The sequence below is a fragment of the Paludibacterium sp. genome (genome assembly GCF_019232825.1).
Classification (GTDB): Bacteria; Pseudomonadota; Gammaproteobacteria; order Burkholderiales; family Chromobacteriaceae; genus Paludibacterium.
This window is the reverse complement of the sequence record NZ_JAFAND010000159.1, coordinates 1-47,613: the sequence shown is the minus strand read 5'-3', so window position 1 is coordinate 47,613 and position 47,613 is coordinate 1. Positions and strand designations below refer to the sequence as shown.

Here is a 47,613-nt window from a genome sequence, read left to right as displayed (position 1 = left end):
TTCGTACTTTGGCACGCAAGGACTTCAAAGAAACCCGAAGGTTACTTTCTGTCTCTTGCAGTGCAAGTGTCGGGCTCCCCCGGCACTCACACCTATCGGTTGTTCTGTTCTGTTAAAGAGCGGTGCTGCGTTGTGTTGCTGCAGCGAGGAGGCGAACTATACCCACCCTGCTTAGGGGCGTCAACCCCTATTTGGCGACAAAATCGCTGCAAGAGCGCAAACCGTTGATCGGCAAGAAAATAAAAAAGGACGGGTTCACACCCATCCTTTTTTAGCGCGCAAATACGATCATCTCGGCGCGCGTCGGCCTTTCGATCGGGCCGGCGCTGGCTCATCCGCCTTCGGCTTTTCCCGCACCAACTGAAAGTCGACCTTGGCGCTTTCCAAGTCGGCGCGCACCACCTTGACCGTCAGCGGATCCCCCAGCTGATAACGCATGCCGCTCTTCTCACCGACAATCGCCTGAATATCCTTGCGGAAATGGAAGTAATCCTTGCCAAGCTCGGAGATGTGCACCAACCCCTCGACGTAAACATCGTTAAGCAGAACGAACACGCCGAAGCTGGTGACGGCATTGATCTTGCCGCTGAACACCTCGCCGATCTTGTCGCGCATGTAATACGTCTTGAGCCACGACTCGACGTCGCGGCTGGCGTCGTCGGCGCGGCGTTCGGTCATCGAGCAGTGCTCTCCCAATAGCGCCCACTTACCCGGCTTATAGGTTTCGCCAAGCAAAATCGCCTTGAGTGTGCGATGGACCAACAGGTCCGGATAACGGCGAATCGGCGAAGTAAAGTGCGTATACGCCTCATAGGACAGACCGAAGTGACCGGCATTGTCCGGCGTGTAGACCGCCTGCTGCATCGAGCGCAACAGCATGGTCTGCAACATCAGCGCATCCGGACGGGAACGGATCTTGTCGGCCAAGGCGGCGTAGTCCTTGGCGCCCGGCCGCTCGCCGCCGCCGAGCTGAAGCCCGGCCAGGCGTAGATAGGCGCGCAGATTTTCCAGCCGGTCGTCGGTCGGACCTTCGTGCACGCGATACAGACACTTGTGCTTGTGTTCCTCGATGAAGTTGGCGGCACAGACGTTGGCGGCCAACATGCACTCCTCGATCAGACGATGCGCATCGTTGCGCACCACCGGCACGATGCGGTCGATCTTACCGTCATCGTTGAAGATCATCTGGGTTTCAGTGGTGTCGAAATCGATAGCGCCGCGCTTCTCGCGCGCGGCCAGCAGCACCTTGAATAATTCGTACAACGTCTGCAACTGATCCATCAACGGCGTCTTGCCGCCTTTGCTCAGCCACTCCCACACCTGGGTATAAGTCAAACGCGCGCGCGAACGCATCACGGCGGGGTAGAAACGGTAACTCTTCACCTGCCCCTTGGCATTGATCTGCATATCGCACACCATGCACAGCCGCTCGACGTCCGGATTCAACGAGCAAATACCGTTGGACAGCGCCTCGGGCAGCATCGGAATTACACGCCGCGGGAAATAGACCGAGGTGCCGCGCTCGTAGGCATCCTGATCCAGCGCATCGCCCGGCTGGACATAATGGCTGACGTCGGCAATCGCCACCACCAAACGAAACCCCTTGCCGACGCGTTCGGCATAGACGGCATCGTCGAAGTCGCGCGCGGTTTCACCGTCAATCGTCACCAGCGGCACATCGCGCAGGTCGACGCGATCCTTCAAGTCGATCTTGCGTACCTTGGCGGGCGTCTTTTGGGCCTGCGCCTCGGCGGCTTGGCTGAAGCGGTGCGGCAGCGCATGTTTGCGCAGCGCGATCTCAATCTCCATGCCGGGGTCGGCGTAATCGCCCAGGATCTCCAACACCCGACCGATGGCCTGGCGATGGCTATCCGGCTGCACCAGGATTTCCACCATCACCACCTGGCCATGCCGCGCCTTGCGCTCGCCGCCCTGCTCGATCAGGATGTCCTGGTTGATGCGACGGTCCTCGGCCACGAAGAACCAGACGCCGCGCTCTTGATAGATGCGGCCGACCACCTGGTTGACCGCGCGTTCCAGCACTTCGGCGATGCTGCCTTCCTGTCGGCCGCGCCGGTCGGTGCCGGTGATGCGCACCATGACGCGGTCGCCATGCAGCACCTTGTGCATTTCGCGCTCTGGCAGAAAGATGTCCTCGCCCTCGCCGTCTTCCGGCACGGCGAAACCGTAACCGTCGCGATGACCAAGCACCTTGCATTTGACCAGATCGAGCTTATGGGAAACACAGACCGCGCCCTTGCGGTTGATGATGATTTGCCCAGCGCGTTCCATCGCGCCCAGGCGCCGATCGAAAAACTCCCGCTCCGAGCGTTTAATGGACAGCATTTGGGCCAGCTCGTCGGGGAATAACGGCACGCCTTGCTCGGAGAGAATGGAAAGCAGAAACTCTCGGCTCGGCAAGGGATTGGGATATTTGAGTTTTTCGCGCTCAAGAAAAGGGTCTTGTTGGCGAAGCATCGGTGTTTTGGCTTTTTTTTGTTTGGCGACCATTGACATCCTCTGTAAGGTCAATATAATTCGCACTTCGCAGCGAGCAGTGCCGCTGCGATGATACAGCATAAGCAAGCCCAGGTGGCGGAATTGGTAGACGCACTAGGTTCAGGTCCTAGCGGTGGCAACACTGTGGAAGTTCGAGTCTTCTCCTGGGCACCAGCTGATTATAATGTCGCTGAGTGTCCTGCTGTATAAAATTTGAAGGTATGCCCAGGTGGCGGAATTGGTAGACGCACTAGGTTCAGGTCCTAGCGGTGGCAACACTGTGGAAGTTCGAGTCTTCTCCTGGGCACCAAATGAAAATAACCCGCGCAAGCGGGTTTTTTTATTGTCCGCCGCGGCCTGGCGCATTGCCTTTTCGCCTGTGCTGATCCATTCTCGTCGTTCATCCAACCGCGAGATACGTCATGTCCCCTACCCTGAATGTCGCCTTGTCGGGCTACGGCTATGCCGGCAAGACATTTCACGCACCGCTGATCGATGCGACCCCAGGACTGAAGCTTCACACCCTCGTTAGCCGGCGTGGCGACGAGATCCGCGCCGAGCGCCCAGACTGCCAGATCGTGCCGACGCTTGAGCAAGCCTTGGCCGATCCCGCCATCGATCTGGTGGTGATCGCAAGCCCGAACGAATTACACTTTAGCCAGGCGCGCGATGCGCTATTGGCCGGCAAACATGTCGTGATCGACAAACCGTTTACCACCACGCTGGACGAGGCGCTGCGCCTGCACGCGCTCGCAAATCAAGTCCACCGCGTGCTATCGGCGTTCCACAACCGCCGCTGGGATTCCGATTTCTTGACCTTGCGCGCGCTACTGGCGGACGGCACGCTCGGCCGCATCAGCCGTTTCGAATCGCGCTTTGACCGCTACCGGCCGCAAATCCGCCAGCGCTGGCGCGAGGAAGACCGGCCAGGCGCCGGCTTGTGGTTCGACCTGGGCGCTCATTTGGTGGATCAGGCGCTATTGCTGTTCGGCATGCCGCAAGCGGTGCACGGCATCCTGCAGCGCCAGCGCGACGGCTCGCAGGTGGATGATTTCTTCGACGTGCGCTTGCGTTATCCGAACTTCGTCGCCGATCTGCAGGCCAGCTGCCTGGTCGTGGGCGGCTCGCCGCGGCTGACCGTGCACGGCAGCAAAGCAAGCTTCATCAAGCATGGGCTGGACACGCAGGAAGGCGCGCTCAAGCAAGGCATCTTGCCCACGGCGCCCGATTTCGGCATCGACACACAGCCGGCCGAGCTGTGGCTGGCCGGCGAGGAGCCGCCGCAATCGGCGCGTCCCGTCATCGCCACCGGGAACTACGTCGCCTATTACGCCGCGGTACGCGACGCGATTCACGGCACCGGCGCCAACCCGGTCACCGCGCTGGAAGCCGCCCGCGTGATTCAGGTCATCGAGGCCGTGGTGCAAAGCCAGTGCGAGGGCTGCGAGGTCGCACTGCCCCCCAGCGAGGCATTGAGCTAGCGTCTACAGCCACTAAACCCCAGGAGGCGCCGGGTGGTTAAACACCTGGCGCAGATACGCAAGGAAGGTCTCGTCGCTGCACAGCGTCTTACCGGGCGAATCGGACAATTTGGCCACCGGCTGATCATTGCAGTTCACCAGCTTCATCACGATGTTCAGCGGCGCGGGTCCCAAGTCGTTGGTCAGATGCGTGCCAATGCCGAAGCCGACCTGGATGCGCCCGGCAAAATACTCGTAGAGCGCCAAGGCGCGCTCTACGGTCAAGCCGTCGGAAAACACCAAACGCTTGGTCAACGGATTGATGCGCAGCGAACGGTAGTGAGCGATGGCCTTTTCGCCCCAGACGTACGGATCGCCCGAATCATGGCGCAAACCGTCGAACAGTTTGGCGAAGTACAAATCGAAGTCGTTCAAGAAGGCATCCATGCCGACCACGTCGGTCAATGCGATACCCAAGTCGCCGCGGAATTCATGTACCCAGCTCTCCAGCGACGCGGTTTGAAAATCGCGCAGCCGCGTGCCGAAGGCTTGATGCGCTTGCATGTACTCATGTGCCATGGTGCCGATCGGCAGCAGGTTGTAACGCATCGCCTGGTAAACATTGGACGTGCCGGGGAACGCGTCCGGCAGCGCCCGCTGCAGCGTGCCGATCACCTCATCGTGCCAAACGCCGCTGTAACGCCGGCGCAGGCCGAAATCCGAGAAAGCAAAGCGGCTGATGCCATCGACCGGTTCGGGGGCCGCGCGCATGGCGGCGATTTTGCGCACCAATCGACGACGCCCCTCCTCCAAAATCTCCTCCTCCCGCCCGGCGGACAAACGGCGGAAGTACAGCTCATTGACGATGTAGAGCACGAAGATCTCGAAGCCCATCACGTGCACCAGCGGCCCTTTGGCCGTGATGGTCAGCGTTTCGCCCTCCACCCCGACCTTGATGAAGCGGCGCTGAAATCGAAAGACATTGAGAAAGTCGACGAAATCGCTCTTGATGTAACGCAGGCTACTGAGAAAATCGAGCTCCTCCTGGCTGAACAGCATGTCGCACAGGTGGTCGAGCTCTGCATCGATCTCGTTTTTGAGTTCTGAAAGCGGAAAGGCCGTCTGATTGCGGCAGACGAAGGCATATTCCGCCGTGGCGCCGGGATTCTGATGCAGCAAGGCCTGCCACATCGTGAATTTATACAGATCGTTTTCCAGCAAACTGCGCACTACATATTGCGATGACATCCGACTTCTCCATACCTGTCTGCAGCCGGTCCAATGTATCATGCGACCCGGCTTGACACCATAGTACATTATGGATATAGTCTCCCCTCTCGGCTGCAGGGTATTTCCCGAGCAGTCATAGCCCAGGTGGCGGAATTGGTAGACGCACTAGGTTCAGGTCCTAGCGGTGGCAACACTGTGGAAGTTCGAGTCTTCTCCTGGGCACCAAATTTCAAAAACACCCTTTGAGCACGCTCAAAGGGTGTTTTTGCTTCGAACAAAGAAAAACCCCGGTCAGGCAGTCGCCTGGCCGGGGTTTTGTCATCGCCGCGCGTTACAGGCCAAACGGATGGCGCAGCACGATGGTTTCCTCGCGATCGGGACCGGTCGAAACGATGTCCACCGGCGCGCCGCAGAACGCCTCGATGCGCTTGAGATAAGCGCGGGCGTTGGCCGGCAAGTCATCCCAGCGCTTCAAGCCGACGGTGGATTCGCTCCAGCCGGGCAGGGTTTCGTAAATCGGTTCGCAGGCCGCCACGGCATCGGCGCCGACCGGGAAGATGTCTACCGTCTCGCCGTCGAGTTTATAGCCGACGCACAAGTTGATGGTTTCCAAACCGTCCATGACGTCGAGCTTGGTCACGCACAGGCCGGAGACGCCATTGATCTGGATCGAGCGCTTGAGCAGCGCCGCATCGAACCAGCCGCAGCGACGCGGCCGGCCGGTGACCGAACCGAACTCGTTGCCGCGCTGCGCCAGAAAACTGCCCACCTCGTTTTCCTGCTCGGTCGGGAACGGACCGGAACCCACCCGGGTCGTGTAGCCCTTGACGATGCCCAGCACGTAGTTGAGCATCTGCGGCGCCACGCCGGCGCCCGGCGCCGCCGCGCCGGCCACGCAATTGGACGAGGTCACGTACGGATAGGTGCCGTGGTCGATATCGAGCAGCGTGCCTTGCGCCCCTTCGAACAGCAACGGCTTGCCGGCCTTGTTCATCTCGTACAGCGTGCGCGACACGTCGGCCACCATCGGCTTCAGCCGCTCGGCCAGTTGCATGATGGTCGGATAAACATCGTCAAACTCGACCGCATCGGCCTTGTAAAGCTGAGTCAACTGGAAGTTGTAGAACGCCAGGTTTTCGCGCAGCTTGTCGGCGAAACGGGCCGGATCGAACAAATCGCCGACACGCAGCGCGCGGCGCGCCACCTTATCCTCGTAAGCCGGGCCAATGCCGCGACCGGTCGTGCCGATCTTGCTCGCGCCCTTGGCGGCTTCACGCGCCTGATCGAGCGCGATGTGATACGGCAGAATCAGCGGGCAGGCCTCGGCGATCTTCAGTCGGCCGCTGACGCTCACGCCCGCCGCCTCCAGCTCGTCGATTTCCTTGAACAGGGCTTCGGGCGACAACACCACGCCATTGCCGATGAAGCATTCGACGCCCTCGCGCAAAATGCCGGACGGAATCAGGCGCAACACGGTTTTCTTGCCGTTCACCACCAGCGTATGGCCCGCATTGTGGCCGCCTTGAAAACGCACCACGCCCTGAGCGTGATCGGTCAGCCAGTCAACGATCTTGCCCTTGCCTTCATCACCCCACTGGGTCCCAATCACGACAACGTTCTTGGACATAGGAAAGAATCCTTCTCTCTGTCTTGCTACAAAAATCAGTTAAACGGGACAACCTGCCAGCCAGCCGCACCAGCGACCAATTCACGGTCGCAATTGAGCGCGGTGGCGGACTCGCCCAGGTAATCGACGATCACCACTTCGCCGGACCGGCGCAGCGTGTCCACTTCGGTCGCGGCGGCATCGGCGTCGCGCGCCGCCACACGGATGCCGCGCGCGCTGTCGCGCTCCGGCAAGATGCGCAACAGGTCGCGCAGATCCAGGCTAAAGCCGGTGGCGGGACGCGCGCGGCCAAAGCGGCGCCCGACATTGTCGTAACGGCCGCCACGGGCCAACTCATCCGGCCAACCCGGCGCGTAGACGGCGAACATCAGCCCGGTGTGATACGCGGCGCCGCGCAATTCGGTCAAATCGATGCTGATCTCGACACGATCCTCCAGCGTCTGCGCCAGCGCCTGCAATTGGCCTAGCGCTTGATCCACCTCGGGAATCGACGGCAGCCGGCTGCGCGCGCGGTCGAGCACGGCGCGTGGGCCATACAGTTCGGGCAGCGCGATAAAAGCGCTGCGATACGGCTCGGCGACGCCTTGCACCAGCAGCGACACGCCCGCCGCATCCTTGCTGCGCAACGCCGTGAAGACGTCGCGGGTCAAGGCCGGATCGAGCCCGGCAGCCGCGGCCAAGCCGCGGAAAATGGCAATGTTGCCGATATCGAGGCGCGGATTGGGCACAGCCACCTGATCCAAGGTCGCCAAGGCCAGGCGAATGATCTCCAGATCCGCCTCAATGCCGGCGAAGCCATAGAGCTCGGCGCCGACCTGCAACGGCTCACGCGAACTCATCAAGCCCGCCGGGCGTGTATGCACCACGCTTCCTGCATAGCACAACCGAGTAACACCGGTGCGCTCAGCCAGCAGATGCGCATCGATACGCGCCACTTGCGGCGTAATGTCCGCCCGCAAGCCCATTTGGCGACCCGACAGCTGATCGTCGAGCTTGAAGGTCTTCATCTCGAGCGAATCATCGCCCTCGGCGACCAACGCGTCGATGTATTCGATCATCGGCGGCAACACCAATTCGTAGCCGGCCGTGCGGAACAGCTCCAGCATGGAAGACTTGGCGGTCTCCAACTGGCGCGCGGTCGCCGGCAGAATATCGGCGATATATTCAGGTAACAGCCAATTTCGCATAGTCGTCTGAAACACAATAAAAGGCGGGACAAAGACCCGCCTGTTACCGGGACGCGCGCAAGCCGGGGCCGAACGCGAAGTCACCGGGAATGAGAGTTGGTGTTGCAGCCGAACCGTGAACCGGTTTTTATCGGCCCGAGCCGGCAGTGCCAAGCACCGCGGCTTCTGTGAATGACGTGGGCGCAAAAACGCCCACGCTCTTCAGGCAGTATTCTACGCACATCTTGCAGAATATGCTCAGATAAAAACAAAACATTATTGCCAGGACAGCGCCTCGCCCGCTGACTCATCGGCGCTGTCGGCTGACGACAACCGCTCGATGAGCGCCGCGCGCAGCAGCTCCAAGCCCGCGCCCGTCAACGCCGAAACCCGCACCGCCACAGGCATTCCGTCCGCATCGCGCTCGATGCCGGGCGCCTGCCCCTTCAGGTCGATTTTGTTCCAAACGATCAGTTGCGGCACGCCGTCGGCGCCGATTTCGCCCAACACCTTGTCCACCTCATCCCGTTGCATTTCGCGCATAGGGTTGGCGGCATCGACCACATGCAGCAGCATGTCGGCCTGCACCGTTTCTTCCAGCGTGGCGCGGAAGGCGGCGACCAGGGTATGGGGCAGGTTGCGGATGAAGCCGACGGTATCCGACAGCACGATCGACGCCTCCGGGCCGAGGTACAGCTTGCGGCTGGTGGTATCCAGCGTGGCGAACAACTGATCGGCGGCGTAGCTCTTGGCCTTGGTCAGGCTATTGAACAGCGTGGATTTGCCGGCGTTGGTATAGCCGACGATGGACAACGACGGCACGCCGGAGCGCTGCCGGCCGCGCCGTTGCGTATTGCGCTGGCGCTCGACATGGCGCAAGCGGTCCTTGAGCAGTTTGACGCGGTTGCCGAGCAAGCGGCGGTCGGTCTCAAGCTGGGTCTCGCCCGGGCCGCGCAGACCGATACCCCCCTTCTGCCGCTCAAGGTGCGTCCAGCCGCGCACGAGGCGCGTGGCCAGGTGCGACAACTGCGCCAACTCGACCTGCAGCTTGCCTTCATGGCTGCGCGCCCGCTGCGCGAAGATGTCCAGAATCAGACTCGTGCGGTCGATCACCCGGCACTGCAGCGCCCGCTCCAGGTTGCGCTCCTGCGCCGGCGACAGCTGGTGGTTAAAGATCGCCACGGTGGCGTTCGCCGCACGCACCACGGCGGCGATCTCCTCGACTTTGCCCTTGCCGGCAAATAGCGCCGCGTCGGGACGCTGGCGCTTGGCGGTCACGGTCTCGGCCACATCCACCCCGGCGCTGGTAACCAGCTCTACACACTCGGCGACATCTTCGGCGAAATCCGGCGTACCGAAGTCGAGGCACACCACCACCGCTTTATCACCCACTTCCGGACGATCAAACACTATCAGCCTTCTCTATTAAGCAATGAAAAAGGGCCAACGCCACACTCCATGGGAGTACGGAACGCCGGCCCCGCTGGAGGAAGGAATTACTCTTCCGCTTGATCCAACTTCTGCGTGGTGTAGTGTTCGTGCGGAATATTGACCGGACGAGCGGGCACCACGGTGGAAATGGCATGCTTATACACCATTTGCGTCACGGTGTTTTTCAGCAGCACCACGTATTGGTCGAAAGATTCGACTTGCCCCTGCAACTTAATACCGTTTACCAGATAGATGGAAACCGGGACATGTTCCTTGCGCAGAGTATTCAGGAACGGGTCTTGTAACATTTGCCCTTTTGAGCTCATTCGTTATTCTCCGAAACGTCGATTGTTTTAATGATTAACTGCCAAGCCCGGCTACACGCTTACGTTTTAGCAGAAATCATACCAGTGTACTATTTTTTCACGTCTTTCATACGCTTATCGCGCGCCTGCTTTTCGGCCAGCTTGGTTTTGTACTTCGCCAGCGGCGACAATTTGGGTTTGTGCTTGGCGTCTTCCTTATCGAACGGGTTTTCGCCCGTCTTGTATTGAACACGCAACGGCGTGCCCTCGAGTTTGAACACCTTGCGGAATGTATGTTCCAGATAGCGAGTATAGCTATCCGGCACATGGTCGAGCGCATTGCCATGCACAACGATGATCGGCGGGTTCATCCCGCCTTGGTGGGCATAACGCATTTTCGGCCGTACCGGCCCCACGCGCGGTGGTGCCTGGCGCTCGATCGCCACTTCCAATACCCGGGTGAGCTTCGGCGTCGATAGCTTGGCCATCGCCGCCTGATACGCGCCATCGATCGACTTGAACAGATCGCCCACGCCGCGCCCCTCCAGGGCGGAAATATAATGGAACTTGGCGAAATCGAGGAAAGTCAGCTTGCGCGCGATGTCGCGCTTGATCTGTTCTTTCTTCTCATTGTCGAGATGGTCCCATTTGTTCACCGCCACCACCAGCGCCCGGCCTGCTTCGAGCGCAAAGCCGGCGATGGTGGCGTCATGCTCGGAGATGTCCTGTTGCGCATCCAACACCAGCACGGCGACGTTGGCATCCTCGATCGCCTTCATGGTCTTGACCACGGAGAACTTCTCGACCGCCTCGTCGATCTTGGTGCGACGGCGCACACCGGCGGTGTCGATGATCGTGTAGGGCTGGCCGGCGCGCTCGAAATCAATATAAATACTGTCGCGCGTGGTTCCCGGGTGGTCGAAGGCAATCACCCGCTCTTCGCCCAGGATGGTGTTCACCAGCGTCGACTTGCCCACGTTCGGCCGGCCGATCACCGCGAACTTCGGGTACCGCGACGGCGTTTCCTCCTCCTCTTCCGGGAACGGTTCCAGCACGCGATCCATCAGTTCGCGCACACCGTCGCCATGGGCGGAAGAAATCGCCCACGGTTCGCCCAACGCCAGTTCGTGGAACTCGGCGCCGGCAATCGATTGGCTGACGCCTTCCGCCTTGTTGACCACCAGATGCACCGGCCGATTGAGCTGCCGCAGCCGGTTGGCGATGATTTTATCCTGCGGCGTCAGGCCAGTGCGGCCATCCACCAGGAAAATCACCGCGTCCGCCTCGTCGACGGCCTGCAAGGTCTGCTTAGCCATCTCGAACAGGATGCCCTCGTCCACCACCGGCTCGAAGCCGCCGGTATCGATCACGAGATAAGGCTTATCGCCAACGCGGCCGTGCCCGTAGTGGCGATCGCGGGTCAAGCCCGGCTGATCGGCCACTAGTGCGTCGCGGCTGCGCGTCAGCCGGTTAAACAGGGTCGACTTGCCCACGTTGGGGCGGCCGACCAAAGCAACAGTTGGTTTCATCTAAAACTGCATTATCCAAGTGACAGCATCACCAGGCGGCCGTTCGGTCCCTTGACCAACGCCGACGTGCCCAGCGATACGGGTTGTGCGGTCTGGCCATCGGTACCGACACCAACACGGCCGACGATGCTGCCGCTTTCGTTGGACAAGAGGTGCGCGTAACCCTGCGCATCCACCACCAGCACGAAGCGGCCAAGCATTGCCGGGCCCGACAAACCACGATATTTGAGCGCATCCTGTTTCCAGACGTTGCGTCCCGTTTGGCGATCGAACGCCAACACCGAATCATCCTCATCGGTGACATACACGTTTTGCTCGTCCAGCGCGATGCCATGACTGGACGACACTTCGCGTGCCCAGATCAGATTGCCGGAGCGCGCGTCAAAGCAGGCGACGCGGCCCTGATAGGCCACGGCGCACACTTGCTGATTGGCATACTGCGGCCGGCTGACCACGTCGCTGACGCGTTCAAGTTCGGTCGCGCCCTTGGGCGTGGCCACCACGCCCTCCCACAGCACGTTGCCGTTCTGCGGCGACAGGACCTGCAGTTTGCCGCCAGCGAGCCCGGCCAGCACCGCATCGGCACCGACCATATTGAGCGAACCGACGTTACGCACGGTCAACTCGGGTTGGAAATGCGTCTGCGACCAGAGCAATTTGCCGTCGGCGAGCTGAAATCCGCTCACGCGGTCGTCGTTGGTGCGTACCACGACCACATCGCCGCCGACCGCGGGCGCTTCCAGCGTGACGCTGGTCAGACGCTGTTGCCACAGCGTCTTGCCGCTGGCGCGATCCACGGCGAGCAAATTGCCGTCGGCCGTACCGACCAGTAGTGTATTGCCGGCCACGCCGACACCGGCGGACAAGGCGCGCTTGAGGTCGAGCCGCGCGGTTTGATGGCCGCTGTCGGCGTTGAAGGTGCGAATGCCGCCATCGGCGTCCGCCACCAGCACGTCACCGCGGTCATACACCGGCAGGAAGCTCCCGGGCACGTCGGACGACAGCGATTCCGACCACTGCACCTTCAGCGGCTGAATCGCGTGAATAGCGGTCAGTTCTGTCGGCGCGGGGCGGGACGAAGACTGAAACCAGCTGGCGCAACCACCCAGCATCGAAGTGGACAACAACACCAACAGCAGACGTTGACGCAGCATCAATCAGCCTCCCAGGGCATCGAGTTTTGTCTGGATATATTCACGGCTTGGCGCATCGCTGGCCAATTTGGCCAGGGCGGCCTGGTAGGCATCGCGCGCGGCGCTCTTGTCGCCCTTGATGGCGAATACGTCGCCCTTGGCGTCGAAATACAGCGCATCGAACGCGGGCTCATGCGCCAAATTCAGTTGAGCCACGGCGGCGTCATATTGCTTTTGATCCAGCAATACGTTAGCCAGGCGCAACTGCGCCAACGAAACCAGCGCCGGCTCCTTGGCGTGGGTCGCAACCCAGTTCAGTTGGTCGCGGGCATACGCCAGGTCGTTTTTGTCGAAACCTGCCTTGGCCGCCAGGAAAGCGGCGCGCGGCGCAAACGGCGACGTCGCGTAATCGGCTTCGATGCTGGCCGCGCCTGCTTTGACCTTGGCCAGATCCTGCGCGCCGGCGGCCTGTTCCAGCGAAACGTAGACCGCGGCCGACGCCTCGACCTGACGCGCCTGATACAGGTTGTACGCCTTGTAGCCGAGATAGCCGATCGCCAAGCAGCCGACCCCGGCAACCACCCATTTACCCCACTGATTCCAAAATACCTTCAGCGAGTCAATCTGTTCTTGTTCCTGCAAATCGAACGCCATCGCGCCCTCCCTCTCACACTTTCAAAGCGGCGACGGCCGCGGCCACATCCGCACACGCCACGGTACGCTGCTCGGCGTCGACACGCAGAGGCTTCACGATGGCGGTACCAGTGGCCATTTCGTTTTCGCCGACGATCACCGCATAGGCGGCACCCGACGCGTCGGCCTTTTTCATTTGCGATTTGAAACTGCCCTCGCCCAGGTGCTGCATCACCGACACCCCGGCGGCGCGCAACTGTTTCGCCAGCTGCATCGCATAGAGCGGCGCGCCCTCGCCCTGCTGAACCAGATAGACGTCCACGCCGGACACCGCGGGGATCAAGCCCTTGTCTTGCAACAAGAGCAGGATGCGCTCCATGCCCATGCCGAAGCCGATGCCCGGCGTCGGCTTGCCGCCCAGCTCTTCCACCAGGCCATCGTAACGGCCGCCGGCGCATACCGTGCCTTGCGCGCCCAGTTCGCTCGTCACCCACTCGAAGACCGATAGATTGTAATAGTCGAGCCCGCGCACCAAACGAGGATTCTCCACGTAACGGAGCCCCAGGGCGTCGAGCATGACCTTCCAACCCTCATAGTGCGCGCGGGACGCGGCGCCGAGATAGTCGATCAGACGCGGCGCAGCATCGCAGATCGCCTGCAAATCGGGGTTCTTGGTATCGAGCACGCGCAGCGGATTGGTATACAAGCGGCGTTTGCCGTCTTCGTCCAGGCGCTCGACGTGCTGCTCCAGATATGCGATCAGCGCGGTGCGATGGGCGCCGCGCTCCTCGCGGTTGCCGAGCGTGTTGATCTGCAACTCGACGTAATCGGCGATGCCCAGCCGGTGCCACAGATCGGCCGTCATCAGCAGAATCTCGGCATCGATATCCGGTCCCGGAAAACCCAGCACCTCGACACCGGTCTGGTGGAATTGCCGGTAGCGTCCCTTCTGCGGCCGCTCGTGGCGGAACATCGGGCCGGTGTACCACAACCGCTGCGTGGCGTTATACAGCAGATTATGCTCGACAATGGCGCGCAGAACGCTCGCGGTCCCTTCCGGGCGCAGCGTCAGGCTTTCGCCGTTGAGCGAGTCGGTGAAGGTGTACATCTCCTTCTCGACGATGTCGGTCACTTCGCCGATCGAGCGCACGAACAACGGCGTGATTTCCAACATCGGCGTGCGAATATGCTGGTAACCATAGTCGTTCAACAAGGTGCGCAAGACGGATTCAAGATACAGCCACTGCGGGGATTCGGACGGCAGCACGTCGTTCATGCCGCGCACCGCCTGGATTTTTTGTGCCATTGTTTTCTATCTTTGTCTTTATTGTCGATTTGCCGGTCACACCTGGCGGATCGGTATGGTTTTGGCGGCGGGCGCCGCGGCGCGGCGGCTGCCGCCTTCACCGAAACGCGACGCCACATACTGGTCCACGATGCGGGTAAAGGCCTCGGCGATGTCATCGCCCTTGAGCGTCACGTCCTTCTGTCCATCGATATACACCGGCGCCACCGGCACTTCGCCGGTGCCGGGCAGCGAGATACCGATATCGGCCAGCTTGGACTCGCCCGGGCCGTTGACCACGCAGCCCATCACCGCCACCTTCATTTCCTCCACGCCCGGATACTGCAAACGCCACACGGGCATTTGCGCGCGCAGATAAGTTTGAATGCGCTCCGCCAGTTCCTGGAACAACGTGCTGGTGGTGCGACCGCAACCGGGGCAAGCCGTCACCAGCGGCGTGAACGAACGCAGCCCCATCGTCTGGAGCAATTCCTGCGCCACCACCACTTCACGCGTACGCGATTCGCCCGGCGCCGGGGTCAGCGAAATACGGATGGTGTCGCCGATACCCTCTTGCAGCAACACGGCAAGCGCCGCGCTCGACGCCACCACGCCCTTGGTGCCCATCCCCGCTTCGGTGAGCCCCAGGTGCAGCGGAAAATCGCAACGGCGCGCCAAATCGCGGTACACGCTGATCAAATCCTGCACGTGGCTGACTTTGCACGACAGCAGAATCCGGTCCGGCGACAAGCCGAGCTCGATCGCCTTTTCGGCGCTCTCCAGCGCCGAAACGATCAAGGCCTCGCGCATCACCTGCTCTGCCGGCAACGGCGCGGCTAGGCGGCTGTTGGCGTCCATCATGCGCGAAGCCAGCGCGGCGTCCAGGCTGCCCCAGTTGACGCCGATACGCACCGGTTTGTCGTGTTCGACCGCCGTGCGGATCATGAAAGCAAATTTGTCGTCCCCTTTGGCGCCCTTGCCGACGTTGCCGGGGTTAATGCGGTATTTGGCCAGCGCGCGGGCGCAAGCCGGAAATTCGCGCAACAGGCGATCGCCGTTGAAGTGGAAATCGCCGACCAAGGGCACGTCGCAGCCACGGTCGTCCAGACGCTGACGGATCTCGGCCACCGCCGCGGCGGCCTCCGGCGAATTGACGGTAATGCGCACCAGTTCCGAACCGGCGTCCGCCAGGGCGAAAACCTGATCGGCCGTCGCTTGCGCGTCGGCGGTATCGGTGTTGGTCATCGACTGCACCACCACAGGCGCCTGCGAGCCAACAAGAACATGCCCCACTCGTACTTGACGGGTGGGGCGGCGCGCGATGATCACGCTATCCATAAACAAACTGCCCTGTCGCTATTTGAGTTCCACGTTTGCTGTCGTGCCGTGCGTATGCTCGGCCAGATCCACACCTTGACCGTTGTAGGTCAGCGTCACTTTGTCGGCGTTGCCGACGCGTACTTTGAACGGCGGCACGCCGCTCACGTCGCGCGGCGCGCCCGGCACCACCATCGAGTACACCAATTTGTTGCCGTCCGCATCCGTCACGGCAACCCAGGCAGGCTCGGTCACCGAAACCGAAATCCGTCCGGATGCGGCGCTCGAGGACTTGGCGCCCGGCGCCGAAGCGGCCCGGCTAGCCGCCTTGCTGGCATTTTGCTTCGCCGCCGCAGCCTTGGCCGCGGCCAACGCTTTGGCCTTGGCGCGCGCGGCAGCCGCCGACGCATCCGCGGCCGGGCTGGAGGCCGGCTTGGCCGCTGCCGGCGCCGAAGCGGCCTTGGCAGCGGGCGCCGACGCCGCATTGAGCGCCATCGCCGCGGAGGCCGGCGCGGGCACGGATGCCGCCGCGGCCAGATCGGAAGCCGTCTGCGGGCTGACCACCGGGGTCAGATCAGGCTGCGGCTCGCTGCGATGGCCAAAGATCCACAACGCGCTGGCGCCCAACACCACGCCGACGAGCCCCACCACCATCCAGGTACCGGAGCTGATGCCGGTCTTGGTTTGCGGCGGCTCGGCCTGTTCCTCGCGCGCCAAATTCGCCACTTCGGTCGCCGCCGACGGGAAATGCGCATCGAGCGCCTCCATCAGCGGTGCCGGATCGATTTCTAGAAAACGAGCGTAATTGCGTACAAACCCGCGCACGAACGTCGCCCCCGGCAGGGCATCGAAATCATCGCGCTCGATGGCATCCAACTGTCGCAACGACAGTTTGAGCCGTTCGGCCACTTCGTTCAGAGACAACCCGGCGGCTTCGCGCCCCGCGCGCAAAGCTCTACCAACGCTTACCGGATCCGGCTGATTATTCTGTTCGGACTGTTGTTCCATCCATCAGATCCCGCTCAACAACTGCTGTGTTTCCCTGGAGTCCGGAAAGCGAGTGTGCAACTCGCCGCTATAAGCCTCTTCCCGGACACGATCCCCGGACAACCGCGCCAACCGCACCCCCAGCAGGAGATCGTCGGCTTCAAGCGGCCCGGCATGCTCAATCAGACGGCCAAAGTAATATGACGCTCGTTCAACGCTCCCCTGGTTCGTATACATGACCGCCAACTGGCGCAACGCCGACGGATATGCCGGTTTTGCCCGCAGAGCAGCCAACCAATGCTCAACCGCCTGCTGCGTCTCCCCTGCCATGAGACTGCAGCGGCCCAAATTCAAATAAGCCGTTTCGCGCGCCCCGTAACGCGGATCCGACAAAGCCCGTGTCAAATGTCGCGCTCCGTCTTGCCAACGGCCGCTCAGACAAAGAAACAAGCCAAAATTATTGTTCGCCTCGCCATTCTCCGGCGTCAGCGCCAACGCTTGGCGAAAATCCCGCTCGGCATCGTCACGACGGGTCAGCACGGCATTGACGTGTGCGCGGGCCAGCCAAGCCGGCGCGTAGTCCCGGCCGGTTGCCACCGCCTTGCTCGCGGCGTCGAGCGCCAAGCCCGGTTGACCGGCCGTCACATATTCAAACGCCAGACGAGTATGCAACGAAGCTAGCTCATGATCCAGCGAAGTGGCAAACGCGCCGGCCGGGATAGCCATCATCAACCATGCCGCGCTTTGCCACCATTTTTTCACTCTGAGCCGCTCTCCGCAATCCGGATCCACTTTTCTTGACGCCGCGTCTTGTCCATCACCTGCCCCGCCAACTGCCCGCAGGCGGCGTCGATGTCGTCGCCGCGCGTCTTGCGCACCGTCACCACCACCCCTGCGTCTTGCAATATTTCGCGGAACGCGCGGATCGCGTTATTGCTCGACCGGCCATAGCCCGAGTTCGGGAAGGGGTTGAACGGAATCAAGTTGAACTTGCACGGCACGTCGCGCACCAGTTGCAACAGTTGCCGGGCATGTTCGGGCCTGTCGTTGACCCCGTCAAGCATCACGTACTCGAAAGTGATGAAATCGCGCGGCGCGAATTCGAGATAACGCCGGCATGCCGCCATCAATTCGGATAACGGATATTTCTTGTTGATCGGCACGATCTGATCGCGAATCGCATCGTTGGGCGCGTGCAGGCTGACCGCCAACGCCACCGGACACGCCGCCGACAGACGGTCGATCTGCGGCACCAACCCGGAAGTGGAAAGCGTAACACGACGGCGCGACAGACCATAAGCATGATCGTCAAGCATGATCTGCAAGGCCGACACCACGTTGTCGAAATTGGCCAGCGGCTCGCCCATGCCCATCATCACCACGTTCGAAATCACGCGCTCGTTCTTCGGCGTCACGCCCATCGCCTTATTCGCCCACCATAGCTGGCCGATGATCTCGGCGGTGCTGAGATTGCGGTTGAAGCCTTGGCGGCCGGTGGAGCAGAACGTGCATTCGAGCGCACACCCCACCTGGGAAGACACGCACAAGGTGCCGCGGTCGTCTTCGGGAATGAACACGGTTTCCACCCCATTCCCGGTCCCGACGTCGAGCAGCCACTTGCGGGTGCCGTCACTGGCTTCCTGCGCGGCCATCAAGGACGGGACCCGCACCTCCGCCGAAGCCTGCAACTTGGCGCGCAGGGTCTTGGCGATATCGGTCATGGCGTCGAAGTCGTCCTCGCCCATCTGGTGCATCCAGCGCATGATCTGTTTGGCGCGGAAGGTCTTTTCGCCCATCGCGGCAAAGTGATCGGTGAGCTGAGCCAGATTGAAGTCGAGCAGGTTGGTTTTCATGCGTTTCTCTACAGCAAACATGGCGGCCGCCGAAACGGCCGCCATCTTGAATCAACGGGAGCAGATTTCGGAAGCGGCGAAGAAGTACGCCACTTCGATGGCGGCGTTTTCGGCGCTATCGGAACCATGAACGGCATTGGCGTCGATCGAATCGGCGAAATCGGCGCGGATGGTGCCGCCTTCAGCCTTCTTCGGATCGGTGGCGCCCATCAGCTGGCGGTTTTTCTGCACGGCGTCGTCGCCTTCCAGCACCTGGATCATCACCGGGCCGGACACCATGAAATCGACCAGATCCTTGAAGAACGGGCGTTCCTTGTGCACGGCGTAAAAACCTTCCGCTTCGGCGCGGGACAGTTGCTTCATGCGCGCGGCAACCACCTTCAGACCGGCGGACTCGAAACGGTCGTAGATCTTGCCGATCACATTTTTACCCACGGCATCCGGTTTAACGATGGACAGGGTGCGTTCAATTGCCATATAAATCTCCCAATTACCTTGATGACTGGCTAAACTGGCACAGCATTGCGTGCCAGCACGGGTTTTCGCCGAATTTACGGAACCGATTATATTACCAGCCTTTTTGGCTATTTGCCGCATAAAAATTAAGCACAATGAGCGAACCGCGTAGAGACCCACCCCCATACGAAGACGACGACGCCTCCGACTTCGGCGCCAAACTCAAGGTACGGCTGGCCATTGCCGCCGCCCTCGTCGGTCTCGCGCTGGCCGCCATTCCGCTGCTCGACAGCCTGACCGGCAAAAAGGACAGCGCGGCCGACAACGGCGCGGGCAATATCGTCAGCTCCGCCGGGCTCGCCGCGACGCCGCCGACGCCCGCCAGCGCGCCGACCGCCAGCGCACCGGTCGCCAGCAGCCAACCGGCCGGCACGGCGCCGACCGGTCCGGATGTCAGCCAAACCCCCGGCATGACCGCCACGCCGCCTTTGTCGCTGCCTAACGCCGTCAACCCGCCGCCCGCCGTGGCGCCTGCGAGCAACCAGGCGCCGACGCATCACAACATGGTCGCGGTCCCCACCGCGCCGATCTCGGCCGCGCCGGCGCGCGACACCGCCCGCGCCGCCAAGATGCCCGCCGCCCCTTTGCCCGCCGGCACCCCGCCTTACCGCGCGCCGGGCACGGCAACCTTGGTGCAACCGCCACTGCCCGCGCAGGCGCCAGCCGTGCAGCCGATCGAGCCGCAAGCCGCCGCCGCGGCCCGCCCATCCGGCGCCTCGATGGGCTACAACGTGCAACTGGGTCTGTTCAACAGCCTGGAAAACGCGCAGAAGCTGATCAGCGAGCTCAAGAGCAAGGGCATCGACGTGCAAAGCGAAACGCGCGTGCACTTGGCGCCTTTCCGCACACGGGCCGAAGCCGAACAAGCGATGGCCAAACTGCGCGCCATGGGTTACGCGCCCATGCTGAGCGTGCCGGGCGGCGGGCAATAAAAAATCCCGCAGCGGGTCGCTGCGGGATCATCTTGCCTTTCGACGGGTGACTCAGGCAACCAGATAGCTGTCCTGGTCCCACTCGTCACGGATCGAATCCGCAAAGGCCTCTCTCTCCATCGCACTCATCAAATCGAGATTGTCTTTGGATGGCGCCAGCAGAGGCTCGTCGGCATCATGTTCATCCATGTTGCAATCTCCCAATTACATAAAAGGGGAAGTCTGGTTATAGCAAAGCAGTATTAAAATTCAATGTCACAGCGCCCCGCCAAACTGTCAAAAAGGACAGGTAAAAAATGTCGCGCGAGCGCTCACCCCCCTTGCGCCACCGTAACGATTACCGCATCCGCCGTCGGGGCGAATCGATGCCGCAAACCGGGCGGAATTTCCACCATTTCCCCTTCCCGCGCCGCCGCTTGCCGGCCGTGCTCATCCTCCAACACCAGCGTGCCGGTCAGACAAAGCAGATATTCCGCGCGCGGATGGACCTCGAAGGCGTACTCGCCCGGCACCAGATTGATCAGCAACAGTTGCGAGGCGTTTATCTGCGCCAGCACATGATCGGTATCCGGCACCTGCCGGCGCCCCTGCGCCGGCAGGGCATGCAAAATAAATTCCAACATGGATTTTCCCCAACAATTTCCCGGCATCAGTGCAGCTTGACCAGCGGCCGGGTCCGCTTGACCAAAAACCGCGCCAGCGCGAGCAGCGCCGTGCGCGGCGCGCCCAGCACCGCACGGTGGTGCAGCAAATGCAGGCTCACATACATGCAGCGCGCGAGCAGCCCCTCGACGAACCACGTGGCGCCGAAGAGATTGCCCATCAAGCTCCCCACCGACGTTTGCGTCCCCATCGACACCAACGAACCGTAATCGCGGTAGACATAACTGTCGGCGGGTTCCGCCCGCCCTTGCTGCCGCGCCAGCAGGACGCGGGCCAAATAATCCGCCTGCTGGTGAGCGCTTTGCGCCCGCGGCGGTACCCACTTGCCGTCCGCATACTCGCACGCGGCACAATCGCCAAGCGCCATGATGTCCTGGCAGCCCTCCACGCGCAGACGCCGATCCACCCGCAACTGGCCGTTCTTTCCCTGCGGCAGGCCGAGCGTCGTCAGCCAAGCAGGCGCCTTGATGCCCGCCGCCCAGACGATCAGATCGGCCGGATAGACCTGCCCGTCGGCATCGGTCACCCGGTCGGCCTCGATGCGGGTCACCTGGCACTGTGTCCGCACCGTCACGCGGCGCTCGGCCAACAATTGCGTCGCCTTGTGCGAAACGCGCTCCGGCAGCGGCGCCAAAATGCGCGGCGCGCCTTCCAGCAGCGTGATGCGCACGTCTTGACGCGGATCGAGCCGCGGATAGCCGTAACGGCCGTGCACTTCGCTCGCCTCGCGCAATTCGGCGGCAAGCTCGACGCCGGTGGCGCCACCGCCGATGATCACCACCTGAACCCCGGCCTGCGGGTCCTGCGCTTTGTCCGTATTGGCCAGCGTCAACAACTTGAGCATGCGCAGGCGGAACCATTCGGCGTCGGCCGGTCCATTGAGCGACAAGGTATGCTCGGCGGCACCCGCCACGCCGAAATAGTTGGACTCGCTGCCGACCGCCAGCACCAGCAGGTCATAGTCGATCGACCGCTGCGGCAGAATGACCATGCCGTCGGCCGCGCGCGTCTCGCTCACCACGACTTGACGCGCGCCGCGATCCAGCGCGGTCATGGCGCCGAACACGAAGGTAAAGCCGTTGTCGTGCGCCAGCATCGAGTAGGACAGCCCCTCCTGATGGATATCGAGCGTGCCGGCCGCCACCTCATGCAACGAGGGCTTCCAGACATGAAAGGGATTGGCGTCGATCAACGTCACTTGCTGCGGGCCCAGCTTGCGGCCCAATCGGCAAGCCAGCTCCAAGCCGCCGGCGCCGCCGCCGACGATAACGATACGGTTCAACATACGCGGACACTTTCCGCCCCAAGGGCGCAGGATTCAAAGATTCTCTGCATAGCCAACCCTTGCCGCGCCGGCACGCGGCTGTGCAGAACCGCCTTGAATCCAGAGGGGCCGTCACCACCCCCGCATAGCGTGGCAGAATCCCGCTGGCATGACAATCGGCGCCCGGTGCGCAGGACGACTTGCGCAAATGCCGGCAACGCCGGACACTTCGGCACAAACCAGACAAAAATGCCGATCTCATGCCCCATATTCATTTATCAGTACAAGACGCACGCCATCTGCACCTTGCCGCCCAAGGTTTGCTGCGCGCATCGCGCCGCAAAGCGGTCAAAGCCGATGTGCTCGCCGCCATCCGGCGCATGGCGCTCTTGCAGATCGACACCATCAGCGTGGTGGCGAGAAGCCCCTACCTGGTGCTCTACAGCCGCCTGGGCGCCTACGACCCGGCCTGGCTCGACGCTTGGCTCGCCCAAGGCGCGTTGTTCGAATATTGGGCGCACGAAGCCTGTTTCGTGCCGATCGCCGACTACCGTCTGCTGCGCCATCGCATGCTCGACCCATCCTCCATGGGCTGGAAGTACCCGGAGCACTGGCTCGGCCAACACCGGCAAGACATTGAACAGCTGCTCGCGCACATTCGCGCCAACGGACCGGTGCGCTCGGCCGACTTCGCCCGCCAAGAGGGCAAGGGCAATGGCTGGTGGGATTGGAAGCCGGAAAAGCGCCACCTGGAGGTGCTCTTCACGCTGGGACGCTTGATGGTGAAAGAACGCCGGAATTTCCAACGCGTCTACGACGTGACCGAGCGCATCCACCCGGACTGGGACGATGGGCGCGATCTGCCGGACCCCGAACAGGCGCGGCTGGACATGGTGAAGAACAGCTGCCGCGCGCTGGGGGTGGTCAAGGCGGGGTGGGTCGCCGATTACTACCGGCTCAAGCGCGGCCGCTACGACGAAGCGCTGCATCGCCTGGCTGACGAGGGGGAATTGATTCCGGTGCGTATCGAGGGCTGGAAACACGATGCCTTCGTCCACGCAGAACTCCACGACGCGCTGACCGAGGCGCAAGACGGCACGCTCAAGGCCACCGCCACGACACTGCTCTCGCCGTTCGATCCCGTCGTATGGGACCGCAAGCGGGCACAGGAACTGTTCGGCTTCGATTATCGCATCGAATGCTACACCCCCGCCCCCAAGCGCCAGTACGGCTACTTCGTGCTGCCGATCCTACAACGCGGCAAGCTCGTCGGCCGGCTCGATGCCAAGGCGCACCGGCAGCAAGGCATTTTCGAGATCAAGGCGCTCTACCTCGAACCCGGCGTGCGCGCCAGCGCGCGCCTGGCGGAAGACTTGACGCGCGCGCTCGCCAATCTCGCCGCCTGGCATGGCACCCCGGCATTGCAATGGGGCCAGGTGCCGGCGGCGCTTGGCGATTTGATCGCTACGCGCTGACGGGGCGTTCGAGCCAGCGCCCGGCGTGCGCGCGCAGCCCGGTGCCCCAAGCAGCGAGAAGACCGAGCAACGTGCCGGCGAGCACATCGATCGCCACGTGCTGCTTGACCGCCATGGTGGAGTAGGCGATGGCGACGCACCAGACGACATTCAGCGCCAGCAGCCACCGCCCGGCGCGCAAGAAGCGCAAGCGCCAGTGGAGCCAGACGCAGGAAAACACCGCCGTGGCGACGTGCAAGGAAGGGCAGGCGTTGCCCGCCATGTCGACGCTTTTCAGAAACGCCACACCCGGATAACGCGCCCAGTCGATATCCGCGGGCGGCACCGCATTAGGCCAGAAATAGAACACGGCCAAACCGATCAGACACGGCACAGCCACCCGCGCCCCATAGCCGATGATGGCGGCGCGCGTCAGCATCAGCACCGGCGGCAGCGAGACATAAAACCACAACGACAGATAAATCGGCAGGGCCGCCGGGTTAAAACCGATCGCCGCGTCGGGCCAGGTCGTGGGGATGAGCGAGACCGGCGAGGCGGGATGGCGCAGCAAAAACAGATAGGCGGCAAAAAAGCACAGGGTGAATCCCATGGTGCCGAACATCTTGAACCAGAAATGGGTGAGGACGGTGCCCACCACGCCCAGTGGCCGGTTACGGCGGTACAATACCCCTTCGTTCAATTCGACTCCTTGTTCATCCGATATCGCGCTGTACCTTCGGACACCCCTCTTGCTATAATTTTGCCCTTTTCTGTCAAGAATAATGAACTTGGCAGTGTCCGGACAAATCCGGCGCCAGCGCCGGTCAGGGAACGTGATCATACCGAAAAGTGGATGACGTTGGCGATTGCCGGACATTTTTATTAACACCTGTTTTATCCAAAATCATCGGCGCGAAATGCAAATCATGGAACTTCACTCCACCGCACAAACCACCCCGGATCTGGCGCTCGAAAAAGAGATGGCCGCCTTGATCGTGACGGCACTGAACCTGGATATCGCGCCGGAGGCCATCGTCCCGGAAGAGCCGCTTTACGGCGACAAGCTGGGCATCGACTCCATCGACATCCTGGAGATCGCGCTGGTGGTTTCGAAGCAATACGGCGTACAAATGAAGGCCGACAGCGAAGACAACGCGCATATCTTCGGCTCCCTGCGCGCCTTGACGGCTTACGTCGGCGAGCGCCGCGTCAAATGACGCCGTTGCGGCGCGCGCTCGCCTTCGCCCTGCTGGCGGGTGTTTTGGGCCTCTACGTGCTGTTGAGCTACGTGGCCTCGTCCTCCACCCACCCGCCGGTCGTGGCCGTCGTCGTCGGCTCGCTGCCGCTGGCGGCGGGCATCGTCGCCGCCTGCTGGCGCTCGCCGTTTCGCTGGGCGGCCACCGCCGCCTGCCTCGCGGCGCTCGCCGCCATCGCCCTGAATATCGACCGCTTGCTCGGCCATGCGGCTTGGCTCTACTTCGTTCAGCACCTCGGCGCCATGGTATCGCTCGGCGTGCTGTTCGGCAGCACACTCAAGAGCCACGAGGGCGCGCTGTGCTCTCGCGTCGCCCGGATCGCCATCGCCGAGCCGCTCGACGCGCGCTACCGGCACTATACCTGGCGCGTCACGCTCGCCTGGACAAGCTATTTCGCCATCAGCGCGCTGGTTTCCATCACCTTGTTCTGCTGGGCGCCGCTGCCCGTCTGGGCCTTTTTCGCCACGGTGCTGACACCGGTATCGCTCGGCGTCATGTTCGGCGGCGAGTTCTTGATCCGCTTGCGCGTAATGCCCGACCGGCCGCACTTCAACATTGCCCAGACCATCCGCTCGTACCGGCAGTACATGCAACAGCGCAAGACAACCGGCACGTGGGGCGCGCCCACCGAGCCCACCGAATGACGCCGTGATGAATTCGCTGCCCCTGTTTTCCGAGATCGACCCCGACGCGAACTTTGCCCACCGCCATGGCGCATGGATCTCGCGCGGCCAATTTCACGCCGCGGTGCTGACCCTGGCGGCCGCGCTGCCCGAACGGGCGCGCGTGCTCAATATGTGCCATGACCGCTACTGGTTCGCCGTTTCGCTGTTCGCCGCCATCGCGCGCGGCAGTCTCACGGTGCTGCCCAATTCGGCCGCGCCCGAGCATTTGGCCGCCGTCGCCGCAGAACAAACCGACCTGTTGGTCCTAGGCGACCAGGACGCGCCGCCGGTCGCGCACCTGCCTTACTTCCGCGTCGACACCGTCGCGGCGCCGCCGGCGCCGGCAGGCACGCCGATACCGATGATCCCGTTCGACCAGCGCGTGGCGTGCGTCTACACGTCGGGCACCACCGGCACGCCGACCCCGCACTACAAAACCTTCGGCCGGCTGCGGCTTGCCGTTCTGGCCGGCGCCGAGCGGCTGTGGCACGCGGCCGGCGCGCCCTGTTCGGTGGTCGGCACCTCGCCCATCCGCCACATGTATGGCCTGGAGGCGAGCGTGCTGCTGCCGCTGTTCGCCGGCGGCCGCCTCTCGGCGCAGATTCCCTTCTTCCCGCTCGATATCGCCGCCAGCCTCGCCGAGGTCCCCGCGCCGCGCCTATTGGCCATCACGCCGTTTCATCTGCGCAAGCTATTGGAGGCCGATATCGCCTTGCCGCCGGTGGCCGCCATCCTGTCGGCCACGGCGCCGCTGTCGCGCGAACTCGCGCGCGAGGCCGAGCACCGGCTGGGCTGTCCGGTGATCGAAATCTACGGCTCGACCGAAACCGGCCAGCTTGCCATGCGCGCCCCCTGCCGCGACGACGTCTGGCAGTGCCTCGGCGCCACCACGCTCGAGACCCACGAAGGGGAAACCTGGGCACATGGACCGGCCTACCCGACGCCGCAGATGCTCAACGACATGATTGCGCTTCTCTCGCCCACGACATTCCGATTGCTCGACCGCAAGGCCAACATGGTCAATGTCGCCGGCAAGCGCAGCTCGCTGAGCTTCCTCAACGCCACGCTGGCCGCCCTCCCGGGCGTCGAGGACGCGGTGTTCTGCGTGCCGCCGGGCGGCACCGACACGGACGTCGGCCGCCTAGCCGCCTTCGTCGTGGCGCCGACGCTCGATCGCAAGACGATCCTGACCGGGCTGCGCGCCCATCTCGATCCGGTCTTCCTGCCCCGCCCCATCGTGTTCGTACCGGCCTTGCCGCGCGACGGCAACGGCAAGATCCTGGCGCGCACGCTCTCGGCGCTGATCGACCAGCACCTTGGCGGGCGGAAGCGGCCATGATCACCGTCACGCTCGCCATCCCGGCCGATCATCCGGCCTTCGCCGGTCATTTCCCCGGCCGCCCGATCGTGCCGGGCGTCGTGCTGCTCGACCTGGCCTACCAGGCCATCGTCGAAGCCACCCGCATCGCCCCTATCGGCTTGTCGGTCGCAAAATTCCATTGCCCGGCAGGCCCCGGCGCGGCATTGCAGCTCGACATCGAGCCGTCGGGCGACGTTGTCCGCTTCGTCATTCGCGAGGGTGCGCGCAAAGTCGCCGACGGCAAGTTCCTGCTGCCGGAGAGCGCCGTATGAGCCGGCAACGCGCTGGCGGGCGCGACGACGCGCCCAGCTGGCTGCAGCAGCGAGAGCGCGGCAGCGCGGCCTGGCTCGGCATCATGTGCGCGCTGTCGCTCGCGCTCGGCCGGCGCTTGTCGCGCGTGGTGCTGTTCGGCATCGCGCTGTATTTCGTCCTTTTCGGCGGCAAAGCCCGCCGCGCGTCGCAAGCCTATCTGACGCGCTGCCTGGCGCGACCCGTCACCTGGCGCGACCGCTACCGCCATGTCCTGGCGTTCGCCAGCACCATCCACGACCGGATCTACCTGCTGCGAGACCGCTTCGACGACTTCGATATCACGCTTGACGGCGCGGATACCCTGCATCGCGAACACGGCGCCGGCCACGGCGCGCTGCTGTTCGGCGCGCATCTGGGCAGTTTCGAGGTGTTGCGCGCCATGGCGCGCCACCGCCCCGAGCTGTCGGTCTCTATGGCGATGTATCCGGAAAACGCGCAGCGTATTCACCGCGCCCTGTCGGTGATCAATCCGGCAGCCATGCAGAACATCATCACCCTGGGCTCGCTCGATGCCATGCTCGCCGTGCGCGACCGGCTGGAGGGGGGCGCGTTGGTCGGCATTCTGGCCGACCGCGCCGTCGGCCCGGACCAGTACATCAGCCTGCCGTTTCTGGGCGCCGCCGCGCGCTTTCCCACCGGACCGTTCCGCATGGCGGTCATGCTGGGCTGTCCGGTCTATTTCATGACTGGTCTCTACCAAGGCGGCAATCGCTACCATGTGCACTTCGACGCGTTGACGGCAGGCGGCGCGGCGGCGGCCGACATGCGCGACGCAGCCATCCGCGACCTGCTCGAGCGCTATGTGGCGGCGCTGGAGCGCCAGTGCCGCGCGGCCCCCTACAACTGGTTCAATTTTTACGATTTCTGGGAAGAAGGCTAACAACGCCATGTATGCACACCGAGTCGCCAAACCGCTCGCCGGCCTGCTGTTCCTGCTGGCCGTGACCGCCGCCCATGCCGCAAGCTTCGGCATGCCGGACCTGATGCAGATGCTGAGCCAGCAACCGTCCGGCAAAGCCACCTTCGTCGAGAAAAAGACGCTGGCCGTACTCAAGGAGCCGCTGGAATCTTCCGGCGAACTGTCGTTCACCGCGCCGGACCGATTGGAAAAACGCACGCTGAAGCCCAAGCCGGAAGCGATTGTGCTCGTTGGCGACCGGCTGACGCTGGAGCGCAGCGATGGTCGAAAAATGACCGTTTCCTTGTCTGACCGCCCGGAAGCGGCCGCCTTCGTCGAAAGCATCCGCGCCACCCTGTCGGGAGACCGCGGCGCGCTGGAGCGCTACTACGCCATCGCGCTGGACGGCACGGCCGGCAACTGGCAATTGACGTTGACGCCGCTGCAGGCGCGCATGCAAAAGATCATCAGCCAAATCCGCATCAGCGGCGCACGCGCGCAGGTCAAAACCATCTCCTTCCTGCAAGCGGACGGCGACCGTTCCGACATGACCATCACCAGCACCGCCGCGCGATGAAGCCGTTGCCGCAAAAGATCATTCTCGCCCTGTGGGCGGCCGCCATGCTGGCCGCGATCGCGGTGATCGCCCAGACCCGCTTTATTGCCGACCTGTCGGCTTTTATGCCTAAAACGCCCAGCGTGCGTCAGCAGATGCTGGTCGATCAACTGCGAGACGGCGCCATCGCCCGCCTGGTGCTCGTCGGCATCGAGGGCGGCAGCGCCGAAGAGCGCGCCAGGCTGTCGCGCCAATTGACGGGCAAACTCGCGCGCGACCCGCAATTCGCCTCGGTGCAAGACGGCGACGCCGCCACCAGCGAGCGCGACCAACGCTACTACTTCGATAACCGCTACCTGCTGAGTCCGGCGGTTACGCCGGCGCGCTTCGGCGCCGCGGGCATGCATCAAGCCATCCAGGACATGATCGACGAACTCTCCGGCGACGCCGGCCTCGCCATCAAACCGCTGCTGCCGCGCGATCCGACGGGCGAAACCCTGCGCATCATCGATCAATTCGGCGGCGACACGCCGCCGCGCACCGACAACGGCGTCTGGGTCTCGCGCGACGGCCAACGCGCGGTGCTGATGGCGCAGTTGGCCGAGTCGGGTCTCAACACCGACGCGCAAGCGCGCGCGCTCGACAGCATCCGCGCCGCCTTTTCCGCACTGCCGAACCGCTCGGCCGGCACGCGGCTGGTGATGAGCGGCACCAGCGTGCTGTCGGTGGCTTCCCGCGACACCATCCAGGGCGAGGTCGCCCGCCTGGCCACGGTAGGCACCGTGCTGGTCGTCTGCTTGCTGCTCTTGATCTACCGCTCGCCCATGCTGTTGCTGCTCGGCCTGGTGCCGGTCGTCTCCGGGGCGCTCGCCGGCATCGCCGCGGTGAGCCTGGCGTTCGGCCATGTTCATGGCTTGACGCTGGGGTTCGGCACCACGCTGATCGGCGAAGCGGTCGACTACTCGATCTACCTGTTCATGCAACGTAGCGACGGCGCGCATCCCTCCGGTTTCTGGCGCACCATCCGGCTGGGGGTGCTGACCTCCATCGTCGGTTTTGCCGCCCTCTTGAGTTCGAGCTTCCCCGGCCTGTCGCAGTTGGGCCTCTACTCGATCAGCGGCCTCGTCGCCGCCGCGCTGGTGACGCGCTACGTGCTGCCGGGGCTGATTCCCGCCGGCGCCCGGCTGCGCAACCTGACCCGGTTCGGCGCGCTGTTGCAACGCGTTTTCGACGGACTCGCGCGCTTCTACTGGCTGATCGCGGCCGCCGGCGTGCTGGCCACCGCGCTCGTCGTCGTCAACCGCGACACGCTCTGGAACCATTCGCTGACGGCGCTGAGCCCGATCACCAAGGCGCAAAGCCAGCTCGACCTGCAACTGCGCGGCGACCTCGGCGGCAACGACACCCGTTACGTGGCGAGCTTCACCGCGCCGGACCAGGAAAGCGCGCTCGTCGCCTCGGAACGGGTCGATGCCGTGCTCTCCCGCTTGGCGCGCGCGCAAACGATCGGCGGCTTCCATGCGCCCAGTCAGCTGCTGCCCAGTCTCGCCATGCAGGCAGCGCGCCGATCGGCGCTGCCGGACGAGCGCGCGGCGCGGCAAAACCTGCAAACGGCGGTCGCCGGCTTGCCGCTGTCGGCCGACAAACTTGAGGGCTTCCTGGCTGACTTGCGCGCGGCGCGAGCACAGGCGCCGCTGACGCGCGCCGCGCTGGCCGGCACCGCTTCCGGCATGCTGCTCGACTCGATGCTGATCAAGCGGCCGGACGGCTACTTGGTGCTGATGCCGCTGCGCCCGAGCGGCGAAGGCGCGCACGGCGATCAAATCGACCTCGACCGCGTGCGCGCGGCACTCGGCGCCGCCCGCCTCGGTCAAGTCACCGTGATCGATTTACTGGAAGAAACCACCGGCATCTTCGACAGCTATACCCACGAGGCGCTGATCCTCTCCGGATTCGGCTGTCTGGCGATCCTGCTCTTGCTTGCCATCGCCTGCGGACCGCGGCGCGCGGGCGTGGTGGCCTTTCCGCTCGTCTGCGCCGTGTTGTGCGACGTGGCGCTGCTGCATCTCGCCGGCATCACGCTGACCATTCTGCATCTGGTCGGCTTGCTGCTGGTGGTCGCCATCGGCTCCAACTACGCGCTGTTTTTCGTGAGCGACGACGTCGGCGACACGCGCAAGATGGAAACCTCGCTCGTCATCGCCAATCTGGCCACCGTCATGAGTTTCGGCCTATTGGGCACATCCAGCGTGCCCGTGCTGTCCTACATCGGTTCCACCGTGGCCATCGGCGCGTTCCTGGCCCTGCTCTTTGCCGCCATGCTGGCGCGAGTCCGTCCCCATGCGCACCCTGTATGACGCCGCCAGTCCCGGTCAGCGCGCGCCGCGCCTGTTGGTGCTGTTGCCGCCGGCCAAGGCGCGGCTGGAGGACTTGATCGAGCAAGGGTTCGTCGCCGCCGTGCGTGCGCGGCGACTCGCGCTCGACATCGTGCTCGCCGACATCGGCTATCAGCAGGTGATGGCACAAACGGTGGCGCCGGATTTGCATGACCAGGTGATCCTGCCGGCCAAAGCGCAAGGCTATGCCGATATCTGGCTCGCCGGCATCTCGCTAGGCGGTTTCAACGCGCTCCATTACGCCGCCCAGCATGCGGCGCATCTGGCAGGCATCAAGCTGATCGCGCCCTACCCCGGCACGGCGGACGTCCTCAACGAACTTTCCGCGACGGGGATTGACGCCTGGGCGCGCGATCCCGCGGCTTCTCGCACCGACGAACGCGGCTGGTGGCACTGGCTGTGGCGCGAGGGAAATCCCGGCCAACGCACACTACCGGTCTGGCTGGGACTCGCGCGGAACGACCGCTTCATCCACGGCCAGGAACTGCTTGCCAGCCTCATCCCCCCCACGCGCGTTCATCGCGTCGATGGCGATCACAGCTGGCCGGTTTGGCGCGCGCTGTGGGAAGATTGGTTGCGTGACGCCCCCTGGGAGCAATCGCCATGACACGCTGGCAACCGAGTCCTTTCCTGCGGCTGTGCCTGGTGCTGCACCTGCTGGCGCTCGGCCTCTTCGTCGCCCGGCCGGCGCTCTGGCCCTGGCTTATCGGCGCGCTGATCGCGCTGCACGCCGTCATCGCCAGCGCGGGGCTCTTGCCGCGTTGCCGCTTGCTGGGACGCAATCTCACGCGGCTGCCGGCCGCCGCCATCGCGCGCGGCGAAATCGCCCTCACCCTCGACGACGGCCCCGACCCCGAGGTCACGCCGCAAGTGCTGGCCATCTTGCGCCGCTACGGCGCGCGCGCCACCTTCTTCTGCATCGGCGAGCAGGCGGCGCGCTACCCCGAACTGTGCCGCCAGATGGTGCAGGAAGGCCACGCCATTGAAAACCACGGCCAGCGCCATCGCACCTTCACCGCGTTCAGCGGCCTTGCCGGCTGGCGCCGCGAAATCGGTGAAGGACAAGCCACGCTCGAAGCGCTGACCGGGCAGCGCCCGCGCTTCTACCGCGCCGTCGCCGGGCTGCGCAATCCCTTCCTCGACCCCTGTCTGCACCGCGCCGGGCTGTTTCTTGCGAGCTGGACACGTCGAGGTTATGATACGCGGGACAAAAATCCCAAGGCGGTTTACGCCAAACTGGCCCGCCATCTCCGTGCCGGAGATATCCTGTTGCTGCACGACGGCAACGCCGCACGTGACTTGAATGGCCAGCCGGTCATACTCGACGTTCTCCCGCGCATTCTGGACACGTTGGCCGAGCGCCAACTCAAGCCCGTGACCCTGCGCCAGGCCTACGAGGATCGCCCATGAGCCGCGCCCGTTTACCGTTTCCCAACCCGACAGCGCGGCCTGCCAATGCCGCGCCGCATCGACCTGCCGTGAAGTGTTTATGCTAGCCCTCCGACTCAGTGCCTACACCCTGACCAGCGCGCTTGGCGCGGGTCTCGCCCCCCACGCCGACGCCCTGCGCCGCCAGCGAGGCGGGATTGTCCGCAAACAGTGGGAAACCATCGATTTTGCCTTCTGCATGGGCGAAGTCGCGGGGCTCGACGCGACGGCAATCCGCAGCGACTTGGCCCGCTTCGATTGCCGCAACAACCGCTTGGCGCAATACGCATTGGAACAGGACGGTTTCGCCGAGCGCGTGCGCGAGGCGGTCGGCCGCTACGGCCCGGACCGCGTCGCCGTGCTGCTGGGCTCCAGCACCTCGGGCATTCTCAGCTCCGAAATCGCCTATCGCCATCGTGATCCGGCCAGCGGCCGGCTACCCGGCGATCATCGCTACCGTGAAACGCACAACGCCTATTCGGTGGCGGATTTCGTGCGCCACTACTTCGACCTGGCCGGCCCCGCCTGCGTCATCTCCACCGCCTGCTCGTCGAGCGCCAAGGTATTCGGCGCGGCGGAGCGCCTGATCGCCTTGGGGCTCGTCGACGCCGCCATCGTCGGCGGCGTCGACTCGCTGTGCCTCACCACGGTCTATGGCTTCTCGTCGCTGCAACTGGTGTCGCCCAATCCGTGCCGGCCCTTCGATGCGGACCGCGATGGCATCTCGATCGGCGAGGGTGCCGCCTACGCGCTGTTGGAGCGGCCGCACGACGCCCGCCCAGGCAGCATCCTGCTGACCGGCGTGGGCGAGACCAGCGACGCCTACCACATGTCCTCCCCCCATCCGGAAGGACTGGGCGCGCGCGCGGCCATGACCGCCGCGCTGCAATGCGCCGGCCTGACGGCGGGCGACATCGACTATATCAACCTGCACGGCACCGCCACGCCGAGCAATGACGCCGCCGAGGACGCCGCGGTCTCGGCCGTGTTCGGCACCCGCCTCCCCTGCAGCTCCACCAAAGGGCACACCGGCCACACGCTGGGCGCGGCCGGCGGCATCGAGGCGATCCTCTGCGCCATTGTGCTCGATGGCGGCTTTCTGCCGGGCGGCGTCGGCACCGAACACCTCGATCCGCGCCTGAAGAGCCATTATCTGTTGGCCACGGAAGAGCGGCCGTTGCGCCACGTGCTCAGCAATTCCTTCGGCTTCGGCGGCAGCAACTGCAGCCTGATTTTCTCGCGGGAGGCGGCATGAGCATGGACGCGATCTACCTGGACGGCATCAGTTTGCTGGGGCCGGGCCTGCCCGACTGGGAAGAGGCCGTTGCGATTCTCTGCGGCGACAAGCCGGCCGAGCTCGCCCCGGTGACCGTGACGGCGCCGGCATTGCTGCCCGCCACCGAGCGCCGCCGCGCCGGCACCTCGATCAAACTGTCGATGGCAGTCGGCCTCGCCGCGGCAGAAGCCGCCGGCATCGACCCGGGCGGCCTGGCCAACGTGTTCACATCCAGCGGCGGCGACTGTGAAAATTGCCACCATCTGCTCGACGCGCTGGCGTCGAGCGAGCGCATGATCTCGCCGACACGCTTTCATAATTCCGTGCATAACGCCGCCGCCGGCTACTGGAGTATCGCCACGCATTGCGAAGCGGCCTCCACCAGCCTCAGCGCCTATGACGCATCGTTCGGCGCCGGCCTGATCGAGGCCGCGGGCCAGGTGCTGACGAGCGGCGCGCCCTGCCTGCTCATCGCGTTCGACACCGCGTACCCCGAGCCGCTCTTTGCACTGCGCCCGGTGCCCTTTCCCTTCGGTGTCGGCTTGGTGCTCTCGCCCACGCGCGGCGCGCACAGCATGGCGACGCTCGGCCTATCGCTCACCCGTGATCCGGCCGACACCCTGAGTGAACCGCCGCTGGAGCAGCTGCGACGCGAGATTCCCACCGCCCGCGCCCTGCCGCTGCTGCAGCGCTTGGCAGGCGGCGGCGCCGGCCGCGTCGTGCTCGACTATCTCGACGACACGCGTCTGGCCATCGAGGTGGGCGGATGATCGGCCACGACGACATTGCCGCGCGCATTCCCCATCAGGGCGACATGTGCTTGCTGCAACAGGTGATCGAGTGGGATGCGGAGACCATCGTCTGCCAAGCCGACAGTCATCGACGCGGCGACAATCCGCTCATGGCGGACGGACGGATCGGCATCGCGAACGTCATCGAATACGCGGCGCAAGCCATGGCGATGCATGGCGCGTTGCGCGCCGGCACGGACGCGCCGCCCAAGGCGGGTTTTCTCGCCAGCGTGCGCGACGTGCGCTGGTACCGGCCGCGTCTGGACGACATCGGCGAGACGCTGATCATTCGCGCCACCCGGCTATCGGGCAACGGCGTCACCGTGCTGTACCAATTCGACATTCATGCCGGCGCGCCGTTGGCCAGCGGACGCATCAGCGCCGTGCTGGACGCCGACGCGCTCGCCGGCCCCACATCTTAAGCGAGTTTGTCACGATGAAACGCGCATTGATCACCGGCGGCAGCGGCGCTATCGGCGCCGCCATCTGCCGACGCCTGGCACGCGACGGCTTTCACGTCGTCATCCATACCCACCGGCAACGCGAAACGGCCGAGGCGCTGTGCGCCGAGCTGGTCAAAGCGGGGAACGCGGCCGAGGTGACGCAATTCGACGTCACCGATGCCGATGCCGCGCGCGCGGCGTTGGACGGACTACTGGAGCAAGGCCCGATCCAGGTTGTGGTCAACAACGCCGGCATTCATGACGACGCCGTCTTTCCGGGCCTGCGCCCCGAACAGTGGCACCGGGTCATCGACGTGTCGCTGCACGGCTTTTTCAACGTCACGCAGCCGCTGACGCTGCCGATGATTCGCACCCGCTGGGGACGCATCATCAATCTGACCTCGGTCGCCGCGCTGACCGGCAACCGCGGCCAAACCAACTACGCCGCGGCCAAGGGCGCGCTGCACAGCGCCACCAAATCGTTGGCGCTGGAATTGGCCAGCCGCGGCATCACCGTCAACGCCATCGCGCCGGGCATCATCGAATCGGAAATGAGCAAGGATACCTTCGACGCCGAAGCGATCGCGCGCCTGGTGCCGATGAAGCGGGCGGGAAAACCGGAGGAAGTGGCGGGGCTCGTGGCCTATCTGGCCTCGGAGGAAGCCGGTTATATCACCGGCCAAATCCTGTCGATCAACGGCGGGATGGTCTAGGGTCTGGCGCCGCGCGCGTCTGTGGCGCACTGCCTTCGGCGAGTGCGCCCTACGCGAGCGCATCAGGAGTCGTAGGGCGCAATCGCCGCGCAACGCGCGGCATTGCGCCAACGCCGCTAGCCGGCGAACACCTGTTCGCTCGGCACGTAGGCAAGGGAAAACTCCACCCTGGCCGCCTCGCTGTCGCCGACCGTGATTTGCGCATTCACCTGCACCAGCGCCGGCGCCAATTGCCGGCACTGGATCGCGAACGCCACGTCGGTCTCGGGCCGCACCGCGGCCTTGAACCAGCCGTTGCGCACGCCGGCCAGCACGCCCACCGACGCCGCCGGCAAGGTTTTGACGTAAGGATCGCCCACCAGCAGGCCGGCCCCGGCCAGTTGCGCCGCAGCCTCGATCAACATGACCCCCGGCACCACCGGCATGCCCGGGAAATGCCCGCGAATCAGCGGATTGTCTCCAGACCAGCGCGCCACCCCGGAAAAGTGGTGGGGCCCGTCAATGGTCAGCCGCTGACAAAAGAAGATATCGCCGCGGTGCGGCAGCACCGCCTCGATGTCCGAACGCGTCAGCGCGATGGGATAGCGGTAGCCGGCGTCGTCAGTCATGGCGACGCGCCACCAGCGACACGTTGCTGCCGCCGAAAGCAAAGGAATTGGACATGATGGCGGAGACCTCGCAGTCATGGCGCGCGGTGCGCGGCACGAAATCCAGGTCGCAACGCGGATCCGGTTCGTCCAACGTGGCGGTCGGCGGCAGGGCGCCCGCATTCATCGCCATCACGCTCAGCACGAACTCGAGAATGCCGCTCGCACCGATCAAATGGCCATGCATCGACTTGGTGGAGCTGACCGCCAGCCGTTCGGCGGCGGCGCCGAACGCCGCGCGGATCGATGCCGTCTCGACCACGTCGCCCGCTTCGGTGGCGGTGCCATGGGCATTCAGATACTGAATATCCCCTGGTTCGAGCCCCGCTTGCGCCAAAGCCTGGCGCATGGCGGTCACTTGCTCCTCGCTCGACGGCGCCGTCAGATGCGACGCATCGCTGCTGCAGCCATAACCGCAGACCTCGCCCAGCGCCGCCTGCGCCCGGGAGCGCGCGCGCGTCTCGCTCTCCAGCACGATGGCCGCCGCGCCCTCACCCAACACAAAGCCGCTGCGCCCCTTGGCGAAAGGCCGGCAACTACGCGACACATCGTCGGCGTCGGGCTTGGCCATCACGCGCAGCGCATTCCAGGCCAGCATGGCGCCCGGCGTCAGCATGGCCTCGGCGCCGATTACCACGGCCGCGTCGAGGTAACCGTCGCGGATGGCGCGGAACGCCTCGCCGATCGCCACGGCGGAGGACGCGCAGGCAACCGAATAGGTATAGCTGGGTCCGTGCAGGCCATACTGCATCGATACCGCCGCCGCGGCCGCGTTGGCCATCATGCGCGGCACCGACAGCGGGTGCATCACGGCCGGGTTGCCGTTGTCGCGCAAGGTTTGCTGCAAGCGCGCATACAACGCGTCGACCGTCTGTGCGCCGCCAAAACCGATGCCGACATAAACGCCGATACGGCGCGCATCGTCGGGATGGGCGGCGATGCCGGCATCGCAGAGGGCCTCGTTGGCCGCCACCAGCGCAAACTGCGTTGCCCGGTCGAGTCCGGCGCAACGAGGATCCAGCAAAGAGGAAGGTTCGGCGGCGGCCGGCGCGGTCAGCACCTGAGGCAGCCATTGGGCGATATCCGGCGCCGCGCGCCCGATGGCGCACCGCCCCGCCAGCGCGGCGGCAAACGACTGCCGCCGATCAGCGCCGAGCGGACTGATGGCGCCCATGCCGGTAATCAGAACGTTGGTCAATGCGAGGTCGCCTGTAGGTCGAACGCAGGCAGCTCGCCATTGTTGTGTTCTCGAATCGCTTGTTCGATATCCGCCAGCATGGCGGAAAAATGCATCTGCGCGTAACGCATCGGATCGGGAAGTTGAAATCCACAACGGTCTTCAATTTCGAACAGCATTTCCACCATATCGAGCGAATCCAGCTTCAGCTCGGAAACCAGCAGATCGGGATTGTCGAATAAGGCCGGATCTTTGCCTTTATTGTCGATCAAATAGCTTTTAACGATATCTTCTAGCATGTAGATTCCAGCGTGCGAACAGGGCTTATAACAATTTAAGGGATTATAAAGTAAAACCGTGCAAAAATGGTCGACAATGGCCTTTTTATAGGTTCGTAAAATGCGCATCGCCGCCCGCGATTAAATCGCGCGGCACAACATCGGCCCGATCCCTTATCATAGTGTCCATCGCCAGCGCCTATCGGCCAGGCAATGACTATTTGATACCGCATGGCCATACTGCATTACATACATCGTCTCCATCAGATTCTGCTCTTCTACACGCTGCTGCTTTGGCTGGGATCGATGTTGCTTCTCGGCAACGTACTGGCTCTGCCGTTATTCGCCGCGCCGCGCGCGTTGCGAGAGCCGCTGGTCCAAGGCGGCATCAGCCTCATCTGCCGCGTCTTTCTCGAGGGCGCCCAGGCCTGCGGCATCATGCGGCTGGATCTGCAGGCGCTTGACGCGCTCAATGGCCGCGGGCGTCTGCTGCTCGTACCCAACCATCCCAGCATGATCGACGCGTTTCTCGTGCTCTCGCGTGTGCGCCGCGCCATCTGCCTGATGAAAGCCAGCATCGGCGGCAATCTGTTTCTCGGCGCCGGCGCGCGGCTGGCCGGCTACGTCTCCAACCGTCACCCGGGGTTGATGTTTCGACAGGCCATCGACCGTGTGGAGAAAGGCAATCTGTTGATGATCTTTCCCGAGGGCACACGCACCGTCAGGCTGCCGGTCAACGATTTTCAAGGCTCCGCGGCGCTGATCGCCAAAAAGGCCGGCGCGCCGCTGCAAACCGTTTTGATTACCACCAACTCGGCGTATTTGAGCAAAGGGTGGAAAATATGGCGCCCCCCGGCATTTCCGATGATTTACCGCGCCGTGCCCGGCGAAGTGTTCGACGCGGATGACAACCTGGAAATCACCTCGGCGAAACTGCAGCGTTATTTTGAATCGGCCGTGCCGCGCCCGATCGATCCCGCCATGAAGCTTTAGGGACCCTTGACCGCCCGCTGGAGAATCGGCTATGTTCCAGCGGGTTTATCCATTACCGCCCGGATCATCGCGCCGGGCCGCTTAATCCAAGGCAGCATGAACAACCCGTCGTCGTCCCATTTGGTTTTGATCCCCAGCTACAACCCCGGACCCAAGGTGCTCGACACCGTCCGCGCCGCGCGCGCGCAATGGCAGCCGGTCTGGGTCGTCGTCGACGGTAGCACCGACGGCTCGGAGCAGGCCTTGCGCGAAATGGCGCGCCAAGATGCGGGACTGCGGGTACTGGCCCTGCCGGAAAACAGCGGCAAAGGCGCCGCGGTGCTGTTCGGCCTCGACCAGGCGCAGAGCGAGGGCTTCAGCCATGTGCTGTGCATGGATGCCGACGGCCAGCACCCGGCCGATCACATTCCCGATTTCATGACCTGCTCGCGCGACGCGCCCGACGCCATGGTGCTTGGCGTGCCGGTGTTCGATGCCAGCGCGCCGTCGCTACGCGTCAAAGGGCGCAAGATCTCCAACTGGTGGGCCAATCTGGAAACGCTCGGCATGGGCATCGGCGACTCGCTGTTCGGTTTTCGCGTCTACCCGATCGCCCCGTTGCGGCGCATCATGCGCCGGCAGCGCTGGATGCGCCGTTTCGACTTCGATCCGGAAGCGGTGGTGCGCCTGTGCTGGGCTGGCGTGAGGCCGATCAACCTGTCCGCGCCGGTCAAGTACTTTCAACCCGGCGAAGGCGGGGTATCCCACTTCAACTACTGGCGCGACAACCGGCTATTGACCTGGATGCACATTCGCTTGATGACGGGATTCGTGCTACGCCTGCCGCTACTGTTGTGGCAACGGCGCGCCATGGCTTCCGGCGGAAAGCGCTGAGCCATGTCGGCACCGGCCATGATCGCCCACCTGCTGCTGGAACGGCTGACACGCCATTGCCTGCCGCGCACGCCCGAGGACCAGGGTGTGATGGAGGCCGCGGAGCAAGTCGCCGCCTTTGCCGACAGCGGCCGCGAACAAGGCATTCTGGCCTACATCTATCTGTTTCACGCCGCCCTGTCGCTGCCGGTGATCCGCAGCGGCGACCGCGTGCTGGACTTGGCTTGCGGCCCGGCCAACCAACTGGCGCAGATCGCGCGGCTCAACCGCGACTGCCAGTTCGTCGGCGTCGACGCCTCCCAGCGCATGCTGGGCCTGGCGCGGGACACGCTGGCGCGGGAAAACCTCGACAATGTCACATTGCGCCATGGCGACGTCACCTGTCTCAACGATCTGGCGGCGGCGAGCTTCGACGCCGTGCTATGCACGATGTCGCTGCACCATTTGAACGACGTCGGCGCGTTGACGCGCGCGCTCGCTGAAGTCCGCCGCGTACTGAAACCGGACGGCGGACTGTTCCTGGCCGACTTCGGCCGCCTCAAGCGCGCGGCGACCCAGCGGTTTTTCGCCTACGACCGCGCCGACATGCAGTCCGCGCCGTTCACGCTGGATTTTCTTCACTCGATGCGCGCGGCCTTCAGCTTCGAAGAACTGCAAAACGCGCTGACCGACAGCCGACTCGATGCGCACGGTTACCACACCGCGCTCGCACCCTTCATGATGATTTTCCGCAGCGCAAGCCGGCGCGAGCTGGACCCGCCGCTCGTGCAACGGGTCCAAGCCGCCTTTCGCCAGCTCGATCGCGGGCTGCAGCGCGATTTCGATAATCTGGCGCGCTGGTTTGGACTTGGCGGCCTGCCTTTACCCTGCCCTATTCGCTAATCGCCGCGTCTGCCGGCGCCTTGCCCGATGCCAGCCCGTCCGCGTCGCCGGCGCGCACCGACAACAGGAACAACCCCAGCGCCACGACCAGCGTCAAGGCCAGCTGAACCTGCGTGCCGCCGGCAATGGCGACAAAGCAGAACAACATGCCGAGTATCGCCGCGGCGGTCAGCAGCGGGCCTTTCTTTTCCTGGCGCTTGAGCAGATAGAGGATCGAATAGAAATACGGGAACAGGACGAACAGCGACGCCAGCGTCGCCGTGGCGCCGAAGATCGATACCAGATCCTGCTTGAGCACGATGGCCACGATCATCGCGGCGGTCATGACCGCCGCCTCGACGACGATGCCCTTGACCGGCACGCCACGCGCGTTGGTTTCGGCAAACAGCTTCGGCAGCGTGCCGTCGGCGCCGGCGCGCGCGGCGGCTTCGGCGACGATGAAAATCCACGAACACAGCGATGCGAAGCACAACACCGACTCGGCCGCGGCGACCAACGGACCAAGCTTGGGCGAGAACAGCGTGCTCACCGCCAGAACCCAGGGCGCCGGCGTATTGCCCAGCACCTTCATCGTGAATAGCCCGCCCACGACCGTGCAGGAGAGGAAGTAAGCCAAGCAGACCAGACCGACGCCCAGCATGGTGGCCAACGGCACGGTGCGGCTCGGATTCCTGACCAGACCACTGTTCACGCTCGCGGTTTCGACGCCGAGGAAACTCCATAGGCAAACCAGAATGCCGGAGAAAATCGCGCTCAAGGCGCCGGAACCGGACACGTTCCAGTTCTGGGCAAACAGCGCGGGACTGAACGCGGTCCAGCCGTAGGTGCCGACCGACACGATCTGCAGGGCGATCATGATCACCCCGAGCGTGGCCAGCCGCGCCACCCAGCCTATCCCCATCATGGCGATGAGCGCCAAAATCCACGTCTCGACGATAATGCTGATCGACGACACCAGCGGATCCTGCAGCACAGGGAACAGCATGCTGAAATAGGCAATCGACGTCGCCGCCACCGCCAAGTTGCCGGTCAAATTCGCCAACACGTAGAAGATCTGCGTTTGCCGCCCCAGCACCGGCGACACCTTCGAGGCGTAGGCCACGACCCCGCCCTCGGCCGGATCGACAATGGCCAGACGGGAAAACACCAGGGCCAGCGATACGGCGCCTACGATGGCGATCAGCCAACTCAACGTGCCGATGGTGCCGATCGACGCCATATAGGCCGGCACCATGGAAATGCCCGACCCCAGCATATTGGCCATGACCAAGAAAGTCGCTAGACCAACGCCAATTTTATAGTCTGATTTCATACTTAACCTCATTGCGAAGTGATGTGCAAAAAACGATTGGCCATCTATGTGGCCTGATTTAAAAAATCGCAGGCGATAAAATCCCCTGGCGATGACGCCATATAAAAACAAAACGGTCAGCGCATTTGAATGCGGGCAAAAAAACGGCTAACGGCCAATTATGCTGATGGGGGTAGAAAGCACACGGCGCGCGGCATGCGCGCGGGCTTCACCAAGAGAAAGCGGTATTTTGCGAAAAACAATGATGCGATGAGATCGAAAAAACAGCGATCCATCAACCGGCACGGGGGTAGTAAAACAATGCGAGGTTGTTTTCAAATAACCAACTTCCTCGCAGAAAATACTATATCAGCCATTCATTGATGACAAGGCCATGAAAAAAGGCGTTCCTGGAGAATATCTTATCCGGAAAACTGGAAGATATTGGCAGTCATGGTCTTTTGCCTCATTGTTTTTTTGTCAGACAAAACGATTGCTATTATCGCGAAGCAACGCACGCCACACCAAACACCACGGCCGTTAATCCGGCAAAGCGATACCGCAATAGTGCGCGCACAGGGCAATCAACCGGTCTTGCAGATCGGACCGCCGCGCCTCGGGATTGGCATCTTGCTGTTGCAGATGATAGAAGTACTTGCCCGACACGCACGCGGCCGCCTCGTCGCTGACCGCGAGCCACGCCTGGGTGCGACACCCCAGATCCAGATCGTCCGGCGCCGACAGCCCGCCCATGCGCGTCGGCACCCAGCCCGGATCCACCGCATTGGCCTGCACCGCCGGCCAATGCCGGGCAATGGCGAAAGCCAGCAGCGCGTCGTGCAACTTGCTCTCCGCGTAAGCTTCCGCCCCCTCCCAGCGGCGCCGGGTCCACAACGTGTCGTCAAGATGGGCGCTCACGCCGAGATGCATACCCGAACTGAGATATACCAGCCGTTTGGGCCGGTCGATCAGCGCGGTCAGCACATAGGGCGCCATGACGTTGACGGCGAACAACAGCGGCCATCCGTCCGCCGTTTCCACCCGCCGCGGTTCGAGATAGCCGACGCCGACGTTGTGAATCACCGCATCGAACACACCCATGCGGTTGACCTGCTCCGCCACCGCGCGCATCTGCGCGAGGCTCGACAGATCCCCGATCGTCACCGCCGCCCCGGCGGGCAACCGCTCCGCCATCTCGTCCGCGCGCGCCGCGTTGCGCGCATGCCAGACCACCTCATGGCCTTGCGACAGCAATAACTCGCCCGCCAGCCGCCCCAACCCATCGCTCGATCCGGTAATGAAAACGCGCGCCATTGGCGTCACCTCCTTCGCTCACAGCATAGCCGAAGCCCTCAGCGCAAGGCGGTGAAAAATAGCGCTTGCAATAATATCGCACGCGATATATATTGGCGTCATGAAGAACGAAACGCCGACCGGCGGCCCGCGCCGCGATGATCTGAAACTCAGTGCCCAGCTATGCTTTGCGCTGTACTCGACGCTGCTGGGCGTCAATAAGGTCTATCGCAAAGCGCTGAAGCCGCTGGACCTCACCTACCCGCAGTATCTGGTCATGCTGGTGCTGTGGGAGCGGGACGACGTCAACGTGTCGGACATCTGCGCCCAGCTGTACCTCGAAACCACGACGCTGACGCCGCTGTTGAAACGGCTGGAAGCGCGCGGGCTGCTGCAGCGCCAACGCTACGCCGGCGACGAGCGGCAGGTGCGGGTGACGCTGACCGAGGCCGGCAAGGCATTGCGGGCGCAGGCCGAGCCGATTCCGATGTGTGTCGCCCAGGCGCTCGGCTGTTCATTGGACGAGATCGTCACGCTGCGCGACCAGTTGAAGGGCTTGCGCGCCAACTTGTTCAACGCGGACTGAGCGATGAATTCAACCCAGCAAATGTTGTCTTAACATTTATATCGTACACGATAAAATATCAAACGATATAAATTAAACACCCCAAAGGAGAACGCCATGTCGATCGAAAAAGTACTGTACCGCACCACCGTTGCCACCACCGGCGGCCGTGACGGCCGCGCCGTCGCGCTGGACGGCAGTTTGGACGTCAAACTGAGCACCCCGCGCGAGCTGGGCGGCGCAGGCGGCCCGGGCAACAATCCCGAACAGCTGTTCGCCGCCGGTTACAGCGCCTGCTTCATCGGCGCGATGAAGTTCGTCGCCGCGCGCGACAAACTGTCGATCCCGGCCGACGTCAGTGTCGAAGCCACCGTCGGCATCGGCCCCATCCCGGCCGGTTTCGGCATCGAGGTCGACCTCAATATCTCGCTGCCGGGCCTGGCGCGCGACGCGGCGCAGCAACTGGTCGACCGCGCCCATCAGGTCTGCCCCTACTCCAACGCCACGCGCAACAACATCGACGTGCGCCTGCATCTAGTCTGAATCGCCCGCTGCAACACAAAGCCCCGATAGCACATCGGGGCTTTTTCAACATACAATTTAACGCCTTCCAAACCGGCCATCCCTAGGGGCCCTGACGCATGCTCGCCAAACAACGCCAACAATACATCTTGTCGCAAGTGGCCAAAACCGGCGCGCTGTCGGTGGCGGACCTCGTACTGCAGTTGAAGGTCTCGCGCGAAACCATCCGTCGCGACCTGTTGTCGCTTTCCGAGCGCGGCCTGATCGTCACCACCCATGGCGGCGCGCTATCCAGCGAGCGTCAGGAGCCCGACCTCAAAACGCGCGAAAGCGCCAATGCCGACGCCAAGCAGGCGATCGGCCGGCGCGCGGCCGCGCTGGTGCCGGACGGCGCCTCGCTCGTCATCGATTCCGGCAGCACCACCCACGCCGTGGCGCAGGCGCTCGCCGACCGGCACAAGCTCACCGTCTATACCAACGACTGGCGTATCGCGCTGTTGCTCGGCCGCCGCAACGGCAACCGCGTGACCTTGCTCGGCGGCGAACTGTCGGATACGGAAGACGCGGCCTTCGGGCTCGACACGATGCAGCAGCTCGCTCAGTACCGCGTCGACTTCGCCTTTGTCGGCGCCTGCGGCATCACGCCAGACGCGTATTTGACCGACTACACCCGCCTGGTTGCCGAAGTGCGCAGCCGCATGCTCGCCACCGCCAACCTCGCCATCGTGGTGGCCGACCAGTCGAAATTCGGCCGCGTCACCCCGGTGCGCATCAACGGTTTCGAGCAAGCGCGCTACCTGATCACCGAAAGCGCGCCGGCGCCGGACATCGCGCAAGCGATTGCGGCGCGCGGCCCGGAAATCCTACTGCCCTAGCATTTTCCCGTTGCGTAGGGCGCAATCGCCGCGCAACGCGCGGCATTGCGCCAAACACCCGACGACAGACCCTAGACCCGCCAGCCGAGCGAGTCGATCGCGCGGCCGATGGCGGCAACGACGTTGTGGATTTCATTGACGTCGATCGCGCCGATACAGCCGACCCGAAAGGTCTCGCCCCGGGTCAGCTTGCCGGGGTAGAGCACGTAGCCTTCGGCGCGCACCGCCTGGTAAAACGCGTCGAACTGCCAAGCCGGATCGCGCGGCGCGTGGAAGGTCACGATCGCCGGCGCCTGATGTTCCGGCGGCAAAAACGGCACGAACCCCAAGCGCCGCATTTCTCGCACCAGCACGGCGCAATGCTGCTCATAGCGCGCGCCGCGCGCCGGCTGACCGCCTTCGGCCTGAAACTGATCCAACGCCGCGCGCAATGCCGCCACCACGTGGGTCGGCGGCGTAAAACGCCAGCGCGTGGTCTCGCGCATGTATTGGTATTGATCGTACAGATCGAGCGCCAGCGAACGCGCGCGTCCCCCGCTCGCTTCGAGCAGCGCGCGGCGCACGATGACAAAGCCGAGGCCCGGCACGCCTTCGAGACACTTGCCGCTGGCGGAAACCAGCGCATCGATGCCGCCAAGGCGCAAATCGATCGGCAAGGCGCCGAACGAACTCATCGCGTCGACGATCAAACGCTTGCCCTGACGCAGGCAGACGGCGGCAATCTGGTCGAGCGGATTGAGCAGCCCCGCGCTGGTCTCCAGGTGCACGAGGCCGACATGGGTGATGCGCGCCTCGCGCGCAAAGGCCGCTTCGATCATGTCGGCGCTCACCGGCTGGTCCTCGGCCAACGGCAACGCCACATGGGCGATGCCCAGCCGCTCAAGAATACGAAGCATGCGTTCGCAGTAGGCGCCATTGTTGGCCACCAGCACGCAGGCATCCGCCGGCACCAGGCTGCCGAGCGCCGCCTCGACCGCGAAGGTGCCGCTGCCCTGCATCGGCACGCAGACGTACGCTTGCCCGCCATGAACGATATCCACCAGATCGGCGCACACCGATTGCGTGATGCGATTGAACGCCGCATCCCACGAGCCCCAGTCGCGCAGCATCGCCTGCCGAGTGGCCGGCGAGGTCGTCAAGGGTCCCGGGGTCAGTAAAACCGGATCGTTTCCTAAGATCACAACGCCTCCTCCTATGAAGTCCCGCTCGCCGGTCACTGTGACCGGCAAGTTGCAGTTTATTGGCAAATTGTGTCATTTTTTGGAAATTTTGCCATCGGTCATTTGTTTGTCACGAAAAACTGCAAATCTCTACGGGCCCACCAGCCAGCCCGGCCCCAAAGCGCGCGGCAACGCGCGCCGGTGCGCATCAACCGCGAACTGTTCAACAGCCATTTGATGGCTTAGCCCTTGGAGAATGCGACATGACTCGGACTCATCTTCGCCCCGGCGCGCCCTCGCGCATCGCTCGCAAATTGCTGCCGGCCCTGGCCGTGGCATCGGCCCTGACCTGTCTGGCCCAATCGGCCCAGGCCGCCGACGTAGTGTTGTACACCGCGGACGGTCTGGAAAATTTCTATAAGGACGTACTGCCCGCGTTCGAACAGAAGGAAGGCGTCAAGGTCAACATCGTCACCGCCGGCAGCGGCGAGGTGGTCAACCGCGCCAATATCGAGAAGGACTCGCCCAAGGCCGACGTCATCGTCACGCTGCCGCCGTTCATCCAGCAAGCCGGCCAAAACGGCCTGCTGCAAGCCTATCGCAGCCCCAACTATCAGCACGTGCCGGCCATCGCCAAAGCCGCCGACGGCTCGTGGGCAACCTTCGTCAACAACTATTTCTCCTTCGCCATCAATCCGGCCGAAGTGAAAACACCGCCCAAAACCTTCGCCGACCTGCTGCGGCCGGAATATAGCGGCAAGGTGGCCTACTCCAACCCGGCGACCGCCGGCGACGGCATGGCGGTCGTCATCCTGACCACCGCGCTCATGGGCGAAAACCAGGCCTTCAGCTACCTGCAGAAGCTGGAGCAAAACGCCAAGTTCCACACCAAGGGAACCGGCTATCTGGACGTGCTGCTGTCGCGCAATGAAATTGCCGTGGCCAACGGCGACCTGCAAATGGACCTCGACGACGCAGCCAATGGCGGCCTGTCGCTCAAGCCGGTGTTTCTCGCCGCGCGCGCCGGCGGCCAGCCGACGACCTTCCAACTGCCGTACGCCATCGGCCTGATCAAGAATTCGCCCAACGCGGCCGAGGGCAAGAAGCTGATCGACTACCTGATGTCGACCCCGGTGCAGTCCAAGGTGCCGGACGTGTTCGGCATTCCGGGCCGCACTGACGTCGCGTTGACCGGGAAAAACGGCGCGATCGTCAAGCAGGCGATTGCCGGCGTCAAGGTGATCCCGGTGAACTGGACTCAGGTCATGGCCAATAAAGCCGCCTGGACGGCGCGCTGGAAGAGCGAGGTCATCGGCAGCTCCGACAAACCGACCGAGCTGGTCAAGCCGGCGCAATAAGCCTCTCTTTCCGACTCACACAGGAGAATGGACGGTGGACACGGCCAGCCTCACGTATCAAGCAGTGTCCGACGCCGCGGCTTTAACGCAAGATGCCGTCGCGCCGGGAACCGCCAGCGGTGTGCGTATCGAGCATTTGACCGTGCGCTTCGGCGCGCGCACGGTGCTCGACGATTTGTCTCTGACCATTGAACGAGGCGAACTGCTGACGGTTCTCGGCCGCAGCGGCTGCGGCAAGACCACGCTGCTGCGTTTCATCGCCGGCTTTCTCAAAGCCGACGCGCTCGCCGGCACGCTGACGGTCGGCGGCCGCGACATCAC

General features: G+C 63.7%; 49 protein-coding genes and 3 tRNA genes. 27 read left to right on the top strand and 25 right to left on the bottom strand.

Annotation, left to right across the window (positions count from 1 at the left end; genetic code table 11):
* Positions 1 to 288 precede the first annotated feature (288 nt).
* Complete coding sequence (gene rnr, locus JOZ06_RS20460) at positions 289 to 2,517, bottom strand: ribonuclease R (protein ID WP_293235885.1); 2,229 nt, start codon at positions 2,515 to 2,517, stop codon at positions 289 to 291.
* A 69-nt stretch (positions 2,518 to 2,586) separates the two neighbouring features.
* Between rnr and JOZ06_RS20455 the strand changes: the two genes are divergently transcribed.
* The 3 genes from JOZ06_RS20455 (at position 2,587) to JOZ06_RS20445 (ending at position 3,980) form a co-directional block, all read left to right on the top strand.
* Positions 2,587 to 2,673: transfer RNA gene (locus tag JOZ06_RS20455), tRNA-Leu, on the top strand.
* A 49-nt stretch (positions 2,674 to 2,722) separates the two neighbouring features.
* Positions 2,723 to 2,809, top strand: a tRNA-Leu gene (locus JOZ06_RS20450).
* Between the two features lie 112 nt (positions 2,810 to 2,921).
* The gene (locus JOZ06_RS20445) at positions 2,922 to 3,980 is read left to right on the top strand and encodes an oxidoreductase (RefSeq protein WP_293235883.1); all 1,059 of its coding nucleotides are present in this window, start codon (positions 2,922 to 2,924) and stop codon (positions 3,978 to 3,980) included.
* A gap of 12 nt (positions 3,981 to 3,992) precedes the next feature.
* Here the strand turns inward: JOZ06_RS20445 and pncB are convergent, their stop codons facing one another.
* Complete coding sequence (gene pncB, locus JOZ06_RS20440) at positions 3,993 to 5,207, bottom strand: nicotinate phosphoribosyltransferase (protein WP_293235881.1); 1,215 nt, start codon at positions 5,205 to 5,207, stop codon at positions 3,993 to 3,995.
* Between the two features lie 120 nt (positions 5,208 to 5,327).
* Here pncB and JOZ06_RS20435 point away from each other — a divergent pair.
* Positions 5,328 to 5,414 (top strand) — tRNA-Leu (locus JOZ06_RS20435).
* Positions 5,415 to 5,520: 106 nt separating this feature from the next.
* Here the strand turns inward: JOZ06_RS20435 and JOZ06_RS20430 are convergent.
* From JOZ06_RS20430 to ndk, 13 genes are all read right to left on the bottom strand, one after another.
* A complete protein-coding gene (locus tag JOZ06_RS20430) occupies positions 5,521 to 6,816 on the bottom strand; it encodes an adenylosuccinate synthase (RefSeq protein WP_293235879.1) in 1,296 nt (431 codons plus the stop codon).
* A gap of 35 nt (positions 6,817 to 6,851) precedes the next feature.
* Positions 6,852 to 8,003 carry an ATP phosphoribosyltransferase regulatory subunit gene (locus JOZ06_RS20425; RefSeq protein ID WP_293235877.1) on the bottom strand — a complete coding sequence of 384 codons (1,152 nt, stop codon included), beginning with the start codon at positions 8,001 to 8,003 and terminating at the stop codon, positions 6,852 to 6,854.
* A 255-nt stretch (positions 8,004 to 8,258) separates the two neighbouring features.
* Positions 8,259 to 9,392, bottom strand: a complete 1,134-nt coding sequence (gene hflX / locus JOZ06_RS20420) for a ribosome rescue GTPase HflX (protein ID WP_293235875.1) — start codon at positions 9,390 to 9,392, stop codon at positions 8,259 to 8,261.
* 86 nt (positions 9,393 to 9,478) lie between these two features.
* Complete coding sequence (gene hfq / locus JOZ06_RS20415) at positions 9,479 to 9,739, bottom strand: RNA chaperone Hfq (RefSeq protein WP_293235873.1); 261 nt, start codon at positions 9,737 to 9,739, stop codon at positions 9,479 to 9,481.
* A gap of 89 nt (positions 9,740 to 9,828) precedes the next feature.
* Positions 9,829 to 11,247, bottom strand: coding sequence for a ribosome biogenesis GTPase Der (gene der, locus JOZ06_RS20410; RefSeq protein ID WP_293235871.1), 1,419 nt, complete (start codon positions 11,245 to 11,247; stop codon positions 9,829 to 9,831).
* Positions 11,248 to 11,258: 11 nt separating this feature from the next.
* On the bottom strand, positions 11,259 to 12,401 hold the full coding sequence (gene bamB / locus JOZ06_RS20405; RefSeq protein ID WP_293235869.1) for an outer membrane protein assembly factor BamB: 1,143 nt from the start codon (positions 12,399 to 12,401) through the stop codon (positions 11,259 to 11,261).
* A 3-nt stretch (positions 12,402 to 12,404) separates the two neighbouring features.
* Complete coding sequence (locus JOZ06_RS20400; protein WP_293235867.1) at positions 12,405 to 13,034, bottom strand: tetratricopeptide repeat protein; 630 nt, start codon at positions 13,032 to 13,034, stop codon at positions 12,405 to 12,407.
* A gap of 13 nt (positions 13,035 to 13,047) precedes the next feature.
* Positions 13,048 to 14,319, bottom strand: coding sequence for a histidine--tRNA ligase (hisS, locus tag JOZ06_RS20395; protein WP_293235865.1), 1,272 nt, complete (start codon positions 14,317 to 14,319; stop codon positions 13,048 to 13,050).
* Positions 14,320 to 14,355: 36 nt separating this feature from the next.
* Entirely contained in the window at positions 14,356 to 15,636 is a 1,281-nt protein-coding gene (gene ispG, locus JOZ06_RS20390; RefSeq protein WP_293235863.1) for a flavodoxin-dependent (E)-4-hydroxy-3-methylbut-2-enyl-diphosphate synthase, read from the bottom strand.
* A gap of 18 nt (positions 15,637 to 15,654) precedes the next feature.
* Positions 15,655 to 16,623, bottom strand: coding sequence for a helix-turn-helix domain-containing protein (locus JOZ06_RS20385; RefSeq protein WP_293235861.1), 969 nt, complete (start codon positions 16,621 to 16,623; stop codon positions 15,655 to 15,657).
* 3 nt (positions 16,624 to 16,626) lie between these two features.
* Positions 16,627 to 17,364: a type IV pilus biogenesis/stability protein PilW gene (pilW, locus tag JOZ06_RS20380; RefSeq protein WP_293235859.1), complete on the bottom strand. Its 738-nt coding sequence runs from the start codon at positions 17,362 to 17,364 to the stop codon at positions 16,627 to 16,629.
* Positions 17,361 to 18,455, bottom strand: coding sequence for a 23S rRNA (adenine(2503)-C(2))-methyltransferase RlmN (gene rlmN, locus JOZ06_RS20375; RefSeq protein WP_293235857.1), 1,095 nt, complete (start codon positions 18,453 to 18,455; stop codon positions 17,361 to 17,363). Before rlmN ends, pilW begins: the two co-directional genes overlap by 4 nt.
* Positions 18,456 to 18,506: 51 nt before the next feature.
* Positions 18,507 to 18,932, bottom strand: coding sequence for a nucleoside-diphosphate kinase (gene ndk / locus JOZ06_RS20370; RefSeq protein ID WP_293235855.1), 426 nt, complete (start codon positions 18,930 to 18,932; stop codon positions 18,507 to 18,509).
* Positions 18,933 to 19,066: 134 nt separating this feature from the next.
* Here ndk and JOZ06_RS20365 point away from each other — a divergent pair, with 134 nt between their 5' ends.
* Positions 19,067 to 19,903, top strand: a complete 837-nt coding sequence (locus JOZ06_RS20365) for an SPOR domain-containing protein (protein WP_293235853.1) — start codon at positions 19,067 to 19,069, stop codon at positions 19,901 to 19,903.
* A gap of 51 nt (positions 19,904 to 19,954) precedes the next feature.
* Here JOZ06_RS20365 and JOZ06_RS20360 read toward each other — a convergent pair whose 3' ends face one another.
* From JOZ06_RS20360 to JOZ06_RS20350, 3 genes are all read right to left on the bottom strand, one after another.
* Complete coding sequence (locus tag JOZ06_RS20360; protein WP_293235851.1) at positions 19,955 to 20,092, bottom strand: hypothetical protein; 138 nt, start codon at positions 20,090 to 20,092, stop codon at positions 19,955 to 19,957.
* A gap of 122 nt (positions 20,093 to 20,214) precedes the next feature.
* Positions 20,215 to 20,526 (bottom strand): cupin domain-containing protein, encoded by a 312-nt coding sequence (locus JOZ06_RS20355; RefSeq protein ID WP_293235849.1) that lies wholly within the window; start codon positions 20,524 to 20,526, stop codon positions 20,215 to 20,217.
* 26 nt (positions 20,527 to 20,552) lie between these two features.
* Positions 20,553 to 21,851: an NAD(P)/FAD-dependent oxidoreductase gene (locus JOZ06_RS20350; protein ID WP_293235847.1), complete on the bottom strand. Its 1,299-nt coding sequence runs from the start codon at positions 21,849 to 21,851 to the stop codon at positions 20,553 to 20,555.
* 239 nt (positions 21,852 to 22,090) lie between these two features.
* Here JOZ06_RS20350 and JOZ06_RS20345 point away from each other — a divergent pair, with 239 nt between their 5' ends.
* Positions 22,091 to 23,305 (top strand): winged helix-turn-helix domain-containing protein, encoded by a 1,215-nt coding sequence (locus JOZ06_RS20345; protein WP_293235845.1) that lies wholly within the window; start codon positions 22,091 to 22,093, stop codon positions 23,303 to 23,305.
* Here JOZ06_RS20345 and JOZ06_RS20340 read toward each other — a convergent pair.
* Positions 23,295 to 23,984 carry a phosphatase PAP2 family protein gene (locus JOZ06_RS20340; protein WP_293235843.1) on the bottom strand — a complete coding sequence of 230 codons (690 nt, stop codon included), beginning with the start codon at positions 23,982 to 23,984 and terminating at the stop codon, positions 23,295 to 23,297. The genes JOZ06_RS20345 and JOZ06_RS20340 overlap by 11 nt on opposite strands.
* A gap of 226 nt (positions 23,985 to 24,210) precedes the next feature.
* Between JOZ06_RS20340 and JOZ06_RS20335 the strand changes: the two genes are divergently transcribed.
* The 13 genes from JOZ06_RS20335 to fabG all read left to right on the top strand — a co-directional run bounded on the left by JOZ06_RS20335 (position 24,211) and on the right by fabG (position 35,378).
* A complete protein-coding gene (locus JOZ06_RS20335) occupies positions 24,211 to 24,501 on the top strand; it encodes a phosphopantetheine-binding protein (protein WP_293235841.1) in 291 nt (96 codons plus the stop codon).
* Entirely contained in the window at positions 24,498 to 25,184 is a 687-nt protein-coding gene (locus JOZ06_RS20330; RefSeq protein WP_293235840.1) for a hypothetical protein, read from the top strand. Before JOZ06_RS20335 ends, JOZ06_RS20330 begins: the two co-directional genes overlap by 4 nt.
* A 7-nt stretch (positions 25,185 to 25,191) precedes the next feature.
* Complete coding sequence (locus tag JOZ06_RS20325) at positions 25,192 to 26,544, top strand: AMP-binding protein (RefSeq protein ID WP_293235838.1); 1,353 nt, start codon at positions 25,192 to 25,194, stop codon at positions 26,542 to 26,544.
* Positions 26,541 to 26,837, top strand: a complete 297-nt coding sequence (locus JOZ06_RS20320; RefSeq protein ID WP_293235836.1) for a beta-hydroxyacyl-ACP dehydratase — start codon at positions 26,541 to 26,543, stop codon at positions 26,835 to 26,837. The genes JOZ06_RS20325 and JOZ06_RS20320 overlap by 4 nt, the downstream gene beginning before the upstream one ends.
* Positions 26,834 to 27,757: an acyl-CoA synthetase gene (locus JOZ06_RS20315; protein ID WP_293235834.1), complete on the top strand. Its 924-nt coding sequence runs from the start codon at positions 26,834 to 26,836 to the stop codon at positions 27,755 to 27,757. The genes JOZ06_RS20320 and JOZ06_RS20315 overlap by 4 nt, the downstream gene beginning before the upstream one ends.
* Before the next feature lie 7 nt (positions 27,758 to 27,764).
* Entirely contained in the window at positions 27,765 to 28,352 is a 588-nt protein-coding gene (locus tag JOZ06_RS20310) for a LolA-related protein (RefSeq protein ID WP_293235832.1), read from the top strand.
* Entirely contained in the window at positions 28,349 to 30,688 is a 2,340-nt protein-coding gene (locus tag JOZ06_RS20305; protein ID WP_293235830.1) for an MMPL family transporter, read from the top strand. Before JOZ06_RS20310 ends, JOZ06_RS20305 begins: the two co-directional genes overlap by 4 nt.
* Entirely contained in the window at positions 30,672 to 31,334 is a 663-nt protein-coding gene (locus JOZ06_RS20300) for an alpha/beta hydrolase (protein WP_293235828.1), read from the top strand. Before JOZ06_RS20305 ends, JOZ06_RS20300 begins: the two co-directional genes overlap by 17 nt.
* On the top strand, positions 31,331 to 32,137 hold the full coding sequence (locus JOZ06_RS20295) for a polysaccharide deacetylase family protein (protein WP_293235826.1): 807 nt from the start codon (positions 31,331 to 31,333) through the stop codon (positions 32,135 to 32,137). The genes JOZ06_RS20300 and JOZ06_RS20295 overlap by 4 nt, the downstream gene beginning before the upstream one ends.
* Before the next feature lie 79 nt (positions 32,138 to 32,216).
* Complete coding sequence (locus tag JOZ06_RS20290) at positions 32,217 to 33,410, top strand: beta-ketoacyl-[acyl-carrier-protein] synthase family protein (RefSeq protein ID WP_293235824.1); 1,194 nt, start codon at positions 32,217 to 32,219, stop codon at positions 33,408 to 33,410.
* The gene (locus JOZ06_RS20285) at positions 33,407 to 34,201 is read left to right on the top strand and encodes a beta-ketoacyl synthase chain length factor (protein ID WP_293235822.1); all 795 of its coding nucleotides are present in this window, start codon (positions 33,407 to 33,409) and stop codon (positions 34,199 to 34,201) included. The genes JOZ06_RS20290 and JOZ06_RS20285 overlap by 4 nt, the downstream gene beginning before the upstream one ends.
* Positions 34,198 to 34,644 carry a 3-hydroxylacyl-ACP dehydratase gene (locus JOZ06_RS20280; protein ID WP_293235820.1) on the top strand — a complete coding sequence of 149 codons (447 nt, stop codon included), beginning with the start codon at positions 34,198 to 34,200 and terminating at the stop codon, positions 34,642 to 34,644. Before JOZ06_RS20285 ends, JOZ06_RS20280 begins: the two co-directional genes overlap by 4 nt.
* Before the next feature lie 14 nt (positions 34,645 to 34,658).
* On the top strand, positions 34,659 to 35,378 hold the full coding sequence (fabG, locus tag JOZ06_RS20275) for a 3-oxoacyl-ACP reductase FabG (protein ID WP_293235818.1): 720 nt from the start codon (positions 34,659 to 34,661) through the stop codon (positions 35,376 to 35,378).
* 116 nt (positions 35,379 to 35,494) lie between these two features.
* Here fabG and JOZ06_RS20270 read toward each other — a convergent pair whose 3' ends face one another.
* From JOZ06_RS20270 to JOZ06_RS20260, 3 genes are read right to left on the bottom strand one after another with little or no spacing between them, the layout of a single operon-like run.
* A complete protein-coding gene (locus JOZ06_RS20270) occupies positions 35,495 to 35,986 on the bottom strand; it encodes a 3-hydroxyacyl-ACP dehydratase (protein WP_293235816.1) in 492 nt (163 codons plus the stop codon).
* Entirely contained in the window at positions 35,979 to 37,223 is a 1,245-nt protein-coding gene (locus JOZ06_RS20265) for a beta-ketoacyl-[acyl-carrier-protein] synthase family protein (protein ID WP_293235814.1), read from the bottom strand. Before JOZ06_RS20265 ends, JOZ06_RS20270 begins: the two co-directional genes overlap by 8 nt.
* The gene (locus JOZ06_RS20260) at positions 37,220 to 37,501 is read right to left on the bottom strand and encodes an acyl carrier protein (RefSeq protein WP_293235812.1); all 282 of its coding nucleotides are present in this window, start codon (positions 37,499 to 37,501) and stop codon (positions 37,220 to 37,222) included. Before JOZ06_RS20260 ends, JOZ06_RS20265 begins: the two co-directional genes overlap by 4 nt.
* Positions 37,502 to 37,711: 210 nt before the next feature.
* On the opposite strand from JOZ06_RS20260, the gene JOZ06_RS20255 reads away from it, so the two are divergent.
* The 3 genes from JOZ06_RS20255 (at position 37,712) to JOZ06_RS20245 (ending at position 40,228) form a co-directional block, all read left to right on the top strand.
* A complete protein-coding gene (locus JOZ06_RS20255) occupies positions 37,712 to 38,473 on the top strand; it encodes a lysophospholipid acyltransferase family protein (protein WP_293235810.1) in 762 nt (253 codons plus the stop codon).
* Positions 38,474 to 38,569: 96 nt separating this feature from the next.
* Positions 38,570 to 39,346, top strand: a complete 777-nt coding sequence (locus JOZ06_RS20250; RefSeq protein ID WP_293235808.1) for a glycosyltransferase family 2 protein — start codon at positions 38,570 to 38,572, stop codon at positions 39,344 to 39,346.
* 3 nt (positions 39,347 to 39,349) lie between these two features.
* Positions 39,350 to 40,228 carry a class I SAM-dependent methyltransferase gene (locus JOZ06_RS20245; protein ID WP_293235806.1) on the top strand — a complete coding sequence of 293 codons (879 nt, stop codon included), beginning with the start codon at positions 39,350 to 39,352 and terminating at the stop codon, positions 40,226 to 40,228.
* On the opposite strand, the gene JOZ06_RS20240 is transcribed toward JOZ06_RS20245, so the two are convergent.
* Both JOZ06_RS20240 and JOZ06_RS20235 read right to left on the bottom strand, forming a co-directional pair.
* Positions 40,218 to 41,540, bottom strand: coding sequence for an amino acid permease (locus JOZ06_RS20240; RefSeq protein ID WP_293235804.1), 1,323 nt, complete (start codon positions 41,538 to 41,540; stop codon positions 40,218 to 40,220). The two genes, JOZ06_RS20245 and JOZ06_RS20240, sit on opposite strands and share 11 nt — an antisense overlap.
* Before the next feature lie 519 nt (positions 41,541 to 42,059).
* Positions 42,060 to 42,833, bottom strand: a complete 774-nt coding sequence (locus JOZ06_RS20235; RefSeq protein ID WP_293235802.1) for an SDR family NAD(P)-dependent oxidoreductase — start codon at positions 42,831 to 42,833, stop codon at positions 42,060 to 42,062.
* Between the two features lie 100 nt (positions 42,834 to 42,933).
* Between JOZ06_RS20235 and JOZ06_RS20230 the strand changes: the two genes are divergently transcribed.
* From JOZ06_RS20230 to JOZ06_RS20220, 3 genes are all read left to right on the top strand, one after another.
* Positions 42,934 to 43,398 (top strand): MarR family transcriptional regulator, encoded by a 465-nt coding sequence (locus tag JOZ06_RS20230; RefSeq protein ID WP_293235800.1) that lies wholly within the window; start codon positions 42,934 to 42,936, stop codon positions 43,396 to 43,398.
* 96 nt (positions 43,399 to 43,494) lie between these two features.
* A complete protein-coding gene (locus JOZ06_RS20225) occupies positions 43,495 to 43,920 on the top strand; it encodes an organic hydroperoxide resistance protein (protein ID WP_293235798.1) in 426 nt (141 codons plus the stop codon).
* A 98-nt stretch (positions 43,921 to 44,018) separates the two neighbouring features.
* Positions 44,019 to 44,774 carry a DeoR/GlpR family DNA-binding transcription regulator gene (locus JOZ06_RS20220; protein WP_293235796.1) on the top strand — a complete coding sequence of 252 codons (756 nt, stop codon included), beginning with the start codon at positions 44,019 to 44,021 and terminating at the stop codon, positions 44,772 to 44,774.
* Positions 44,775 to 44,845: 71 nt separating this feature from the next.
* Here the strand turns inward: JOZ06_RS20220 and JOZ06_RS20215 are convergent, their stop codons facing one another.
* Positions 44,846 to 45,955: a 2-aminoethylphosphonate--pyruvate transaminase gene (locus JOZ06_RS20215; protein WP_293235794.1), complete on the bottom strand. Its 1,110-nt coding sequence runs from the start codon at positions 45,953 to 45,955 to the stop codon at positions 44,846 to 44,848.
* Positions 45,956 to 46,197: 242 nt separating this feature from the next.
* On the opposite strand from JOZ06_RS20215, the gene phnS reads away from it, so the two are divergent.
* The gene (gene phnS, locus JOZ06_RS20210; RefSeq protein WP_293235792.1) at positions 46,198 to 47,292 is read left to right on the top strand and encodes a 2-aminoethylphosphonate ABC transporter substrate-binding protein; all 1,095 of its coding nucleotides are present in this window, start codon (positions 46,198 to 46,200) and stop codon (positions 47,290 to 47,292) included.
* A 34-nt stretch (positions 47,293 to 47,326) separates the two neighbouring features.
* Positions 47,327 to 47,613 (top strand): ATP-binding cassette domain-containing protein (locus tag JOZ06_RS20205; RefSeq protein ID WP_293235790.1); only part of this gene is annotated, 287 nt, incomplete at its 3' end.

What these genes read in the sequence shown, in the direction of transcription:
- JOZ06_RS20235 (WP_293235802.1), bottom strand. Translation starts at nt 42,833, where the DNA reads ATGGCGCGCGTTTTCATTACCGGATCGAGCGATGGGTTGGGGCGGCTG.
- JOZ06_RS20255 (WP_293235810.1), top strand. Translation starts at nt 37,712, where the DNA reads ATGGCCATACTGCATTACATACATCGTCTCCATCAGATTCTGCTCTTC.
- JOZ06_RS20365 (WP_293235853.1), top strand. Translation starts at nt 19,067, where the DNA reads ATGAGCGAACCGCGTAGAGACCCACCCCCATACGAAGACGACGACGCC.
- pncB (WP_293235881.1), bottom strand. Translation starts at nt 5,207, where the DNA reads ATGTCATCGCAATATGTAGTGCGCAGTTTGCTGGAAAACGATCTGTAT.
- JOZ06_RS20315 (WP_293235834.1), top strand. Translation starts at nt 26,834, where the DNA reads ATGAGCCGGCAACGCGCTGGCGGGCGCGACGACGCGCCCAGCTGGCTG.
- JOZ06_RS20290 (WP_293235824.1), top strand. Translation starts at nt 32,217, where the DNA reads ATGCTAGCCCTCCGACTCAGTGCCTACACCCTGACCAGCGCGCTTGGC.
- JOZ06_RS20325 (WP_293235838.1), top strand. Translation starts at nt 25,192, where the DNA reads ATGAATTCGCTGCCCCTGTTTTCCGAGATCGACCCCGACGCGAACTTT.
- ispG (WP_293235863.1), bottom strand. Translation starts at nt 15,636, where the DNA reads ATGGATAGCGTGATCATCGCGCGCCGCCCCACCCGTCAAGTACGAGTG.
- JOZ06_RS20335 (WP_293235841.1), top strand. Translation starts at nt 24,211, where the DNA reads ATGGAACTTCACTCCACCGCACAAACCACCCCGGATCTGGCGCTCGAA.
- bamB (WP_293235869.1), bottom strand. Translation starts at nt 12,401, where the DNA reads ATGCTGCGTCAACGTCTGCTGTTGGTGTTGTTGTCCACTTCGATGCTG.
- JOZ06_RS20345 (WP_293235845.1), top strand. Translation starts at nt 22,091, where the DNA reads ATGCCCCATATTCATTTATCAGTACAAGACGCACGCCATCTGCACCTT.
- JOZ06_RS20270 (WP_293235816.1), bottom strand. Translation starts at nt 35,986, where the DNA reads ATGACTGACGACGCCGGCTACCGCTATCCCATCGCGCTGACGCGTTCG.
- JOZ06_RS20385 (WP_293235861.1), bottom strand. Translation starts at nt 16,623, where the DNA reads ATGGAACAACAGTCCGAACAGAATAATCAGCCGGATCCGGTAAGCGTT.
- JOZ06_RS20445 (WP_293235883.1), top strand. Translation starts at nt 2,922, where the DNA reads ATGTCCCCTACCCTGAATGTCGCCTTGTCGGGCTACGGCTATGCCGGC.
- JOZ06_RS20355 (WP_293235849.1), bottom strand. Translation starts at nt 20,526, where the DNA reads ATGTTGGAATTTATTTTGCATGCCCTGCCGGCGCAGGGGCGCCGGCAG.
- JOZ06_RS20220 (WP_293235796.1), top strand. Translation starts at nt 44,019, where the DNA reads ATGCTCGCCAAACAACGCCAACAATACATCTTGTCGCAAGTGGCCAAA.
- JOZ06_RS20360 (WP_293235851.1), bottom strand. Translation starts at nt 20,092, where the DNA reads ATGGATGAACATGATGCCGACGAGCCTCTGCTGGCGCCATCCAAAGAC.
- JOZ06_RS20240 (WP_293235804.1), bottom strand. Translation starts at nt 41,540, where the DNA reads ATGAAATCAGACTATAAAATTGGCGTTGGTCTAGCGACTTTCTTGGTC.
- JOZ06_RS20250 (WP_293235808.1), top strand. Translation starts at nt 38,570, where the DNA reads ATGAACAACCCGTCGTCGTCCCATTTGGTTTTGATCCCCAGCTACAAC.
- JOZ06_RS20260 (WP_293235812.1), bottom strand. Translation starts at nt 37,501, where the DNA reads ATGCTAGAAGATATCGTTAAAAGCTATTTGATCGACAATAAAGGCAAA.
- phnS (WP_293235792.1), top strand. Translation starts at nt 46,198, where the DNA reads ATGACTCGGACTCATCTTCGCCCCGGCGCGCCCTCGCGCATCGCTCGC.
- fabG (WP_293235818.1), top strand. Translation starts at nt 34,659, where the DNA reads ATGAAACGCGCATTGATCACCGGCGGCAGCGGCGCTATCGGCGCCGCC.
- rnr (WP_293235885.1), bottom strand. Translation starts at nt 2,517, where the DNA reads ATGTCAATGGTCGCCAAACAAAAAAAAGCCAAAACACCGATGCTTCGC.
- JOZ06_RS20425 (WP_293235877.1), bottom strand. Translation starts at nt 8,003, where the DNA reads ATGCGAAATTGGCTGTTACCTGAATATATCGCCGATATTCTGCCGGCG.
- der (WP_293235871.1), bottom strand. Translation starts at nt 11,247, where the DNA reads ATGAAACCAACTGTTGCTTTGGTCGGCCGCCCCAACGTGGGCAAGTCG.
- JOZ06_RS20295 (WP_293235826.1), top strand. Translation starts at nt 31,331, where the DNA reads ATGACACGCTGGCAACCGAGTCCTTTCCTGCGGCTGTGCCTGGTGCTG.
- JOZ06_RS20430 (WP_293235879.1), bottom strand. Translation starts at nt 6,816, where the DNA reads ATGTCCAAGAACGTTGTCGTGATTGGGACCCAGTGGGGTGATGAAGGC.
- JOZ06_RS20245 (WP_293235806.1), top strand. Translation starts at nt 39,350, where the DNA reads ATGTCGGCACCGGCCATGATCGCCCACCTGCTGCTGGAACGGCTGACA.
- JOZ06_RS20350 (WP_293235847.1), bottom strand. Translation starts at nt 21,851, where the DNA reads ATGTTGAACCGTATCGTTATCGTCGGCGGCGGCGCCGGCGGCTTGGAG.
- JOZ06_RS20320 (WP_293235836.1), top strand. Translation starts at nt 26,541, where the DNA reads ATGATCACCGTCACGCTCGCCATCCCGGCCGATCATCCGGCCTTCGCC.
- rlmN (WP_293235857.1), bottom strand. Translation starts at nt 18,455, where the DNA reads ATGAAAACCAACCTGCTCGACTTCAATCTGGCTCAGCTCACCGATCAC.
- ndk (WP_293235855.1), bottom strand. Translation starts at nt 18,932, where the DNA reads ATGGCAATTGAACGCACCCTGTCCATCGTTAAACCGGATGCCGTGGGT.
- JOZ06_RS20225 (WP_293235798.1), top strand. Translation starts at nt 43,495, where the DNA reads ATGTCGATCGAAAAAGTACTGTACCGCACCACCGTTGCCACCACCGGC.
- JOZ06_RS20305 (WP_293235830.1), top strand. Translation starts at nt 28,349, where the DNA reads ATGAAGCCGTTGCCGCAAAAGATCATTCTCGCCCTGTGGGCGGCCGCC.
- JOZ06_RS20280 (WP_293235820.1), top strand. Translation starts at nt 34,198, where the DNA reads ATGATCGGCCACGACGACATTGCCGCGCGCATTCCCCATCAGGGCGAC.
- hfq (WP_293235873.1), bottom strand. Translation starts at nt 9,739, where the DNA reads ATGAGCTCAAAAGGGCAAATGTTACAAGACCCGTTCCTGAATACTCTG.
- JOZ06_RS20300 (WP_293235828.1), top strand. Translation starts at nt 30,672, where the DNA reads ATGCGCACCCTGTATGACGCCGCCAGTCCCGGTCAGCGCGCGCCGCGC.
- JOZ06_RS20230 (WP_293235800.1), top strand. Translation starts at nt 42,934, where the DNA reads ATGAAGAACGAAACGCCGACCGGCGGCCCGCGCCGCGATGATCTGAAA.
- JOZ06_RS20400 (WP_293235867.1), bottom strand. Translation starts at nt 13,034, where the DNA reads ATGGCGTTCGATTTGCAGGAACAAGAACAGATTGACTCGCTGAAGGTA.
- JOZ06_RS20330 (WP_293235840.1), top strand. Translation starts at nt 24,498, where the DNA reads ATGACGCCGTTGCGGCGCGCGCTCGCCTTCGCCCTGCTGGCGGGTGTT.
- hisS (WP_293235865.1), bottom strand. Translation starts at nt 14,319, where the DNA reads ATGGCACAAAAAATCCAGGCGGTGCGCGGCATGAACGACGTGCTGCCG.
- JOZ06_RS20285 (WP_293235822.1), top strand. Translation starts at nt 33,407, where the DNA reads ATGAGCATGGACGCGATCTACCTGGACGGCATCAGTTTGCTGGGGCCG.
- JOZ06_RS20310 (WP_293235832.1), top strand. Translation starts at nt 27,765, where the DNA reads ATGTATGCACACCGAGTCGCCAAACCGCTCGCCGGCCTGCTGTTCCTG.